This is a genomic window from Psychrobacter sp. AOP7-B1-25 (assembly GCF_052376195.1).
Classification (GTDB): domain Bacteria; phylum Pseudomonadota; class Gammaproteobacteria; order Pseudomonadales; family Moraxellaceae; genus Psychrobacter.
Genome location: NZ_JBQSVK010000012.1, coordinates 1 through 57,671, shown reverse-complemented (window position 1 = coordinate 57,671; position 57,671 = coordinate 1). Strand labels below are relative to the sequence as shown.

General features: G+C 43.1%; 54 protein-coding genes (1 of these 54 running past the window's edge). 33 read left to right on the top strand and 21 right to left on the bottom strand.

All coding sequences use genetic code 11. The features are described from left to right. From ureA to ACT3QR_RS10225, 6 genes are all read left to right on the top strand, one after another. A protein-coding gene (ureA, locus tag ACT3QR_RS10250; protein WP_444521250.1) for an urease subunit gamma crosses the window boundary here: on the top strand, nucleotides 1-213 show its 3' portion. The gene continues 90 nt to the left of window position 1, outside the view; 213 of the gene's 303 nt are visible here — the last part of the coding sequence; its start codon lies beyond the left edge, outside the window; its stop codon occupies nucleotides 211-213. A gap of 56 nt (nucleotides 214-269) precedes the next feature. Beyond that, nucleotides 270-2,459, top strand: a complete 2,190-nt coding sequence (ureC, locus tag ACT3QR_RS10245) for an urease subunit alpha (protein ID WP_444521249.1) — start codon at nucleotides 270-272, stop codon at nucleotides 2,457-2,459. A 160-nt stretch (nucleotides 2,460-2,619) separates the two neighbouring features. After that, nucleotides 2,620-3,204, top strand: coding sequence for an urease accessory protein UreE (gene ureE, locus ACT3QR_RS10240; RefSeq protein ID WP_444521248.1), 585 nt, complete (start codon nucleotides 2,620-2,622; stop codon nucleotides 3,202-3,204). Beyond that, complete coding sequence (locus tag ACT3QR_RS10235) at nucleotides 3,197-3,988, top strand: urease accessory protein UreF (protein WP_444521247.1); 792 nt, start codon at nucleotides 3,197-3,199, stop codon at nucleotides 3,986-3,988. Before ureE ends, ACT3QR_RS10235 begins: the two co-directional genes overlap by 8 nt. 57 nt (nucleotides 3,989-4,045) lie before the next feature. Next, nucleotides 4,046-4,732 carry an urease accessory protein UreG gene (gene ureG / locus ACT3QR_RS10230; RefSeq protein ID WP_444521246.1) on the top strand — a complete coding sequence of 229 codons (687 nt, stop codon included), beginning with the start codon at nucleotides 4,046-4,048 and terminating at the stop codon, nucleotides 4,730-4,732. Nucleotides 4,733-4,782: 50 nt separating this feature from the next. Further along, complete coding sequence (locus tag ACT3QR_RS10225) at nucleotides 4,783-5,535, top strand: HupE/UreJ family protein (RefSeq protein WP_444521245.1); 753 nt, start codon at nucleotides 4,783-4,785, stop codon at nucleotides 5,533-5,535. Nucleotides 5,536-5,698: 163 nt separating this feature from the next. Here the strand turns inward: ACT3QR_RS10225 and tig are convergent, their stop codons facing one another. The 3 genes from tig to rdgB all read right to left on the bottom strand — a co-directional run bounded on the left by tig (nucleotide 5,699) and on the right by rdgB (nucleotide 8,224). Then, nucleotides 5,699-7,042 carry a trigger factor gene (gene tig / locus ACT3QR_RS10220; RefSeq protein ID WP_444521244.1) on the bottom strand — a complete coding sequence of 448 codons (1,344 nt, stop codon included), beginning with the start codon at nucleotides 7,040-7,042 and terminating at the stop codon, nucleotides 5,699-5,701. 57 nt (nucleotides 7,043-7,099) lie between these two features. Next, entirely contained in the window at nucleotides 7,100-7,288 is a 189-nt protein-coding gene (locus tag ACT3QR_RS10215) for a hypothetical protein (protein ID WP_444521243.1), read from the bottom strand. Nucleotides 7,289-7,570: 282 nt separating this feature from the next. Then, complete coding sequence (gene rdgB, locus ACT3QR_RS10210; protein ID WP_444521242.1) at nucleotides 7,571-8,224, bottom strand: RdgB/HAM1 family non-canonical purine NTP pyrophosphatase; 654 nt, start codon at nucleotides 8,222-8,224, stop codon at nucleotides 7,571-7,573. 552 nt (nucleotides 8,225-8,776) lie between these two features. Here rdgB and ACT3QR_RS10205 point away from each other — a divergent pair. Then, nucleotides 8,777-9,406 carry a superoxide dismutase gene (locus ACT3QR_RS10205; RefSeq protein WP_179799490.1) on the top strand — a complete coding sequence of 210 codons (630 nt, stop codon included), beginning with the start codon at nucleotides 8,777-8,779 and terminating at the stop codon, nucleotides 9,404-9,406. A 124-nt stretch (nucleotides 9,407-9,530) separates the two neighbouring features. On the opposite strand, the gene ACT3QR_RS10200 is transcribed toward ACT3QR_RS10205, so the two are convergent. From ACT3QR_RS10200 to ACT3QR_RS10180, 5 genes are all read right to left on the bottom strand, one after another. Then, nucleotides 9,531-10,271: an SDR family oxidoreductase gene (locus tag ACT3QR_RS10200; protein ID WP_444521241.1), complete on the bottom strand. Its 741-nt coding sequence runs from the start codon at nucleotides 10,269-10,271 to the stop codon at nucleotides 9,531-9,533. 274 nt (nucleotides 10,272-10,545) lie between these two features. After that, the gene (locus ACT3QR_RS10195) at nucleotides 10,546-11,118 is read right to left on the bottom strand and encodes a hypothetical protein (protein WP_444521240.1); all 573 of its coding nucleotides are present in this window, start codon (nucleotides 11,116-11,118) and stop codon (nucleotides 10,546-10,548) included. Continuing rightward, nucleotides 11,119-11,391 (bottom strand): hypothetical protein, encoded by a 273-nt coding sequence (locus ACT3QR_RS10190; RefSeq protein ID WP_444521239.1) that lies wholly within the window; start codon nucleotides 11,389-11,391, stop codon nucleotides 11,119-11,121. A gap of 82 nt (nucleotides 11,392-11,473) precedes the next feature. After that, nucleotides 11,474-12,292, bottom strand: coding sequence for a DUF72 domain-containing protein (locus ACT3QR_RS10185; protein ID WP_444521238.1), 819 nt, complete (start codon nucleotides 12,290-12,292; stop codon nucleotides 11,474-11,476). Nucleotides 12,293-12,363: 71 nt separating this feature from the next. Further along, nucleotides 12,364-13,425, bottom strand: coding sequence for a polyprenyl synthetase family protein (locus ACT3QR_RS10180; protein ID WP_444521237.1), 1,062 nt, complete (start codon nucleotides 13,423-13,425; stop codon nucleotides 12,364-12,366). A gap of 839 nt (nucleotides 13,426-14,264) precedes the next feature. Between ACT3QR_RS10180 and fadB the strand changes: the two genes are divergently transcribed. From fadB to ACT3QR_RS10160, 4 genes are all read left to right on the top strand, one after another. Beyond that, nucleotides 14,265-16,424 (top strand): fatty acid oxidation complex subunit alpha FadB, encoded by a 2,160-nt coding sequence (gene fadB / locus ACT3QR_RS10175; RefSeq protein ID WP_444521236.1) that lies wholly within the window; start codon nucleotides 14,265-14,267, stop codon nucleotides 16,422-16,424. Nucleotides 16,425-16,654: 230 nt separating this feature from the next. Continuing rightward, nucleotides 16,655-17,827: an acetyl-CoA C-acyltransferase FadA gene (gene fadA / locus ACT3QR_RS10170; protein ID WP_444521235.1), complete on the top strand. Its 1,173-nt coding sequence runs from the start codon at nucleotides 16,655-16,657 to the stop codon at nucleotides 17,825-17,827. Between the two features lie 305 nt (nucleotides 17,828-18,132). After that, nucleotides 18,133-18,708, top strand: coding sequence for an isochorismatase family protein (locus ACT3QR_RS10165; RefSeq protein WP_444521234.1), 576 nt, complete (start codon nucleotides 18,133-18,135; stop codon nucleotides 18,706-18,708). Nucleotides 18,709-18,946: 238 nt separating this feature from the next. Further along, nucleotides 18,947-19,576 carry an HD domain-containing protein gene (locus ACT3QR_RS10160; RefSeq protein ID WP_444521233.1) on the top strand — a complete coding sequence of 210 codons (630 nt, stop codon included), beginning with the start codon at nucleotides 18,947-18,949 and terminating at the stop codon, nucleotides 19,574-19,576. A gap of 92 nt (nucleotides 19,577-19,668) precedes the next feature. Here ACT3QR_RS10160 and asd read toward each other — a convergent pair whose 3' ends face one another. Continuing rightward, nucleotides 19,669-20,505, bottom strand: a complete 837-nt coding sequence (gene asd / locus ACT3QR_RS10155) for an archaetidylserine decarboxylase (RefSeq protein WP_444521232.1) — start codon at nucleotides 20,503-20,505, stop codon at nucleotides 19,669-19,671. A gap of 112 nt (nucleotides 20,506-20,617) precedes the next feature. Here asd and dtd point away from each other — a divergent pair, with 112 nt between their 5' ends. The 3 genes from dtd (at nucleotide 20,618) to phoR (ending at nucleotide 23,037) form a co-directional block, all read left to right on the top strand. Further along, nucleotides 20,618-21,070: a D-aminoacyl-tRNA deacylase gene (gene dtd / locus ACT3QR_RS10150; RefSeq protein WP_444521231.1), complete on the top strand. Its 453-nt coding sequence runs from the start codon at nucleotides 20,618-20,620 to the stop codon at nucleotides 21,068-21,070. A 112-nt stretch (nucleotides 21,071-21,182) separates the two neighbouring features. After that, complete coding sequence (gene phoB / locus ACT3QR_RS10145; protein ID WP_444521230.1) at nucleotides 21,183-21,887, top strand: phosphate regulon transcriptional regulator PhoB; 705 nt, start codon at nucleotides 21,183-21,185, stop codon at nucleotides 21,885-21,887. A gap of 58 nt (nucleotides 21,888-21,945) precedes the next feature. Further along, nucleotides 21,946-23,037 carry a phosphate regulon sensor histidine kinase PhoR gene (gene phoR / locus ACT3QR_RS10140; protein ID WP_444521229.1) on the top strand — a complete coding sequence of 364 codons (1,092 nt, stop codon included), beginning with the start codon at nucleotides 21,946-21,948 and terminating at the stop codon, nucleotides 23,035-23,037. A gap of 90 nt (nucleotides 23,038-23,127) precedes the next feature. Here phoR and ACT3QR_RS10135 read toward each other — a convergent pair whose 3' ends face one another. Beyond that, complete coding sequence (locus tag ACT3QR_RS10135) at nucleotides 23,128-23,718, bottom strand: M23 family metallopeptidase (protein WP_444521228.1); 591 nt, start codon at nucleotides 23,716-23,718, stop codon at nucleotides 23,128-23,130. Between the two features lie 196 nt (nucleotides 23,719-23,914). On the opposite strand from ACT3QR_RS10135, the gene ACT3QR_RS10130 reads away from it, so the two are divergent. Beyond that, complete coding sequence (locus tag ACT3QR_RS10130; RefSeq protein WP_444521227.1) at nucleotides 23,915-24,637, top strand: putative quorum-sensing-regulated virulence factor; 723 nt, start codon at nucleotides 23,915-23,917, stop codon at nucleotides 24,635-24,637. Between the two features lie 48 nt (nucleotides 24,638-24,685). Here the strand turns inward: ACT3QR_RS10130 and ACT3QR_RS10125 are convergent, their stop codons facing one another. Continuing rightward, nucleotides 24,686-25,651 (bottom strand): alpha/beta hydrolase family protein, encoded by a 966-nt coding sequence (locus tag ACT3QR_RS10125; protein WP_444521226.1) that lies wholly within the window; start codon nucleotides 25,649-25,651, stop codon nucleotides 24,686-24,688. 303 nt (nucleotides 25,652-25,954) lie between these two features. Between ACT3QR_RS10125 and ACT3QR_RS10120 the strand changes: the two genes are divergently transcribed. Then, the gene (locus tag ACT3QR_RS10120; RefSeq protein WP_444521225.1) at nucleotides 25,955-26,638 is read left to right on the top strand and encodes a TIGR00730 family Rossman fold protein; all 684 of its coding nucleotides are present in this window, start codon (nucleotides 25,955-25,957) and stop codon (nucleotides 26,636-26,638) included. A gap of 135 nt (nucleotides 26,639-26,773) precedes the next feature. Here the strand turns inward: ACT3QR_RS10120 and ACT3QR_RS10115 are convergent, their stop codons facing one another. Both ACT3QR_RS10115 and ACT3QR_RS10110 read right to left on the bottom strand, forming a co-directional pair. Beyond that, the gene (locus ACT3QR_RS10115) at nucleotides 26,774-28,402 is read right to left on the bottom strand and encodes an FAD-dependent oxidoreductase (RefSeq protein WP_444521224.1); all 1,629 of its coding nucleotides are present in this window, start codon (nucleotides 28,400-28,402) and stop codon (nucleotides 26,774-26,776) included. A gap of 532 nt (nucleotides 28,403-28,934) precedes the next feature. Then, nucleotides 28,935-29,537 (bottom strand): YceI family protein, encoded by a 603-nt coding sequence (locus tag ACT3QR_RS10110; protein ID WP_444521223.1) that lies wholly within the window; start codon nucleotides 29,535-29,537, stop codon nucleotides 28,935-28,937. 502 nt (nucleotides 29,538-30,039) lie between these two features. On the opposite strand from ACT3QR_RS10110, the gene ACT3QR_RS10105 reads away from it, so the two are divergent. Further along, nucleotides 30,040-30,318, top strand: coding sequence for a type B 50S ribosomal protein L31 (locus ACT3QR_RS10105; protein ID WP_444521222.1), 279 nt, complete (start codon nucleotides 30,040-30,042; stop codon nucleotides 30,316-30,318). 110 nt (nucleotides 30,319-30,428) lie between these two features. On the opposite strand, the gene ACT3QR_RS10100 is transcribed toward ACT3QR_RS10105, so the two are convergent. The 4 genes from ACT3QR_RS10100 to ACT3QR_RS10085 form a co-directional block, all read right to left on the bottom strand. Next, the gene (locus tag ACT3QR_RS10100) at nucleotides 30,429-31,271 is read right to left on the bottom strand and encodes an SGNH/GDSL hydrolase family protein (RefSeq protein ID WP_444521221.1); all 843 of its coding nucleotides are present in this window, start codon (nucleotides 31,269-31,271) and stop codon (nucleotides 30,429-30,431) included. Beyond that, on the bottom strand, nucleotides 31,265-32,662 hold the full coding sequence (locus ACT3QR_RS10095) for a nicotinate phosphoribosyltransferase (RefSeq protein WP_444521220.1): 1,398 nt from the start codon (nucleotides 32,660-32,662) through the stop codon (nucleotides 31,265-31,267). The genes ACT3QR_RS10100 and ACT3QR_RS10095 overlap by 7 nt, the downstream gene beginning before the upstream one ends. Nucleotides 32,663-32,909: 247 nt before the next feature. Continuing rightward, the gene (locus tag ACT3QR_RS10090; RefSeq protein WP_444521219.1) at nucleotides 32,910-33,977 is read right to left on the bottom strand and encodes a bifunctional nicotinamide-nucleotide adenylyltransferase/Nudix hydroxylase; all 1,068 of its coding nucleotides are present in this window, start codon (nucleotides 33,975-33,977) and stop codon (nucleotides 32,910-32,912) included. 139 nt (nucleotides 33,978-34,116) lie between these two features. Further along, nucleotides 34,117-35,106, bottom strand: coding sequence for an alpha/beta fold hydrolase (locus ACT3QR_RS10085; RefSeq protein WP_444521218.1), 990 nt, complete (start codon nucleotides 35,104-35,106; stop codon nucleotides 34,117-34,119). A 552-nt stretch (nucleotides 35,107-35,658) separates the two neighbouring features. Between ACT3QR_RS10085 and nfuA the strand changes: the two genes are divergently transcribed. Together nfuA and ACT3QR_RS10075 are read left to right on the top strand one after the other, a co-directional pair. Then, nucleotides 35,659-36,342, top strand: a complete 684-nt coding sequence (nfuA, locus tag ACT3QR_RS10080; RefSeq protein ID WP_444521217.1) for a Fe-S biogenesis protein NfuA — start codon at nucleotides 35,659-35,661, stop codon at nucleotides 36,340-36,342. A 215-nt stretch (nucleotides 36,343-36,557) separates the two neighbouring features. Then, nucleotides 36,558-37,880, top strand: a complete 1,323-nt coding sequence (locus ACT3QR_RS10075) for an O-acetylhomoserine aminocarboxypropyltransferase/cysteine synthase family protein (protein ID WP_444521216.1) — start codon at nucleotides 36,558-36,560, stop codon at nucleotides 37,878-37,880. A 126-nt stretch (nucleotides 37,881-38,006) separates the two neighbouring features. Here ACT3QR_RS10075 and ACT3QR_RS10070 read toward each other — a convergent pair whose 3' ends face one another. Together ACT3QR_RS10070 and rsmI are read right to left on the bottom strand one after the other, a co-directional pair. Continuing rightward, nucleotides 38,007-39,026 (bottom strand): adenosine kinase, encoded by a 1,020-nt coding sequence (locus ACT3QR_RS10070; RefSeq protein ID WP_444521215.1) that lies wholly within the window; start codon nucleotides 39,024-39,026, stop codon nucleotides 38,007-38,009. Nucleotides 39,027-39,093: 67 nt separating this feature from the next. Next, nucleotides 39,094-40,050, bottom strand: coding sequence for a 16S rRNA (cytidine(1402)-2'-O)-methyltransferase (rsmI, locus tag ACT3QR_RS10065; RefSeq protein WP_444521214.1), 957 nt, complete (start codon nucleotides 40,048-40,050; stop codon nucleotides 39,094-39,096). 143 nt (nucleotides 40,051-40,193) lie between these two features. Here rsmI and ACT3QR_RS10060 point away from each other — a divergent pair, with 143 nt between their 5' ends. From ACT3QR_RS10060 to hisC, 9 genes are all read left to right on the top strand, one after another. Next, entirely contained in the window at nucleotides 40,194-40,679 is a 486-nt protein-coding gene (locus tag ACT3QR_RS10060; RefSeq protein ID WP_444521213.1) for a YraN family protein, read from the top strand. Nucleotides 40,680-40,943: 264 nt separating this feature from the next. After that, a complete protein-coding gene (locus tag ACT3QR_RS10055; protein WP_444521212.1) occupies nucleotides 40,944-41,744 on the top strand; it encodes a BON domain-containing protein in 801 nt (266 codons plus the stop codon). Between the two features lie 232 nt (nucleotides 41,745-41,976). Beyond that, a complete protein-coding gene (locus tag ACT3QR_RS10050; RefSeq protein WP_444521211.1) occupies nucleotides 41,977-42,972 on the top strand; it encodes an alpha/beta hydrolase in 996 nt (331 codons plus the stop codon). A 307-nt stretch (nucleotides 42,973-43,279) separates the two neighbouring features. Continuing rightward, the gene (locus tag ACT3QR_RS10045; protein ID WP_444521210.1) at nucleotides 43,280-43,420 is read left to right on the top strand and encodes a hypothetical protein; all 141 of its coding nucleotides are present in this window, start codon (nucleotides 43,280-43,282) and stop codon (nucleotides 43,418-43,420) included. Nucleotides 43,421-43,687: 267 nt separating this feature from the next. Then, nucleotides 43,688-43,933: a BolA/IbaG family iron-sulfur metabolism protein gene (locus tag ACT3QR_RS10040; protein WP_192519908.1), complete on the top strand. Its 246-nt coding sequence runs from the start codon at nucleotides 43,688-43,690 to the stop codon at nucleotides 43,931-43,933. A 78-nt stretch (nucleotides 43,934-44,011) separates the two neighbouring features. After that, nucleotides 44,012-45,280: a UDP-N-acetylglucosamine 1-carboxyvinyltransferase gene (gene murA, locus ACT3QR_RS10035; RefSeq protein WP_444521209.1), complete on the top strand. Its 1,269-nt coding sequence runs from the start codon at nucleotides 44,012-44,014 to the stop codon at nucleotides 45,278-45,280. A gap of 94 nt (nucleotides 45,281-45,374) precedes the next feature. After that, nucleotides 45,375-46,067, top strand: coding sequence for an ATP phosphoribosyltransferase (gene hisG / locus ACT3QR_RS10030; RefSeq protein WP_444521208.1), 693 nt, complete (start codon nucleotides 45,375-45,377; stop codon nucleotides 46,065-46,067). A 251-nt stretch (nucleotides 46,068-46,318) separates the two neighbouring features. Next, complete coding sequence (gene hisD / locus ACT3QR_RS10025) at nucleotides 46,319-47,614, top strand: histidinol dehydrogenase (RefSeq protein ID WP_444521207.1); 1,296 nt, start codon at nucleotides 46,319-46,321, stop codon at nucleotides 47,612-47,614. Between the two features lie 74 nt (nucleotides 47,615-47,688). Next, the gene (gene hisC / locus ACT3QR_RS10020) at nucleotides 47,689-48,819 is read left to right on the top strand and encodes a histidinol-phosphate transaminase (RefSeq protein WP_444521206.1); all 1,131 of its coding nucleotides are present in this window, start codon (nucleotides 47,689-47,691) and stop codon (nucleotides 48,817-48,819) included. A gap of 156 nt (nucleotides 48,820-48,975) precedes the next feature. Here hisC and ACT3QR_RS10015 read toward each other — a convergent pair whose 3' ends face one another. Further along, nucleotides 48,976-50,718 (bottom strand): anthranilate synthase component I family protein, encoded by a 1,743-nt coding sequence (locus ACT3QR_RS10015; protein ID WP_444521205.1) that lies wholly within the window; start codon nucleotides 50,716-50,718, stop codon nucleotides 48,976-48,978. Nucleotides 50,719-50,721: 3 nt separating this feature from the next. Continuing rightward, nucleotides 50,722-51,957, bottom strand: a complete 1,236-nt coding sequence (locus ACT3QR_RS10010) for a beta-ketoacyl-ACP synthase II (RefSeq protein ID WP_444521204.1) — start codon at nucleotides 51,955-51,957, stop codon at nucleotides 50,722-50,724. A 460-nt stretch (nucleotides 51,958-52,417) separates the two neighbouring features. On the opposite strand from ACT3QR_RS10010, the gene ACT3QR_RS10005 reads away from it, so the two are divergent. The 5 genes from ACT3QR_RS10005 to fusA all read left to right on the top strand — a co-directional run bounded on the left by ACT3QR_RS10005 (nucleotide 52,418) and on the right by fusA (nucleotide 57,469). Continuing rightward, a complete protein-coding gene (locus ACT3QR_RS10005; protein WP_444521203.1) occupies nucleotides 52,418-53,524 on the top strand; it encodes an EcsC family protein in 1,107 nt (368 codons plus the stop codon). 407 nt (nucleotides 53,525-53,931) lie between these two features. Further along, nucleotides 53,932-54,306, top strand: a complete 375-nt coding sequence (gene rpsL, locus ACT3QR_RS10000; protein ID WP_011281154.1) for a 30S ribosomal protein S12 — start codon at nucleotides 53,932-53,934, stop codon at nucleotides 54,304-54,306. Nucleotides 54,307-54,524: 218 nt separating this feature from the next. Then, nucleotides 54,525-54,998, top strand: coding sequence for a 30S ribosomal protein S7 (gene rpsG / locus ACT3QR_RS09995; protein WP_443521032.1), 474 nt, complete (start codon nucleotides 54,525-54,527; stop codon nucleotides 54,996-54,998). Between the two features lie 35 nt (nucleotides 54,999-55,033). Further along, nucleotides 55,034-55,174, top strand: a complete 141-nt coding sequence (locus ACT3QR_RS09990) for a hypothetical protein (protein ID WP_444521202.1) — start codon at nucleotides 55,034-55,036, stop codon at nucleotides 55,172-55,174. Nucleotides 55,175-55,342: 168 nt separating this feature from the next. Beyond that, nucleotides 55,343-57,469 carry an elongation factor G gene (gene fusA, locus ACT3QR_RS09985; protein ID WP_444521201.1) on the top strand — a complete coding sequence of 709 codons (2,127 nt, stop codon included), beginning with the start codon at nucleotides 55,343-55,345 and terminating at the stop codon, nucleotides 57,467-57,469. Nucleotides 57,470-57,671: the final 202 nt, after the last annotated feature.

The window sequence follows — 57,671 nt, the reverse complement described above, 5'->3', positions numbered from 1 at the left end:
AATTATCCTGAAGCCGTTGCTTATATTAGTATGCTGCTTATGGAAGGGGCACGGGATGGCAAAAGAGTGGCTGAGTTGATGAGTGAAGGTGCCACGTATTTGTCTGCTGATGATGTGATGGAAGGTGTGGCAGAGATGGTAGATGAGGTGCAAATCGAGGCGACTTTTCCTGATGGTACTAAACTGGTCACGGTACATAATCCCATCGTGTAACGCTGTATACCATTGTTATAGCACCGAAATGCTCACTATAAAATAAGGCGGCTCTCATGCAAGTAGGCGAATATCATATCCAAGATGGCGATATTATCTTAAACCAAGGGCGAAAAATACAGACCATTAGTGTCAGCAATACTGGCGATCGACCTATCCAAATCGGCTCGCACTATCACTTCTACGAAGTCAATGATGCTTTAAGCTTTGAGAGGGAGAAAACTCGAGGCTTTCGTCTAAATATTATTTCTGGAACAGCGGTACGTTTTGAGCCTGGGCAATCTCGAGAAGTAGAGTTGGTTGCTTATGCCGGCAAGCAAGATGTATACGGTTTTGCTGGACGCGTTATGGGTACAGCCCACCCAGACAACGTATCAGAAAGTACTACTGATAAGAAAACGACAGCTACTTCGCAAAAGCGAATCAGTCGACATATTTACGCTGAGCATTTTGGTCCTACAACAGGCGATAAAGTCCGCCTCGCCGATACCGAGCTTTGGTTGCAGGTTGAGGCAGATTTGACCAGTCACAAAGATGCTACTGTTGACCAAAAAGAAATGTCACAAAGCGGTGAAAATAGCAGTAAACCCACTGAGATAAAAGGTGAGGAAGTTAAATTCGGTGGTGGTAAAGTTATTCGTGATGGTATGGGGCAAGGACAACTGCTAGGCGATGAAGTTGCTGATACAGTGATTACCAATGCATTGGTCGTTGACTATACCGGTATTTATAAAGCCGATATCGGTATCAAAGACGGTCGCATTAGTGCTATTGGCAAATCTGGCAATCCTGATATTCAGCCTGCTATCGATATTCCTATCGGCGGCGCTACTGAAATTATTTCTGGTGAAGGTAAAATCTTAACAGCAGGTGGTGTTGATAGTCATATTCACTTTATCGCGCCCCAGCAGTGCGAGACCGCGCTTATGTCAGGTGTGACTACGATGCTAGGTGGTGGTACAGGACCAGCTCAAGGCACACTTGCTACCACCTGTACGCCAGGGGCTTATCATATTGGTTCAATGCTAAAGTCGACCGACAGCATTCCTATGAATATTGGGTTGCTAGGTAAAGGTAACGTGAGCGTGCCAGAGCCGATTGCTGAGCAAATCGAAGCAGGCGCAGTAGGATTAAAGCTGCATGAAGACTGGGGCACGACGCCGCAAGCCATTGATAATTGTTTGAGCGTCGCTGAAGATTATGATGTGCAAGTCGCTATTCATACTGATACCTTAAACGAAAGTGGCTATCTAGAGAGTACGCTAGGCGCTTTTAAAAACCGTTGTATTCATACTTTTCATACTGAAGGTGCAGGCGGTGGTCATGCGCCTGATATCCTAAAGGCTATTGGTGAGTCGCATGTGTTGCCATCTTCAACCAATCCAACCAGGCCATACACCGTCAATACCATTGATGAGCATCTCGATATGCTGATGGTTTGTCATCATCTGAGTCCTGCCATCGCAGAAGATGTGGCGTTTGCTGAAAGCCGTATCCGCCAAGAAACCATTGCGGCAGAAGACATACTGCACGACTTGGGAGCGATATCAATGATGAGTAGTGACTCACAAGCGATGGGGCGAGTGGGTGAAGTTGTTATTCGTACGTGGCAAACGGCGCACAAAATGAAAGTCCAACGCGGGCATCTAGCGCCAGATGCAATGGCCGACAAAGAGCATCAAGAGCAGTGCATTACATTGACGGACTATGACCAAAGCGCGGACAACGATAATTTCCGCATCAAACGCTATATCGCAAAATACACCATAAATCCTGCCATTACCCATGGTATTAGCGACATGGTTGGCTCAATTGAAGTAGGTAAGTGGGCGGATATGGTGCTATGGTCGCCGAAGTTTTTTGGGGTAAAGCCTGAATGTATCATCAAAGGCGGACTTATCGCTGCAGTACCAATGGGCGATATCAATGCCTCTATACCGACACCTCAGCCTGTGCATTATCGTCCAATGTTTGCCACGTATCCAAAATCGGTTGCCCAAACCAGCATTACCTTTATGTCGCAAGCTGCCATAGACAAAAAAGTTGATAAGCAGCTTGGATTGACCAAAGTCATCCAGCCAGTACACGGTATTCGTAAAATTCGTAAAAGCGATATGCGTTTCAACAGCTATTGCCCAGATATGGATATCAATCCTGAGACCTATGAAGTACGCGCTGATGGTAAGACGCTTACCTGTGAGCCAGCTGATGTACTACCCATGGCGCAGCGTTACTTTTTATTCTAATGCTTATTTTAATGTTTAGATACGCATACACACAGGCAATATTAAAGAGCGCGCCTTAAACCATATAGCTAGTTTGTGTGGCACGAATTTCTTTCTAGTACTTTTATCATCAATACTATTAAACGATAGTTTGAGCAACAGTAAGCAGAGCACTTTATCTATGAAAATATTTAATACCCGTTTAAGTACACTGAGCGACACTCAAAAAATACAAATAGCAGAACAGTACAAATCCGATAACTATCTACTGTTAGATTTCGATACACGTCAGCATTCTCGCTTTAGAGCCATTACGGTTTCAGGGGAGGCGGTTGGGATTGACCTTCCTCGTACAGGCGTATTAAAAGGCAGTGATGTTCTTATCAACGCATCAGGAGAGTTGATGCAGGTCATCGCTAAACCACAAGCCGTAACAAAGGTAACCGCTGCTGATGATTTTCTATTAATGAAAGGCGCTTATCATTTGGGTAATCGTCATGTGCCGTTGATGTTTGAGCACAGTTTGGATCAAGGGGATGCAGGCTATGCGCTATATTTTGAAAACGATCATGTACTGGCACAAATGCTAGAAAACCTTGGTCTACATACTGAGTCTGCATCAGTGCCATTTGAGCCTGAAACGGGTGCTTATCAAACTGGCCAAGGGCATTCGCATGGCCACTCTCATTCCCACAGTCATAGCCATGATGACAGCCATGGCCATAGCCACGATGCCGCACCTACAGGTAGTCTAAACGATGACTGAAATCAGTGTCCAGCCTGAACAGTCTAGACAGCTAGGACAGTTACTGATGCTGGCCTCCAGCAATTTACCTATTGGTAGCTATACCTATTCACAAGGTGTAGAGTCAGCGATTGAGTCAGGCATTGTCTTTGATGAAGCCAGTACTCTTATCTTCATGCAGGACTATCTAGCGCTAGCAGTTATTGGCTACGAGCTGCCTGTGTTAGGACTCATAATGTGTGCGCTTAACCAAGGAAATGAAGCGCTAGCAGCGAATCTAGCACATGATTATCATGCTGGCTTAGAAAGCAAAGAGTTTGTATTGGAATCTCAGCAGTTAGCACAAGCGATGGTCTCTTGGCTCAACGAAGTATTAAGTCTTGGTATACCCACGGAAGTGCTTGAAGATGGGTTTTTGCCACTTTTCGCACATATTGCTCAACATTGGCAACTGCCACTTGCACAGTCTATGACCACCTATGGATTTGCTCAAGTAGAGAATATGGTACTCGCCGCTGTGAAGACAGTACCGCTAGGGCAGATGGCAGGTCAGCGTATTCTATGGCAATTACAAAGCGATTTGGGCGCTCAAGTAGATACTCTGAGTGTCGATGTACGACAGGCTTTTGAGAGTGTCATTATTTCACAAAATACACTCGCTGATATGGCTATAAGCGCTACGCAGCATAACGAGCAGCTGTGCCAAGACCTCTATGATAGGCTCAATATCTCTAATAACTTACCCAACTTGGCTATCCTTTCGAGTATGCATGAGGAGCAATACAGTCGGTTGTTCCGTTCATAGCCATACCTTCTTATTTATTTATACTGATTGATATATAAACTGTTTTAGGAAATCAATATGTCTCTAACCCCGCTCAAACCAAAAAACGCTCACGCTGCATCAGAATTACAGACTGATAGCGACAGTCAAAACCAGTCTTCTTTGTCGTGCTTACGCCTTGGTATTGGTGGACCAGTCGGTAGTGGTAAAACTGCTCTGACCCTACAGCTGTGCCAAAACCTGCGTGATACGGTCAATATGGCAGTTGTGACCAATGATATTTATACCAAAGAAGATTCGCAGTTTTTGACTCGCAATAATGCCATGCCAGCTGAACGTATTCGCGGTGTAGAGACGGGCGGTTGCCCGCATACTGCCATTCGTGAAGATGCCTCTATCAATCTAACAACCATCGCTGAGCTACAAGCAACCTTTGAAGGCTTGGAGATGATCATTATCGAGTCAGGTGGTGATAACCTAGCGGCGACGTTTAGCCCAGAGCTGTCTGATTTGACCTTATATGTCATCGATGTTTCTGCAGGCGATAAAATCCCTCGTAAGGGTGGCCCTGGGATTACCAAATCTGACTTGTTAATTATTAATAAAACGGATCTTGCACCGATGGTGGGTGCTTCGCTTGAGGTGATGGAACGTGATGCGAAAAAAATGCGTGGCGACAAGCCTTTTGTTTTTAGCAATATGAAAACAGGTGATGGACTAGCAGAGATCATCGCCTTTATCAAAGAACATGGCATGCTTGCTTAGAGAGTAGGTGAACTTTTACCATCAGAATATAAATAACAAGGAAAAACCACATGACACAGTGTACAAAAGCTCCTCATACCAAAGGCTCTCATTTCTCACCAATATTCTCAACTCGTAACATCGTGTCTGGATCAACGGTAATGATGACATCACTGATGCTGCCGTCATTAGCACAGGCGCATTCAGGTCATATTCACACCGCCGCATCGCATGCACCTTCGTTTCTAGGAACATTACAAGCTGGACTGATTCATCCAGTAACTGGACTTGATCATTTGTTTTTGGCAGTTGGTATGGGCATATTGTTTTATGGTCTACAAAAGCAGCGTCTAGGGATGATGTCATTGACAGCAGGATTGTCGCTAGGTGCGGTATTGGGTACGGCTGGTGTGCTGATTGGTGGTATTGGCTTTGCTGCATCATCTGGGCTGATTGAAGTGGCAATATCACTGTCGGTAGTGGTGTTGGCTATGGTACTGATGAGTCAAAAAAGTAGACAAGAAGCATTTTCAGCGCAGACTCATACAGCAAGCACGCCAAGCATTCAGCAATTATCATTGTTTGGTTTCGGTGGTTTGGCAGTGTTTCATGGCATGGCGCATGCGATGGAAGTACCAGCAAATGTCGGTGTGAGCGGTCAGCTAGGATTCTATGCAGGGATGTTGGTCACAATGCTAGCGCTATATGCAGTTGGTACGCTGGTTGGTCAGCAGCTACAGCAGCGTTTAGGTGGTAACTTATGGATACAGCGCGGTCTAGTGCTGCTAGGATTGAGCGCCGTATTTGCACCTGTGTTGGTTTAAGTATTCTTGACGCTACAAACGAAGTGTTTGTATATTCGATAGTTAAGGCCAATTTTAGCTATCGAAACTCATAAAAAATGCGCCCCCGATTAAAAGGTCGGGGGCGCATTTTAGTTTTGATAACCGGCTACAGCATATCTAAAAAGACAGCCTGTCGTATCAATTACATTGCTTGCTGCTGTTGTTGCTGAGCGGCTAGCAAGTCTTGGTAGCTAACTTCTTTGTCAGTTACTTTACCTTGCTCGATCAAGTAATCTACTACTTGGTCTTCTAGTACAACCGACTCGATGTTAGCGCGCTGCTGTTGATCGTTGGTGTAGTACTCGATAACTTCAGCTGGATCTTCGTAGTTTTCAGCAGCTTCTTTGATGAAAGTTTCTACACGCGCTTGATCTACTTCTAAGCCTTTAGTATCGATAACACGGGCAACGATGATACCAAGACGGGCAGCACGTAGCGCTTGCTCTTCAAATAGCTCATTTGGCAGCATGTCTTTATCGAAGCTATCAGCATTGGCGCCGAACTGCTGAGAAAAACGTTGCATCATCATGTTGCGTTGACGCTCGATTTCTTGCTCTAGCATCGCGTTTGGTACGTCAAACTCATTCTTTTCTAGCAATGCATCAAAAGTTGCTTGCTTAACTTGGCTACGCGCAGCGTTTTTGATTTCGCGTTCCATGTTTTTGCGTACGTCTTCTTTCAACTTCTCAACGCCGCCTTCTTTTACGCCGAATAGCTCTAGGAACTCTTCATTGATTTCAGGTAGCTTAGATCTTTCAACCAATTTCACATTGATTTTGAACTGAGCTTCTTTACCAGCCAAGTTCTCAGCTTGGTAGTCTTCTGGGAAAGTCACGTCGATGATTTTTTCTTCGCCAGCTTTCATGCCTTTGATACCAGCTTCAAAACCTGGGATCATCTGGTTGCTACCGATGACCAGTTTGAAGTCTTCGCTAGAGCCGCCTTCGAATTTTTCGCCGTCGATTGAACCTTCAAAGTCAAAAGTTACTTGGTTGTCTTTCGCAGCCATGCCCTTTTTCTCAACGAATTCTTCACGTTGCTTTTGTAGGTTTTCGATCATAGTGTCAACGTCTTCTTCACTAACTTGTGCAGTGTGACGCTCAACTTCAATCTCATCGATACCTTGTACGTCTACTTCTGGGAAGATTTCAACAGTGGCTTGGTATACCAAGAAATCGTCTTCAAGTTTTACGTCGTCGATGTTAGGCATGCCAACAGCGCGGATGTCTTCAGATTTGATCGCTTCAAAAACCGTATCACGGATCACATCGTTGATAACTTCTTGTTGAATGCCAGCACCGTACTGAGAGCGGATGTGTGACATAGGGACGTTACCTTTACGGAAACCGTCAATTTTGGCAGTTTTCGCAACTTGGCGAATACGACCTTCAACTTTGTTTTGAATTTTTTCAACGGGTACTTTAACCGTTAGCTGGGTTTCTTTATTAGATAGCTTGTTGGTTGTGACTTGTAAATCTGTAGCCATGTTAATTACACCTTTAGGATTAAGTAGTACGTTTGATTAATGAAATAGTACTTAGGGTTAAATGGTAATAGACAGACCGCGCCTCAAATTACGGGCATGTACGACGGGCTGCCGTTGAACTAAATAGGGGATAGCGCACAACGTCAAATTCAGTGTCAGTAGCAATTGCCGCTGATACCGAAAGGTGAACTTATTGAGGTTGTCCATGCCATCAAATATCGATAATAAACCGTTAATCCAGCGCATAATAACGCTTTTTGGTGCATTATACAGCCAAATAACGGATTTCAACAAAATTTTAAAAGTAGAACAGTATAATCTATCTGTTTATTAAAGTAAAAATTATCTCTTTGATGGCATGTTTCCTTATGTTGCTTGCCTTTATATGGTTTAACTTTATATAAAAGATCAGCCATATCTATAGTCAATAAATCAGCCAACGAATGAGAAACAGCGATAAGTTTTTAAGCGCATTATGAGCATCAAGCGCACTTTTGGATAGTTATAAATAGAGCAGCTATAAAGCACTTATAAAGGTAGCTGTGTTAATAACTGCTGGATTGCCTGACCACGATGACTGATGCTGTTTTTATCAGCAGCGCTTAGACTAGCCGCACTGGCTTGCAAATCAGGCAACCAAAACAATGGATCATAGCCAAAACCGCCGTCACCATGTAGCGAATCCAAGATTTCGCCATGCCATAATCCTTGAGCGATGATTGGTAATGGATCATCAGCATGACGCACCATTGCCAGTACGCAAACAAACAACCCTTTAACAGGAGTATCTGGCTTCGCTGCACGTATAGGCTGCAAGTCAGCGATGAGCTTGGCGTTATTTTTACTATCGTTACCGTGCTCACCAGCATAGCGAGCAGAGTAGATACCTGGCGCATTACCTAGTACAGGCACGCACAGTCCTGAATCATCAGCAATTGCAGGCAATCCGCTGATACGGCTCGCATGACGGGCTTTGATAATGGCATTTTCTACAAAGCTTAGACCATCTTCGATGGCGTCTTCGATATCGAGCTGACCTTGCGGGACGATCGTCACGTCCAAGTTCGCTTCAGCAAATAGCCGTTTAAACTCAGCCAACTTGCCTTTATTGTTACTGGCAAGTACCCATTGATTAGCGGTTGTCGGGTGGGTAGCAGTTAACGAGGTATCAGTGGTGCTCATAGAGTTATTCCATAATATAAAGATGATGAAGAGCGATTATTCGAGTAGGTTTTATTTATCTTCTTTAAGGCTAATCGATAAATTATTTGTCGTTTTAAGTGGTTATACTAATAATGATAACGCATGATTTTGAAGTGCGTGCAATTACAGCTTAATAAATAACCAATCGCTATGCAGGTTGTACGGACTATAACATTTGGTAACTGATATTATTGGTTGCTATTGCTATAATAGGCGACAAGCTACAGTGAATTATATCTTATGGCTTGTGAATATTAAGTTAATAAAAGTCTATAAAGTCAAACGCTTGGCTTTTAGGCAAAGAATAATAGCAATAAGTAACCGATAGGTTGATTTTGGATTCATAACGATACGTGATATTGTATTGAGCAGTACCGTGTATCAAGCGATAAAGTTCATTTTAAACAATAAACTCAGCCAATTTAGTCCGCTATTTTATAGTGTTTTTTGCGGTGTAAAAATAGCGTAAAATTCAGTTTCTATAAGCAAGTTTTTATAAACTAACGGCTAAACAGCAAGGATAAAATAATTATGTCAAACATTACTTTACCAGACCTACCATATGCAAAAGACGCACTAGAGCCACATATCAGTGCCGAAACGCTAGAGTATCACCATGACAAGCATCACAATGCATATGTTACGAAGCTCAACGACTTGCTACCAGGTTCTGGTCTAGAAGATAAAACATTGCCAGAAATCATCGTAGCGACTGCTAAAGATGACAGCAAGCAAGGTATGTTCAACCAAGCAGCTCAAGTATGGAACCACACGTTCTACTGGAACTGCATGACGCCAACAAACGGCGGCGGCGAACCTACTGGCGATCTAAAAGCAAAAATCGAAGAAGATTTTGGTAGCTACGACAAGTTCCGTGAAGAGTTCAAAAACGCAGCATTGACTCAGTTTGGTTCAGGCTGGGCATGGCTAGTCGCTGATAAAGTCGGTGGCAAATTGTCAATCGCCAAAACTGCTAACGCTGACACTCCACTTGCACATGACCAAGTAGCAGTATTGACTTGTGATGTATGGGAACACGCGTACTATGTAGATTACCGTAACCGTCGTCCTGACTATGTTGATACGTTCCTAGACAAGCTAGTGAACTGGGACTACGCAAACGCAAAATATAAAGGTCAAGACGCTGGCGTTGAAGAGTAATCTTTAACGACTAGATGTTTGATTGAAAAAAAGGACACCTCAGGGTGTCCTTTTTTTTGCTTATGAGTTTTTCTATTTTGATTCCTAATTAAATTGCATGTATTGAGCAAGGTAGCGCTCGCTATCAAGCCACACCACCGTTAGCGCCGATATTTTGCCCAGTGATCCAAGCCGCTTCTTCACTAACTAAAAATGCTACCACACGAGCGATATCAACTGGTTCGCCGATACGGTTGAACGCTGACATGCTGGCGAGCTTTTCGAAGGTTTCGTCCGATTTTCCTTGATTGAATAGCTCGGTATCTGTTGGACCAGGTGACACAGCGTTGACCGTAATTCCTCGCTCACCAATCTCTTTGGCAAAGACTCGGGTCAGCTGCTCGACCGCGCCTTTAGTCGCGCAATAAATACCATAAGTGGGCAGCATCATACGAGTGGTGGTGCTAGATAGGTTGACGATACGGCCGCCGTCATTAAGCCTGGTTGCTGCCTCACGAAGTGTATTAAATGTGCCTTTTGCATTAACGGCAAAGGTACGGTCAAAGTCTTCGTCGGTGGTTTCTGCAATGGGCTTATTATCCATTATACCGGCGCTATTCACTAAGATATCAGGCTTACCAAACACATTGATAGTGGCATCAAACAGCGCAGCGACTTGCTGAGAGTCACTGACATCTGCTTGCACAGCGATGGCTTCACTACCTGCTTCTTTAATCTGATTTACAATATCATTGGCTGCTGCGTCATCGTTTGCATAGTTAATGACGGTTTTAGCCCCCGATTCTGCTAGTAGCATGGCTATCTGTGCGCCGATACCTTTTGATGAACCAGTTACAATCGCGACTTTATTTTTCAGTGTTGTCATCGATGCTTTCTCCAATAGTATAAGTGAATGTCAGTACGCTTATATGACGCTTTGACTGATGTCTTTTGATTCATAGGATTATAAGTTACCAGTGTGCAAAACGAATAAGTAGAGCGATTCTGTATGCTTGTTTTGGATAAATTTATCTATTGTTTCTATGAGGATGTAAAGCACAGAGTTTAAGAGGTTGGCGTGGAAAATTAGTCTCTAGCTATTAAGAGTTTGGATGAGGAAAAGGATATGGTGAGGTATTATTTTTTTGTTTGTATACCGTTTAAAACGGAGGGATTTCTGTTTCGAGCATAGTAACTGGGCTTACTTTATTTTCAATTAGTGACGTCAAACCTTTTGTTTTAACAACTAACTCTTTCAATATATCTACTGATAACTCAACTCTAATATTTTCTTTGTCATAACCTGCTCGATGTACACAATGGTGTCTAATTGCAACAGCTTTAAATAGCCAGCCAATATCGCCAAACTCGCAATTTAAAACATCCCTATACATTGGTTTTACTTTTTTAAGATCATGGAATATTAAATTTTCTAAGTAAGTAGCAACGGTAAGCTTTAATTTTTCTTGTTCTTCAAAAATCTCTTTAAGAGTAAATTTTGTTTTTGAAAAGCTAGGATCAGTTTCAATAAGTTTTCTAGTTAACTCTTCAGAGTTGGTTACCTTTTGTATAAAAGTAGAGGATAAATAGGCCTCTACCGCAGCAACTACATGACCATACAGCATAACTAATAAGCTAAAATAAGCTTCTTCATCAATATCAGCTTCAAGAATTTTCTCAACACTTTTTATATGATTCTGAAAAATATCAATTTGAGTTTCGTTTTGAATCAACTATGCCAATTCATCTTCATCTGACTCTGAAAAATAGGGCATGCCATAATTTACATCAGTACCCCCATAATTCACAGAACAATCTGCTCTGTCAAATGTGTTCACCACATACACTTCATGTTGTGTGTTACATGATTTGCAACAAATCTGGTCAAAATTTTCTACGCCACTATCTTTATTTTTTTCCGCTGCAAAATTAGGCATCGGAACATCAATGGTTTCTTCTATTTGCTCACCACATTCACATAAGAATGATATATCCATTAGCATCATCTGATAAATATTCCTCTAATAACAGTTTGATTCACGTATTTACGCGACCTTAAATGATAAGTTGTGTTCTAATAAATTCAGTCTACAACACCTCAAACCCAAACTTACTCAATGCCTCACGCAGCATCGTGATATTATAATAAGCATGCGCATTGACGGTGTTTTGAAAGAAGATATACAACGTATCAAAGTGCTGACGCTGATTGGCAATCGCTTGTGCCCAGCCCTGCATCTCCGCCTCACTATAGCGATAATCATGACGATCAGCTGCGCTCATGGCATGCCACCAGTTTAGATTATTACCATGCATACGTAGATAGCCCGTGCGCTCAGTAAATACCAATCGTGACGGTGGTAGTCCGCCAACCTTTGGATAATCGACGCTACACCAGATAAGTCCTTGCTGCACAAAGCTATCGACCACTTGCGGCGTATGCCAGCCGTTATGACGAAACTCAATAGCGAGTGGATAGTCTTGAAACCAACTGACAAGATTGGCTAAATAGAGACGATGCTCACGAGTACGATCAAAGCCGTGTGGGAACTGAAGTAATAAAGGTGCTAAAGCATTTGCTTCGATAAGTGGGGATAAGGCGTTGAGAAATGCCTGTGCATGCTCGGCAGTGCCTTTACGCGCATGAGTAAAGTCTTGATGCAGTTTGACGGCAAATTTTAACTCGCTGTCAGCTTGTACATAAGCTTTATCAAGCATACCAGCAAAAGCTTTTTGTCCGATGGGCGCATAGAATGTGCTATTTATTTCTACTGCGTCATATTGCTTGGCATATTCACGTAAGAAGTCGGTCTTTTTGGTGCCAGTAGGGTACAGCGTACCGAGCAAGTCGGTATCGCTATAACCACCTGTGCCAAGATAAATGCGCGGGGTAGGGGAACTGTCCATGTTGACCACTCATTGCCGTTTTGGATAATAAAATTTACCACGATATCTTTTATTGTTGCTTATTCGACAAGCTATTTTTTACGTGACCAAAGCCATTCAATCAGTGCTAGTAGCGCGTCATTGTCTGTGCCAATGCTTTTTTTGTCGCTGCCAAGCTCACAACTGATTGCTGCGCGCCCGTCATTAAGTAGCGATTGCGCATAGCTGGTGGCATTATCGACACCCATCAGTTTTACATAAGTTGATTTGTCTAGTTTTTCATCGCTACCCGCAGGTTTACCAAGGGTATCAGTCGTCATTGTGACGTCTAGCACATCGTCCTGCACTTGAAAGGCTAGACCGATATGTTGCGCGCACTCTTGTAGTGCCATACGCTGCGGGGCAGTTGCACCAGCACAGACACCTCCCATGAGTATCGCTGCCTCAACCAATGCGCCTGTTTTATCGCGATGAATGGCTTCTAGATCATCCTGCGTGATACTGGCACTGGCTTCGGCATTGAGGTCTAGCATTTGACCAGACACCATGCGTCTGGCGCGCGGCGCAAATATTGCTAATAGCTGACTTGCGATATCTGCATCGAATGGTGCAAAGGTTGGCATTTCTGCGGTTAATACTTCAAAGGCTAGTGTCTGCAATACATCTCCTGCCAGTAGAGCCGTCGCTTCATCGAAGACAATATGAGCAGTCGGCTGCCCACGGCGCAGCTCATCATCATCCATACATGGCAAGTCATCATGTACCAACGAATAAGTATGCAGCAGCTCTACAGCCAGTGCGGCACGGCGCGACATATCGTAGTCTGAGTCGTTTTCTAATAGTGCGTCCAGATCACCATCGAGAGTATCGATGTCATTATTATGTTCGTCTGTACGTTTATTATTGCTGCTATTGACACTGGCAAAAGCGCTAGCAACCATCAGTGGACGTACCAATTTACCTTGTCCAGTCATCACGTAACGGCAAGCATCTACCAGTGGGCTAGGGAGCTTGGCATAAGCAAACAAAACTTCGATATCTTGTGCCAGTTGCTCACGCACAGCACCATGAAATTGCTCAGTGCTTTGAAAAGAGACAAAGTCAGAAAGCATAAAGCCAGTAAAGGTAGTACTAGAAGTAAGGGAAACAGTCATAATCCAACCATTTATCAGGGATACAGTAAAACTTATTAGGGATAAGGTAAAAACGCTATTAGTGTAGCATGATAGGTCATATCGCTTATGTGACAGAGGGTATCAATCGGTATTTTTTTGCACTTTTCTGCCAAAGTTTATTCAAAAATAAATCAGTCTTAGCTGCAATATAACGACAAGATTTCGTTACGGATGAATGATGTCACTCTTTGGTTGAATATGTTCTGATAAAAGAGCAAGCTAGACTGGTGTGTGAATCTCATTACAGTAGTTAATTAGCATTAATTAAGTGGTAATTATTAATTAATGCTAATTAACTGTCACTCCAAAGACGGCATGCATTAGGTCAACAACACGAAATAAATCTAAAATGACAATTCAGTATACATTTGTTCACTAAAACACTTTTAGCGCAAGGTAAATGCCTGCAAGTGATTTAAGAGTGACTTGTGAGTATGGTATTAGCTTGTGACAGTTAGGGGCATAATCCCCTACACTAATTGACGTGAAAATGGTCTGATGATGGCCCTACTGAGTTTCTTCTCAGAATGCTCAATCGTCGATACTGAATGTTAGACCAAGTCTCAGTCAGTATTCTGAACATCAGTACCTACAACAGCAGTATATAAATGAAGCGCCATATGATGTCATGCAAGAGACGCAAAATACGTGCATCATTATGAGTGCTGGATAATAAAGACATATTCACTGGTGAGCTGGTTATATGTTTGTCTTTATAACATGATAAGCGCACAGTGCTATTACCCATTTTACTAACAGTAACTGGCTATTTATTTTAATTCAAAACGTAGCTTTCGTTATATAGAAAGGAGTTTCAAATGGTATACCAAGGAAATCGCATCACGGTGACAATGCTAGAGGATGGCATCGCCAATATGCAGTACAACGCCGAAAATGAGAGCGTGAATAAATTTGATGCCGAAACCAACAAACAGTTTGGTGAAGCAGTTAGTGCCTTAGAAAAAGCCGACGACGTAAAAGGTCTTATCGTAACCTCAGCCAAAGGCGTGTTTATCGCTGGTGCTGACATCACAGAGTTCGTCGGTTCTTTCAAAAAATCAGAAAGCGAGATTAAAGATTGGGTCGTTCATGTTAATGACGCGTTCAATCGTTTTGAAGATTTGCCATTCCCGAAAGTTGCTGCCATTAATGGCGCGGCGATGGGCGGCGGTTGTGAAATGACTTTGGTTTGTGAATACCGTGTCATGAGTGACAAAGCAATCATCGGTCTGCCAGAAACTCAGCTAGGTATTTTCCCAGGTTTTGGTGGTACCGTTCGTAGTACGCGTATCATCGGTATCGATAACGCGCTTGAGCTGATCGCTACTGGTAGCCCAAAGAAAGCATTGCCAGCATTGAAGCTAGGCTTGGTTGATGCGACTGTACCTGCTGACGATTTGCAAGATGCAGCAATTGACCTGGTCAAAAAATGTATCTCAGGTGAGCTTGATTGGAAAGCAAAACGCGAAGAGAAGCTGGCTCCAGTTAAGCTAAACCAGCTTGAGCAAGCCATGGCGTTCAACAGTGCCAAAGGTGCTATTTTTGCTAAAGCCAATCCTAAGCAATACCCAGCGCCAGCATTAGCAATCGGCGCCATCGAAAAACACGTTAACTTACCACGTGATAAAGCGATCGAAGTAGAAGCTGCTGGTTTTGCTAAAGCGGCTAAGACGCCACAAGCAGAAAGTTTGGTTGGTCTATTCTTGAATGATCAATTGGTTAAAAAGCTAGCGAAGCAACACAGCAAACAAGCACATGAAATCAATGAGGCAGCCGTACTAGGTGCTGGTATCATGGGCGGCGGTATTGCTTATCAAGCAGCCAGCAAAGGCTTGCCAATCATCATGAAAGATATCAAGTCTGAGCAATTAGACCTTGGTATGGGCGAAGCCAGCAAATTGCTTGGTAAAATGGTTGAACGTAAGAAAATGACCCCAGCGAAAATGGGTGAAACGTTGAGCCGTATCCGTCCTACTTTGAACTACGGTGATTTTGCTGAGACTGATATCGTTATCGAAGCGGTCGTAGAAAACCCAAACGTGAAACGTGCGGTACTAAAAGAAGTAGAAGGTCTAGTAAAAGACGATTGTATCCTAGCGTCAAACACCTCGACTATCTCTATTACCTATCTAGCAGAAGCACTTGAGCGTCCAGAAAACTTCGTTGGTATGCATTTCTTTAACCCAGTACATCGTATGCCATTGGTAGAGGTTATCCGCGGTGAGAAATCATCTGAAGAAGCGGTTGCGACTACTGTTGCGCTAGCTTCTAAAATGGGTAAAGTGCCAGTTGTAGTCAATGACTGCCCAGGTTTCTTGGTCAACCGTGTATTGTTCCCGTACTTCGGTGCGTTTGACTTGCTAGTTAAGCAAGGCGCTGACTTTGCTCATGTCGATAAAGTCATGGAAAAATTCGGCTGGCCAATGGGTCCTGCTTATCTAATCGACGTGGTCGGTCTAGATACAGGTGTACACGGCGCAGAAGTCATGGCGGACGGTTTCCCTGACCGCATGAAGCCTGACTACAAAGGTGCTATCCAGCATCTATATGATAACGAGCGTCTAGGTCAGAAAAACGGTATCGGTTTCTATAAATACGAAACAGATAAGCGCGGAAAGCCAAAGAAAGTTGCTGACGAAGCCACTTACGAGTTGCTAAAAGCCACGACTGATAGTGAAAAGCAAGAGTTTGACGATCAAGCAATCATCGATCGCACTATGATTGCCTTCTGTAACGAGACTGTTCGCTGCTTAGAAGATAACATCGTAAGCACACCTGCTGAGGCCGATATGGCAATGATTATGGGTGTAGGTTTCCCTCCATTCCGCGGTGGCCCTTGCCGTTATGTCGATCAAATGGGTCTAGATAACTACTTGGCATTATGTGAAAAGTACGCACATCTTGGCAAAGCTTATGAAGCGCCGCAAAAGATTCGCGACATGGCAGCTGCAGGCGAGACTTTTTACGCAACAGCGTAATAGTCAGTCATTACTAGGATGAAGTGCCGTACGTTTGCTATTTTGCATGAAAGCAATTGAGGCATGAATCGTCTCCATTAGTAAACGTACGATTATAGTTGGTTCGGTTTAGGGCTAGTACAAGGAAATCAAGCGCAAATGTACCTATTGTACTTTGAGCAAGATTAATGAAGTAATAGTTGTAAGTTGGGCTGACTACACTGACAATAAAAATTGAAAAGGAAGATAGTATGACAACTTTAAGTCCAAAAGATGTGGTCATCGTAGATGGCGTACGCTCGGCAATGGGCAAGACTAAAAACGGTATGTTCCGTCATGTACGTGCTGACAGCATGTCAGCTGAACTAGTACGTGCGCTAGTAGAACGTAATGACTTTGACACCAATGATATCGAAGATATTATCTGGGGCTGTGTAAACCAGACGCTAGAGCAAGGCTTGAACATCGGTCGTAACATCGGTCTACTAGCTGGTATCCCAAAAACTGCTGGTGGCCAAACGGTTAACCGTCTATGCGGTTCTTCTATGCAGGCGCTACATACTGCTGCTGCTCAAATTATGACCAACCAAGGTGATATCTTCATCATCGGTGGTGTTGAGCATATGGGCCACGTAGGCATGATGCACGGTGTTGATTTGAACCCTGCTGCTTCTAAACATTATGCAAAAGCGTCAAACATGATGGGCTTGACTGCTGAGATGCTAGGTCGTATGAACAACATCACGCGCGAAGAGCAAGACGCGTTTGGTCTTGAGTCACATCGCCGTGCATGGGCTGCAACCACTGAAGGTCGTTTTGACAATGAAATCATCGGTATCGAAGGTCATGATGCTGCTGGTCGTCTGCAACTATGTACGGTTGATGAAGTGATTCGTCCAGACGCAACAATGGAGCAAATGCAAAAGCTACGTCCAGCGTTTGATCCAAAAGGTGGTACAGTAACAGCGGCAACCTCATCTGCATTGTCTGACGGTGCATCTGCGATGCTAGTAATGAGCGCACAAAAAGCTAAAGACCTAGGTCTAAAGCCACGCGCTCGTATCCGTAGTATGGCTGTTGCTGGCTGTGATGCCGCTATCATGGGCTATGGTCCTGTACCTGCTACCCAAAAAGCGCTGAAACGTGCTGGCATGAGTCTTGATGATATGCAGACCATCGAGCTGAACGAAGCATTTGCTGCTCAAGGCTTATCAGTACTAAAAGGTCTGAACTTGACTGACAAGCAAGACATCGTCAACATCAACGGCGGTGCCATTGCTCTAGGTCATCCATTAGGGTGTTCTGGCGCTCGTATCACCGTAACATTGCTAAACGCAATGGAGCAGTCAGATACTGAAATCGGTCTAGCGACGATGTGTATTGGTCTTGGCCAAGGTATCGCTACTGTGATTGAGCGTGTTTAACATTGAGTATTTAATATAGTCTCATTTGTATGAGTAAGACTATTTGAACATTCAATAAGTAGTTACCTGCTAATAAAAAACCTCTAGTCATAACGGCTGGAGGTTTTTTTTATAGGTTAAATTAATGTTTAGCCAGTTAGTAAATCATGGAGTCTAAAACCAAAGTATTACAGCGATTAAAAATTATCTCCATTGACGCATTCATGAAACTATGACTAAATAAGAGAAAGATGAACCATGGCAATGTTTATGATAATTCTAAAATAGCTTTTAGTTGAAACTGTCAGTCGTACAAGGAGTGTACTATGTCTACTATGATTAATGATCGCACCTATCGAATCGCTCGTGAGAATACTCAAGCAATGATTGTTGATGTGCAAGAGCGCTTAACGCCGCATATCTATGATCATGAAAATATCATCAAAAAAACCGTTACTCTTATTAAAGGGTTACAGGCGCTCAATGTCCCCATCATGCTCAATGAGCAATATAAAAAAGGCTTGGGCGATACCTTGCCAGAGCTACGCGAAGTACTCGAAGAAGATAATGCCAAGAGCTTTGAAAAGGTGACGTTTAGTGCCTGCGATAACAATGATTCATGGCACCATTTGGCCCAGCAAAACCGAAGCACTGTGCTACTTTTTGGTGCTGAGGCTCATGTCTGTATTATGCAGACAGCACTAGATTTATTGGATAATGGTATGCAGCCTGTCATTATTGGTGACGCGGTAGGCTCTCGTTTTCCTTATGATAAAAAGCAAGCAATTCGCCGTATTCGCCGTGCGGGTGGGGTCATCAGCACTGTCGAATCAATCTTATTTGAGCTGTGCCGCAGCAGTGAAGATCCTGCATTTAAAACTATTATCAATTTGATTAAGTAGGTGGTTAAGCTTTAGTTGCTTAAAGATTTGGATAAATAGGGATTCAAGTCGATCATTCATTTATCTACTTATAAAAGATAGTGCTTGGTAAAATAAGCGCTATTTTTTTGATTATGGCAACCATCTACTAACGCTCGTAGAATATCAAGCTGACTATAATACCTTTAGCAATAAAACGTAAAAGCATCAGAGTTATAAGTATCAATGACCAATAACTAGAGAAGTCCAGAGAAAAATCATGCCACAAGCCAGCTCTATATCATTAACTGACCCAAAATCTACTTCAAATATCGATATCGACGATGTCACTCATTTCTTATTGGAACTAGATGCGCTCAAAAGGGTGAACCGTCGCAGCTATGTGACGCAAACCACTCGCAAAGAAAACTCTGCTGAACATTCTTGGCATTTGGCGATGGCCTGTTGGTCGATTGCTGAATTATTTGCGTTGAACGTCAACCATGAAAACTTGCTGAAGATGGCGCTGGTCCATGATTTGGGTGAGATTGATGCTGGCGATACTTTTTTGTATGCTGATACGCGCAACGATGCACATATTGAAGAGCGTGCTTGCATTGCCAGATTACAACGTGAGCGAGGCAATGGCATTAATGATTTAAGCGAAGTTTGGGAAGCACAAGAAACAGGAAGTAGCAAAGAGAGCCAGTTGCTCAGAGTCGTTGATCGCTTATTGCCGTTTTTACTTAATCTAAATACCAACGGCACAACATGGATTGAGCTTGGCGTCACGCGCTCGCAGGTGGAGGGTGCTCATGCATTTATTAAAGACAGCTTTCCTCCTATCCATGATTGGCTCTCACGTAATATTAAATATGCCACTCAGCAGGGCTGGCTGATTGACGCATAAATCTACATAGATAACCGATATAAAAAAGTCAGTTAAGCATAATGAGGTACGCTTAACTGAGCTAATATTTTGAGTGTTTTTATATAAGTATGTTATTGAGCGTTCGCCATTCCTAGCAATTGACCCATTTGCACGATGCCGTTGGCTTGCATACTCTCTAGCCAGTCGGCCTTTGCTGCTTTTGGTAACACTACGATAGCCGTTGAGCCCAAATAGAAGCGTCCAAGCTCTTCGCCTGCCGCAAACTGCATGTCATGATCGGACTCGAATATGTCGTCAGTACGGGCAATCTTGCCAGTGGCGACAGTTTCAATACCAGCAACGATCATAGCGCCAACCATTACAACAGCTGCTTTGCCATACTTGGTATCAAACATACAGACCAGACGCTCATTACGCGCAAACAAATCTGGCACATTAGCCGCCGTAGTATTGTTGACCGAAAACAGGGTGCCAGGGACATAGCGAGTCTTGGTCAATGTGCCAGTAAATGGCATATGCACACGGTGATAATTACTAGGTGCTAAGTAGATGGTCGCAAAACTACCATCAGCAAAATAACTGCCATCTTCACTATCAGCAAGCAATTGGCCGATATCATAGTGACGACCTTTTGCTTGCAGTAGTTTATGATCTTCGATTTGTCCTAGCTGAGAGATAATACCATCTGCAGGACTCACGATACCGTTTGCAGTAGCGTCGATGGCACGAGCGTCTTCTCTAAGCTCGCGGGTAAAAAAATCGTTGAAGCTTTCATAAGCGTTCAGGCTTTGGCGCTCGTACTCGTCTAAGCTGATGTTATAAGCTTTGGCAAAGCTACGAATAAAAGTGCGTTTGACATAAGGGTGGCGACTGGCGGCCAAACGTCCAGCGACTTTACTGAGCTTTTGCTGCGGCACAAGCTGTTGTAAGGTGGTAAATACATTCATAATAAGGCTACCAAAATAAGGTGTAATATAATAAATAATAGTCAAGTTAATGACGGTATTTTATCATGGACAGCATATTATTGTATGGCCATAATCGTTAAGGAATCAGTAAATGAAAGCACTCATACAACGGGTGAAGCGCGCTAGTGTGGTCGTTGACCAACAGTGTATTGGTGAGATTGAGCATGGGGTATTGGCGTATATCGGCTTGGGTCACGAAGATGATTTTGCTGCTGCACAGCGTATGATCGATAAAGTACTGACCTATCGTATTTTTGAAAACGATGACGATCCTGCCAAATTTGGTAAACTGGATAAAAACGTTCAGCAGGTTGGTGGTGGGCTGTTATTAGTCTCGCAATTTACCTTGATGGCAAAAACAGACAAAGGACGTCGACCAGACTTTGGTGGTGCGATGGCACCTGCTGCTGCGCAAGCGTTATTTGAACAACTGGTCGATTATGCCAAAACCAAGCATTCGAACGTAGCAACTGGTCAGTTTGGTGCGGATATGCAAGTGTCGAGCGTCAATGATGGGCCGCTTAATTTTTTGTTAGAAATCTGATTTTAGAGTGTCATCAAGCTGTCATAATTAATCCGTTTAATAGATAGAGACTGGTGAGTATATATCGCCTTTTTACATGCTAGATTTTGTCCGCTAACACCGAGAATGTCCTATGTATAATGAGCAAATTTTGATTGTTGAAGATGAGCCTGCGATTCGTGAAATGGTTGTCATGACGCTAGAGATGGCTGGATTTGATAGCTTGCAAGCAGCTGACGTGTCAGAGGCGCATCAGCAAGTAGTCGATCATAGACCGTCGTTAATACTGTTAGATTGGATGTTACCTGGTGACAAGAGCGGTGTGGATTTTTGTCGCATGCTCAAAAACGACGAGCTACTCTCTGAAATACCCGTCATTATGTTAACGGCAAAAAGCGAAGAAGACAGTAAGGTACATGGTCTTGATGCAGGCGCAGATGATTATATGACCAAGCCTTTTTCGACGCGTGAACTGATTTCTAGAATCAAGGCTGTACTACGTCGTAGTAGCGCGATGAGTAGCGACAAACCTATCGAAATTGGTCAACTAAGTCTAGATACCAAAAGCCAACGTGTGACAGCTGCAGGTAAAATCGTTGATGTTGGACCTACAGAGTATCGCCTATTGGCATTTTTCATGAGCCACCCTGAGCGCGCCTATACACGAACGCAGCTACTCGATCAGGTATGGGGTGGCAATGTATATATCGAAGATCGAACCATCGATGTGCATATCAAACGTCTACGTAAGTTACTGCGGCCTTATGAGTGTGATACATTGATACAAACGGTACGTGGAACAGGCTATCGATTTTCTAGCCTGATTGAGCCGAGTTAATCTTGTACAAATAACGCCGCAGCAATATTGAGGCAGCGGATAGTGGTAAGGATAAGAAATGGACAAGATAGCGCCAGCACAAAGTGAGCAATCAGCTTTACTAGAGCAAATCTCTACTCAAAGTACGGCAGAGCAACTCAAAAAAATAGGCAGTGCACTACGAGCCTTGCGCGATGCCGTGATTTTGCTCAATGATAATGACGGGCTAGAGTGGTGGAATCAGGCAGCGCAAGACTTATTGCTACTGCAACCAGAGGATAAGGGTCAGAACATCTTTGACTTTATCGCCGTACCTGAGTTCCGCCAGTACTATGAAGGTACAACGATACCTAACGATGGCGTCCATATAGAGTCATGGCAAGACCGTAGCCGATACTTGAAGTGCGAATTGACCCCTTTCGGCGATGAAAAACTGTTGTTTGTATACGATGTGACCCGCTTGCGGCACTTAGAACAAATGCGTCAGGATTTTGTGGCGAATGTCTCGCATGAGCTTAGAACACCATTGACTGTAATGATGGGCTATCTAGAAAATTTCTCCGATCAGCCAGATATGCCGCCGCAATGGCGTCGCGGTTTTGAGCTGATGACGCAGCAAACTGCCCGTATGAACAGAATCGTAAATGACTTACTACTACTGTCTAAGATCGAAATTGAAGAATCGCACGAGCTGCATTACATAGATATGACTAAGCTGCTGACCAATATCTACGACGATGCACAAGCGTACAACCAAGCGTACAAACACATTATTCATTTGCATATAGATACGTATGACGGGTTGTACGGATCAGAGATGTATTTGAATAGCGCATTGTCTAACTTAGTAATCAATGCAATAAAATATACGCCAAAGGGTGGCAATATTACTATCAGTTGGACAAGGACGTCTGATGGCTGTCGTTTCGCTGTCGAAGACGATGGTATCGGTATTGCGCCAGAGCATATCGCCCGTTTGACAGAGCGTTTCTATCGTATTGACAAAGGTCGTAGCCGTGCAACGGGCGGTACAGGGTTGGGATTAGCGATTGTAAAACACGTATTGCACCAGCACGAAGCGCAATTGCAAATCGATTCAGTAGAAGGGGAAGGATCAACATTTAGTGTGGTATTTCCCTCAAACTATGTAAGATCTGCTACGGCCAATTAATGTAATTTCTGGCCTATATTAAGGATAGTTTTTCGGTAGCAGTTTTTGGTTAATATAAACTTAATACAACGATATACTTTCAAATATCTATCAATCCTTTTGCAGAAGTGGATAAGGGTTCACCGCACTGCCGTTAATATAGATTCCATAATGCACGTGTGGCGGCGTTCCTTTTGCGTTACCGCTATCACCCACATAACCTATCACGTCGCCTTGGTTTACCCAGTCATTGGGGGAGATGTCAGCATAGTCTTCTAGATGAGCGTAGTAATGTCCTGCACCGCCTGGCCCTACCACCACGACCACACGACCACCCAACGTATTCTCACCAACCTTGCTTACTACCCCTTGCGTAGTCGACTGTACGGGAGTATTGCGCGGCGCAAAGATATCGATACCTTCGTGGGAGCGACCTTGGCTACGTGCAGCGCCCCAAGTATCGGTCAGGTTTCGTTCTGGTAGTGGACTAGGTAAGCTGTTTTCTGTCGGCAGCTCTTGTTGCAATAGACTCAATTGCTGCCATTTGGCAACCACAAATGACTGTGTTTGTTGACTGATACTGGGTAGCAGTTTATCGAAGACAAATAATAGTGCTAGCAATACAATAGCCTTAATCAATAGGCTGATTAAACGACTAAAAAAAGAGGGTCTGGGAGGCTGGTTGTTTCCATCTGCTAGCATTAATGTCTCTTATGTATTTGATGTTGTTTGAGGTTCTATTATAAAAGCTTCGTCTCATAACGTATGTATCGCATTGTTATCTATAGCTTTTACCCCCATATATATCCTTGTGATCAAAGATATAGACAGTAAGTATAGTTTTGTCTATGTAATACCTTTGCCGTGTCTCGACGTTGCTACTGATGGTTGATGCTTTATGAATGATGCTTTTAAGCCTGCTGATATTTCTGCCATGTGCGAAACGGCGCTGGTTATCGATACCGAAACAGATCAAGGCAGTGACCCCAGACCTATCCAAGTTGCTACTATCAATGTAGCAACTGGTTTTGAGTGGATGAAATACTTTGACAGTGGTCGATCTATCTCACCTATTGTCATCAAAGTACATGGCATTACTGATGATGATGTGGCTGGACTTGAGCGTTTTGAATTGGAACAGTTCGAACTACCAGAGTACTTGATTGGTCATAACGTACGTTTTGATTGGCGAGTGATTGGCAGTCCTTCTGCTAAGCTGATTTGTACGGTAAGACTGGCGCGGGCCGCCTTTTCAGAATGGCCTGCTTACGGTCAGTCTAAGTGTATCGAGCAGCTATTGGGTAAGGGTGAGGCGAGTGCAATGACGATTGCCGCTCATGATGCGCTTGGCGATGCTCGAATGTGCTATCTGCTGTATCAAGCGTGCTGCGAGCGTCTAGAGATTGCGCCGACAGATTTTGCGGCAGCACATGCTATCTCTAATAAAGCGATCCCTGTGAGCAAGATGCCGTTTGGTAAACATAAAGGTAAACCGATCAAAAAGGTGCCCATCAGCTATGTTAAATGGATGATGGGCAATATTCATAACATGCAGCCGTCGCTGTATTCGGCACTGACTAAACGCTTAAAACTGGATGAAGCGGAAAACGCAGAAAAGTAACCTGAATTATTACGTGTCTACTATATAAAATGTCATATGGCGATAAGCTTATGGTTGGTCATGTAGCCATTTAACTGCCATCTGCCATAGCTGCGGCGCTTTGATATTTGTTTTACTACTAAAATAGCGCATATGACCGATATGATTTAGTCCAAAATCTTCAGGATCTAAGAATCGCTTTTCTATGGGCATTTTTGTAAACACCCTTATCATATCATCCATATTTTCACTGTTGGCGATATCATCATCAATAAAGCCAAGCCACAATGCTGGCATACTGAGCTCATCATAAAAATGCGTTTGTATGCTTTTGCCAAATCCGGTTTTAACATAGCCTGCGCCGTTGCACCATTCACGCCATTGGCGAGCCACACCGCGTGGCAGCGGCTCACCCATACCGATCTTATCTGATGGCGTATAGCCCAGTGTTAAATTAGTCAATGGAATAAACGCATCCATAAATCCCATGGCTTTGAGCTTATAAGGCATGCCCATATTTTTGATGCGACCTGACGAGCAAGCGACATTGAACACTGAGCCAATCGCCTGATAGTTAGGCATCAAGCCAATAAGCTGACCACCTGCGCTATGACCGATAAGATGATAAGACGCATTAGGAAACTCATCCTGTAAGGCATCGAGTACAGCTGGCATGTCATGGCGACCCCAACTGATCAATGAAGCGCTGCATTTCGCCAGATCGGTCGATAGTGACTCACCGATTCCTTCATTATCAAAGGTCAGCACTCCAAAGCCGCTTTCTGCTAGGTAGGTCGCGAAATTATGATAAAAGTGACGCTTAATACCTGTGGCTGGCGCCATCATGATTGCTTTTTTTGTCGCATCTTTAGGGCGATAGACAGTGGCTGCCAATGCTTGGTTACGATCGGTCATAATGCTTAATGAGTAAGTATTAATATTGCTTGCGTCATTCATATTACTTTTATTAGTGAGATTGTTATTAACAACGGAGCTCGATGACTCGGTAGTAGGAGAAGCATTGTGATTATCCATGGCTATACCTTAGTATTTTTATTAGTAGATAATGAATATTGAGCTATGATGAACAATAAATGTTCATCTAAAAAGTGTAGTCGTTGCGTAGTGATAAATCGTTGTGACTATGTGGTAGCATTGCTTATGTTAAGATAAATGCTGGTAAGACAGTTGCTCAAATATGACTTCCAAGTTTTGTATAACTTGGTTGGGTTTGTCCTATGAATCACGTGCATGACACTATAAATGATAGGTGTCGGTATGCAGCCTTCACTAATAACAAGCACTCAATAAGAACTGATAGATAATTAAGGAAGCTATATGCAAATGAAAATCAACGATGATACTTATGACGTAATCACGAGTAAAGACATTACAAATATTGAAAAAGCAGTCGATAAGTCAACCTTGTCAATGCCGCTTGTGGCCGTTTATTGCGGTTCGCGCTTGGGCAAGGGTGATGTGTATGAACAGGCGGCACGCGAGCTAGGTAGTGCCTTAGCAAAAAACGGTATGGGTCTGGTGTATGGTGGCGCTAGTATCGGTCTAATGGGTGCGGTTGCAGATGAAGTAATCAATGGCGGCGCTCAAGCAGTGGGTGTGATCCCAACCTTTATGCTCAAGCACGAAATCGCTCATGAGCAGTTGACTCGCTTGCACTTGACTGACACTATGCATACGCGTAAGACTGTCATGGCAGAGTATGCCGATGCTTTTATTACGCTACCAGGCGGGCTAGGAACGTTAGAAGAAATCATGGAAATCGCTACGTGGCGTCAATTGTATCAGCACGAAAAACCGATGATTATTCTGAATATCAATGGTTTTTATGATCGGATGATTGAGCATTTGAAATATACCACTGAGCAAGGCTTTATGAAGCAGGAAGATTTGGATCGACTAGTGGTGTGCAATACCATCAGTGAGGCAATCGATATGTTACAGACAGTGGTGACTATAGATGATGATATAGATACAGAAAAGATGGCTGGCAGCAATAGCTAATCTGGATAGCCTTCGTTAATACGTAGTGAACGCTTAAATATTAAGAGCTATTACACAAAAAGGAGCAGGTAACCAAAACTTGGTTATCTGCTCCTTTTTTGTGTCTACTAAAAAATTATCAATAAAATATGTTAACTAGGCTTCAGCAGGCGTGAGATTTTCCAATGCTACTTCACGAATACTATGATTGACATGAGCCATCGCGATTGGGAATCCACGTTGCTCAGCGAGCTCACGTGCGACTTCATCAACAGCCAGACTATCGTTATGGACAAGGTATGACCACTCATGGGCATAGCGACCACGATTCATAGGCATATCATTCTCTATCAAACCTAGATCTGTTAGCTCATCAACTATTTGATCAGCAGCAATCAAGGTCGAAGATGCTTTGACGTTTTCTGCACGGGCATAGCGTATATTAGAGTATAAACTCACATCGGCAACTCGCAGAGTATCATCCTGTCCAGGAATCTGCTGTCCACCATATAGCGCGTTACCAACAGTACGTGCGCTGTTGAATGTCGGTACAAACTCAGCCACGTATTCAATTGCTTGCTGGCTACGTCCTTGCAAAGGTGCTTTATCCCAACCATCTTCAATATAATGCACATATTGTTGTGGCAGTTTGGGCTGCGCACTATCTTCACTTGATGCGACAAGACCATCATCAAATAAGGTAATAGCATTACTCATACCGTGAATCTGAAAATATCCGCCAGGGTAGGGAGTAAGCTGCGCCATACCTTCTGGCGTGCCTCGCTGACCATAGACAATAATCTCTGGTATCTGTCCACCAGCGTCGTCCCAATGGGTCACATAAGATGATTTAAACTCAACCATACGCGTGACCTCGACACCAACCATATCATCGATGACACCAGTACGGAATCCGCAGGCATTGACTAAGTAATCAACTTCAATAGACTCAGGTTGAGAGTCACTGTTTTGGTTGTGAGCCTGTTGATAGTCGATACGCCATTTGGTGACATGATGGTCAGCGTTAGTACAATTTTCACAGTCTACTGGTACAACTTTTTGCACAGCAGTTTCAGTAAATACATGTGCATTGTCATATTCTTCAAGCGCAAGCTTGGCAGAAGCTGCTAAACGAAAAATATTCCAACCATATTCTTGGACAACAATTAACGGAAATTTAACTTTGTTCAAGTCCAAATATCTAGCGACTGGAATCATCCACTCATCAACTGTACTCGGTACAGCGACTTGTTCACGTTTCGACAGTTCAATCAATTGCTCATGGCTGTAAAGCTGATAGTAATCTTCTGGCTCACCTAATACCTTGTTGTTGGCATCTTGGTCGATCAGCTCTTGATAAGCATCGGTCAAAGTATCTAAACGCGGTAGTAAATCTTCAGGTAGTCCTTCATCACGTGTCGGTACGGCAAACACCGTAGGGCGAACGTCAATAGTATACGGGTATAAACGCAATATATCGATACATTGCTTAAGTAGTGCTACGCAATCTTCGTCTGGTATTTCACGGTATAAATTGCCACCTGCATGCAAATGACACATAGGTGGACCATCAATCAGTGATTTTTTCTTCTCAAATAAGTAGGTTTCTAGCCCTAGCGCCGCAAGTCGGATCGCAATCGTTGATCCCGCAGTACCACCGCCTAAAATACCCACACGCTTTTTAGGTTGATTGTTTTGTGCCGCGTAAGGTAATACCTCAGAATGAGCGTCACGGTTAAAGGATTGAGCGTAGTTTTTATCGAAAGACTGAGTCATTGTCGTCATTATATCCTTTATAGCAGCTGTATTAGGCCATGCTCGGTATATGTGTTAAGTGTTCTATGTTTCCTGATATATGTGCGAAAGGGATTAAGTTCAACACATAAATCCGAACTTCAATATTCATATTTTCTATTGTTTAGCGTTTCTTCATCTTCATATGTCTATTTTACGAAGAACTACAGACGATATGATGGGAAATACGTAAGTACATGCATGAGTTTTGTCAACGAGTCGCTATATGTGTGAAGTTTGTCAGTCAAAAATTTTGGCTTAAGGATAGGGTAAGCAAGAGAGGTGGCAAACTTATGAAATCAGAAATAGCCTAGCTTTGTTATTTTGTAAGATGTGACCATTAATGATACGAGGAATAACGTCACAAGATTGATATTTGTCACGCTATTCCAAGTAGTTATTAGGTATTAGGTATGAACTGAAGCGAAAACGTCAAGATAAAAAAGTAGCCTATCCTTAATTGTATAGGTAGGCCGCTTTTTTGCTTTTGTTAAAAGTTGCTAGTGTTCAAGGGTTGTGATTGTTACTCCGATGTTTTTTTTACCAGCTCGCCATCGATTTGGATAGGGACATTGGTAGTGATGCCATCAGCGTAAGCAGTCATACCATAAGCGGCACGATCAAGTGTCCCAGTAGCACGGAAACCAACGACTGGCTCTTTAGTAAGAGGGCTATTAGCGATTTTATTTAATGTGACATCCAAGGTCAGCGGTTTGGTTTGACCTAATAGAGTGAAGTCACCCGTTACTTTAGCCTGCTGTGGATTGATAAATTTGACCTGAGTAGATTTGAAAGTCATGGTTGGATACTTTTCGACGTTGAAAAACTCATCTGTCTTTAGATGCTTGTCACGAGCATCCCAGTTTGTATCAATACTGTCGGTTGCAATCGTAAAGTTCATACTTGCTTCATCGGGTGCTTTGATATCGTAATTCACCATACCTTTGACATCATTGAAGTGGCCCATGGTGGTTGAAAACCCCATGTGATTGACAGAAAATCCAACACGAGTATGTGAGTCATCCAACTGCCATTGTGTCGGTAGGGCAGCGCTTGCCATAGTAGCTGCCAATGCTGAGCCAACGAGTAATGCTTTCGTGACCGTACTTATTTTAGTATTTATCATTAAATAGTCCTTATTTAATCCAGTTAAGTTATGAGCGATTGAGAATGATTGAGTTAGTAAAAGTTATGGTAAAAGTGAGTATATATGGCGTAGTTTTACCTTTCGAGCATACTACATATAATTGGAAGCTAAGATCATATTTAGTTAGCCTAGCTACATTCAGATATTTTATTGATTAATTTAACTAACCTTATTACTGTACTAAAACCAGTTATCTATCTCAACACTCTCGAACTTTCAGTGACAACTTATCACATATCTCTATCACAACTGCTCCTTGCGTCTTACGTCAAAAACCGTTAAAATCGCGGTTTAATTTTCCCGCTGGGGAAAGGCTAAGCGAACAGAAGGGTGGTGTTGGGTGCTGGAATAAGCCAGTGACGCAGTTGCCATACTTGTAATGTCCTTAGTGCCTCAGTTACGTATGTCGCTATTTGTTTGATACATCATCGATGATGCTGTATCTAGACGTCGTACATACATCGGACCTAGAGAGTATATTATGCGCAAAGACATCCATCCTAATTACCAAGAAGTTTTATTCCACGACACTAACGCTGACGTGTACTTTTTGACTCGCTCAACGGCTAAGACTAAAGCGACTCGTGAGTACGAAGGTAAAGAATACCCATACTACCCACTTGATATCTCAAGTGCGTCGCATCCATTCTATACTGGTGAGCAACGTAAAACTTCTACTGAAGGTCGTGTTGCAAGCTTCAACAAACGCTTTGGCGCATTTGGTGGCCGTAGCAAGAAAGCTGCAGACGCTGCTGAATAATTTACACTTATAGTGTAGATGTATTTCGCTAAGCAATAAAAAACCGCTGACTATTCAGCGGTTTTTTTTGGTTTGATTTTTTATAAACTAAAAATTAAGCTAAAGGCTGTTTAGCGCTCAAACTCAGCTATAGATGAATCTAATAACTGAATAATGGTCTCTACTATTTGCTGTGCCCAATAGCCGTACATCAGACTACTAGGATGAAATCCATCACTGGCAAACATCACAGTGATATCTATAGCTGAACCATTCGCATGCTCTTCTAGCATTCGTGTAAAGTCAGTTGCCATATAAGTGACACCAGCATGAGCAGCACAAACCTGCTGTAATGCCCCGTCCAGTATTGACGCTTTTGCACCCACAAAGTTATTGAGGGGAGCAGGGATTGCAGGCATTTGTGCCATCGGCGGCAAACTTAAAAAAACCAATTCTCGTACGCCAAATTTACGCTGTGCAATATTAATAATGTCTTCAATTTGCTGTTGCCATTTATGCACAGAGACATTGGACGTCGTGTCATTGACCCCTACGCTCAGCAACATCACATCAATAGACTGACGAGGAGCGGGTAGGACATACAGTCTACGTAGAATATCAAAGCTAGTATGACCTGTTGTCGCTTGTAATGACCAATTGAGTCGAGCAAAATTCGATCGGATAGCTTTGTTTTGCTCTAGTATAGGAATGAGCTTACCGACCAATGCTTCCTGCTGAGTCTGACTACCCACACCTGCTGCTGCCGAGTCACCAACGATCATAAGATTAAACGTCTTAGCATCTTGCGTTGATAGCTCATGATTCGCTTGAGGCAGCTCAATCACGCCATGCCTTTCGCCATGTGGTTCAGGTAGGCGAACGGTATCACGTTTAATTCTACGACCTTGATAGAGGTAAACAGGAGCAAATAAAACGTCTTTTGCGACCGATGTCAGTTTACTGGTATCTACCATCCCGCGCGTTCCCTAATTGTCGTGAGACTGTCCTCAATTAATAATTGACCATCGACATAGATATCGCGTAATAGGTTGTCAGCAGGTTCGTTCATCTCATTTTCTTTGACAGTGTTTAGCTGGCCATTATCACCTTTTACCAGTGCCAGTCGTCCTTTTTTCGAGCGTTTCGAGCGGCTGGTAACAGGGTCTTTATAAATGTCTTTCCATGTGCCATCGATACGGATAGCACTAGATTTCATCGCCCAGCTCATGGTGTCACGGTTGACTTGCTGCAATAGGCCACCGCCCATGCCAAACGTCACGTTTTCTATGCTAAAGCCTGCTTTGATTACCACATCAATAATTTTGCTTAAGCTTTGCGGGCTGATGCCATCACCTTGGATGATACGCACATAGTCAGGCAGTACTTTGTAGCCTTTGCTGTTTACGGTCGTACCGAACTTCACTGCCAAGCGCTCTAACGCTTCACGGACGACTTTGGTAGGCTCGCCGCTGTCTGGTCTGATGACCAAGGTGCCACCCATATTTTTGACTTCGTCTTTCAGAGCATCGCCCCAGATATTGTCGATGGCATTCCACAAGTCATAGCTATCAGATACGACCGAAAAGGCTTTGTCTTCACCGCCGAACTGCTCGATCATATTGTGAAAAGCAGCAGTTTCGCCATCACGTCCCCATGCCGTCATCGTACTGTGCTCAGCCGCTGGGATAGAGAACGCAGGCATATCGTCACTCATTTTATACCAACGACTAGCCGCAACAAGCGCTGTCATCGAGTCGGTACCAGCAAAGTTGACTAAATGAGCTAAGCTACCAAGTGCAACGGTTTCTTGGCTTGATGCCCCGCGCGAGCCAAAGTCATGCAAGCGAAAAGGCAGCGATTCTGTATTGTCTGCTGACTTCTCTAATGCTTGACGGATAATATCTTTGCAGTAGTGAGAAACACTGGCGACCGTGGATGGATACCAAATCGCACGCAATAGCGCTGTTTCGATATAGCTAGGTAGCCAATAAAACTCAGGATCAGTATTGATCACTTGGCAGACTACATTAGATACTGGCACGATGCTGCCTTCTGGTACGGCTTGAATACGCAGTGGCAAGTAGCCGTCGTGTTTTTCAATCAAATGTTCCCAGCCTGCACGGTTAAAGGTTAAGCCATGCGCTTGAATAACCTTTTCGGCTTCATCGATATCTTGATGTGTAATAGGCGTACTTAGGTACTCTTTGATAAAGGCTTGCAAACCAAAGAACACCACATCGTAGTCGCCTTTGCGCGCTTCAATGTAGCTTGACAGATATTCACTACCGCTCGGGTATTGCACCCAATGTGAGGTCTTATAGCTGTCACTATTTAAGATTAAATTGTTTAGATTACTGGTATACATCACAGAACTCCTCTGCTTTGAAATGCCGCAGCTGCTTTACTGAAAGAACAGTAGCGGCGGTTGATTGCCGTCTATCGGCATTGATATCAAGTTATTAGTGTATTGATATTATGTTGTTATCGCATTAGTACAACGCTGTCACTAAAAATCATAGAACAAATAGTGCGATATTTAGTGATAACTGTTTTGATAATAATTTGCCCAAGTAGCGATTAGAAAAGCCGCAAAAAAAACGATTAGAAATGAACTATAAGCCAACCATTTTAGTAATAATCGCATAGTGATCTTCAAACATCATTTTAGCATCGAGCTCTGCCAGTGGTAGCCAAAATGCTTTGGTTGCATCATCGCCACCTTTTACTTTTGGCAAACCTTTTGGATCGTTCTTGAGCTGAAAATAAAATGCTTGGGTAATGGTGCGACCACGGGCTGAGCGATACGGGTCGTCAAAGGTATGCTGGCTATGGCATGAGCCACGTAATACTGGTTCAGGTACCTTGAGGCGAGTCTCTTCACGTAGCTCACGGATACAAGCATCAAACAGTGTCTCTTTTGGATTCAAAAATCCACCCGGCAGCGCCCACAATCCGCGTCCTGGCATACTGCGTCGTTCAACCAGCAGAATGTGCCCTGACTGTACAATCAGTGCATCGGCAGTCATAAAGGTAGGCGGATAAGGCGCTGACTCCCACTGTCTTTTATATTTATCGATGAAGTCTGCTTCTTCATGCAGCTGATGATAGTCGTCAGTTTGTTTGAATGCATCGAGGACGTTGCGCGTCGACTCAGGCGTACGCTCAGGTGTTGGCGTAGCCCCCATCAGGTAGCTGTCACGAATCGGTGTGGCTGATAAGTTGTGATAATTAGGCACTGACACAGAGTCCCAGTTGGGGAACAATGACAGATAGTAAGATGAGCTGTCTTTTGAATGACCAATCAGACCGATATCGCTCTGCAAGTCACCAGTGACAGATTTTACGCCTGCCTGCACATACTGGAGCCAGCGGGTGTCGTTGTAGAGCGCATCGTCTAAGCCAACACAGTGTATGCGTGCAGCTTTTTCGTCAGAGTAGGCACCTTTGATCATCGCTGCACGTTCAGCGACACTAAATGGATTGCGTAAGCTACGTGGTAGGTTGGCTGAGCCAATCAGCATAATCACTTCGTCTGAGCGTTTTAGCGCCTCATCGATGACGGCTTTGTGGCCAGCATGAAATGGCTGAAAGCGTCCGATAAAGACTAGATAACGATAATGTTTACTGCCTTTTTGATCTAGGTGTTGCTGATCTGACTGTTGCTCTGATAATTCACTCATAGACGCCAACTTCCTACGACTTATTTTTATTGATTAAAAATTGATGACGCTAATACTGACACAGCCTATGACTTGCTGACAAGTACAAAGATGTTTAGGGGTGTGTCATAATCAACATCGTCTAATCGGTATATTTACTTTAACCAGTATGCTTCTCTATCCACGCTGTCACTGTCGGCCAAATCTCTGTAGCAGCATTGCGACTAATCATAATGCGGCTGTGCGTATAGTCATCTAAGTCTCCATTACTGAGCGAGTATTCTCGAAAGACATTTGCGGAGTTATTAAAGCCATCAAAAAACAAACGACAGCCGCGAGTAGGGGATATGAAGTTATCACCTTTCGCACTAATAGAATAAATAGGAATAGTAATTTTTGGCATGTGATGTCGATAATCGATAAAGTCATCGCCAGTATTTGTTTGCTGATGAATGCTTTTGTTTACTTCATCTATATTCGTCTCATTTATATCAAAACTAGACTTTTTCAAAAAGCTGCTTTTAAAGTTTTTGCGCAAATTCCAATCGTACCATTGGGTCATCGTATAGTAGCTTTCGTTAAATGGGCCTACCTTGAATTGCTTAGCTGGTATAAAGCCGACCAGCCGCGTAACTATCTTGGCTGAAAGGATTTTCGCGTAGCTGGTCGAATCTTTTATCGCACCAAAAGCTTGGCAGGCAAACATGCTGATGCTATTGACCTTATTGATATAGCTTGGGTTTTGGACGAGAAACATGGTCAAACCAACACCGCCGCCACTATGAGTAACGCAGTGCAGATTATCGAGCTTTAATTCTTCAAAGAAATAGCGAAAAGTCGCCTCATAGTCGTAAGTGGCGACAGTCTCAAAGTTGAACTTTTCTTTCGATAGAGAGCTATCACCATGACCGCGCCACTCCATGATGTAGCAGTGATGGCCAAGTCCTGCAAGATATTCGGCAATTTTAAGGCAAGTTTGCTTGTCAGAAAACGTACCATGCGTCAGGAATATGTTTTGCGGTGTGATATTAGGCAGGTTGTTTTCTGATGTGTTAGCTATCGTACCGTCTTCTGCAGTATCAACTACTTTCCAAACAGCAATTTTCTCATCATCCTTGGTAGTTACTAGGTGCAACGTCCGTGTCATCATAAAAAAGATCCTATCTCAACAATATATAGTTTTTATATAAGGCGATTAAAAACTTCCATGCTTATAAAGCCAGTGTGCAAAATCATTCAAATTATCAATACTACGTCAAAACCAGTTGACGTGCTCGGACCAGATGTGAACGGTATGGCATATTGAAAACGCCGAGTACGCTTGATAAATGATATGACTGTCTTTATATAGAGAATAACTTGGCAGCCAACACAAGAAACAGGCACGTTTGTTTTATATTGTTCAAATAAGAAGCTACCTTGCTAACTGCCAGCATCATTGGAAAAATCAATGACAACCATTTATAGAGGTCTCGAGTCAATTCACAGTAGCGTGGTCGGAATTGATGCTTGATTGCGGTATAATGACTGCTATAGACGGATCAAACTTGATACTCATGTCGGCCAATGTCATACAATAATAAATCGCAATCATGGCTAGTCTGCATGTCTTATATAAGCCGTAAATATTTTGAAAATCCAAATTCACGACACAGTAGCCATAATAGATATAGCGTTTGTGTCATAGCGTATAGGAAACATTATGAGTGACCAAAACCAAGCTGATAACCAATTAGACCAAACTGCTGGCTATGAATCAGCCCTAGATACCGAGCAAGTCGAAGCAAAAAGCAACATCACTATTACTGAGTCAGCTCAAGGCTATTTGGCAGATTTATTGTCTAAACAAGATACCGATGGCATCGGTGTACGTATCTTTGTTGAACATCCTGGTACACCACGTGCAGAGTGTTGCATGGCTTATAACCAACCAGGTGAAGAAGATAGCGCTGATTTGCGGTTTACTTACGAGAAGTTTTCTGCCTTTATCGAGGCAGCGTCAGTACCTTATTTAGAAGATGCGGTCATCGATTATAATAAAGACCGTTTTGGTGGGCAACTGACTTTCCGCGCGCCGAACTCTAAAGTACCTAAAGTAGGCGCTGATGCTAGTGTCGAAGAACGCATCAACTACGTATTGCAGTCTGAGATCAACCCTGGTTTGGCAGCGCATGGCGGGGACGTACAATTGCTTGAGCTCATCGATGAAGAAGGCATTGGTCTAACAGCTGTATTGAAATTTGGCGGCGGTTGCCAAGGGTGTTCAGCCGTTGATATGACTTTGCGTCAAGGCGTTGAAGTACAGCTTAAACAGCAAATTCCAGAGCTAACGCAAGTGGTTGATGATACTGACCATACTCGTACAGAAAACGCTTATTATAAATAGAAGCGCGTTCGCCATCTGAAAACGGAATGGCTAAGTAACAGCTTTAGCATTATATTTAATAAAAAAGTCGAGTTCTGATGAACTTGGCTTTTTTTATTGCTATGATTTGGTAGATGGTTTTTTTAAGATAGCTTTTTTAAGGTGATTTTTCTAAAGTAGTTTTCGAGTAGTGTCTCGTTAATCAATAATGTTTTATTAATATAAAGGAATGTACTATGAGTGATGGACAAGCAGACCAACAGACAGCCCAAACATCAGCAACCCCTCAACATCTTGAGACTTTGGCAATTCATGCTGGCTATAGTGTAGAACCAACAACCAAGTCAGTTGCTGTGCCTATTTATCATACCAGTTCATATGCGTTTGATAACACTCAGCATGGTGCAGATTTATTTGATCTAAAGGTCGCAGGCAACATCTATACTCGTATCATGAACCCGACCAATGCTGTGTTAGAAGAGCGAGTTGCGGCGTTAGAAGGTGGTATCGGTGCGCTTGCCGTCGCATCTGGTATGGCTGCCATCACTTATGCCATCCAGACGATTTGTGAAGCAGGCGATAATATCGTCGCTGTATCAACACTATACGGTGGTACTTATAATTTATTTGCTCATGCCTTACCGCGTCAAGGTATCGAGGTGCGTTTCTTTGATCATAAAGATCCAGAAGCCATTCGTGACTTAATTGATGACAAAACTAAAATGGTTTTTGCAGAGAGTATCGGTAACCCACTAGGTAATATCGTTGATATTCAAGCGCTCAGTGATGTCGCTCATGAATACGGTGTGCCTGTTGTGATTGATAATACGGTGGCGACGCCTGCGCTATGCCGTCCATTTGAGTTTGGTGCAGATATCGTCATTCACTCATTGACCAAGTATATGAGCGGGACGGGTACGTCAATCGGTGGTGCGATTGTTGATAGTGGTAAATTTGCTTGGGGCGATTATCCTGAACGTTTCCCACTCTTGAACACGCCAGATCAAAGCTATCACGGGGTGAATTTTGTCAAAGACGTAGGCGCGCCAGCCTTTATCGCTCGTGCTCGTGTGGCTCCGCTACGCAACACTGGTGCAGCACTTAGCCCGCTCAATGCTTTTGGTATCTTGCAAGGTATGGAAACGCTAAGTCTGCGTATGGAGCGGCATGTGCAAAACGCTCAAGCCATCGCAGAATATCTGCGTGACCATGACAAAGTTGCTTGGGTCAAGTACGCAGGTCTGTCTGACCACCCTGAGCATGAGCTTGCTAAAAAATACATGAAAGGTACGCCTTCTGCTATTTTAACCTTTGGCGTAAAAGGCGGGCTAGAAGCTGGTGCGCGTTTCATTGATGTGCTGCAATTGATTACTCGTTTGGTAAACATCGGCGATGCAAAATCATTGGCCTGTCATCCAGCGACGACCACGCATCGTCAGTTGAATGAGCAAGAGCTAGAAAACGCTGGTGTGAGCACAGACATGGTACGACTATCGATTGGTATCGAACATATAGAAGACATCAAGGCCGATTTAGCACAAGCATTAGCTACTGCTTAATATAAAGAATATTTATTAAATTGAGCAGATAAGTAAAGCAAGTCTGAACTTTGAATGATACGAAAAAAAGCCCATATCAAATCGATATGGGCTTTTTGTTTTGCGTCCAACAGATGTGTTTACCGATTAAGCAGAGAGTACACGCTGCGCGATATCTTGATAATCCTGCGAAGTCAGACGTGGTCCAAACTGCTGAATCACTTGTGCTGATATTTCGCTGGCAAGACGACCGCATTCTGGCAGACTATACTGCTGTGACAAGGCATATAAGAAAGCACCAGCGTAGTTATCACCTGCACCATTGGTATCGATGACGTTGGCGACTACTGGTGTGGCAACGTCATAAACCTCAATGTCTGAACTGTCATCAGGTTTATGGGCGATAGTTGCCCCATTAGGGCCATCAGTCACAACTGCTGTGTGGCAATATTCGAGCAAACCACGTGCTGCTGCCTTGATTTGTTTTTTCTCCGTAAACAACTTCGCCTCTTCACTATTACAGAATATGACGGCAACTTTGTTACCTAGCATATTGAGCAAACCGTCTTTGGCAAATTTTACTACCGCAGGATCAGCAAAACTCACTGCGATTTTTGCATTATGAATACCGGCTTGCTGACGTAGTTGAGTCATTGCTGGTTGGATACTTTCAGACATCGCCAGATAGCCTTCTATATATAGCCAGTCTGCTTGCGTCAACGCATCAAAATCAACATTATCAGCGACAATCTCACTTGAGGTACCAAGATAAGTCTGCATGGTACGCTCGCCATCTTCTGTAACGGCAACCACACATGAACCCGTCACACCGCCTGTATGGATAGATTTGTCTGAGGTTGTGACACCTGCTTCGTGTAAGTCTCTGAGGTAAAAGGCCCCTTGATCGTCATCACCGACACGGCAAGCGTAAAATGGTTTACCGCCTAAACTGGCAAAGGTAAACATCGTATTGGCTGCCGATCCGCCGCCTGCTTGCTTTGATGGCTCAATTTTAGCCAACTTAAAATAGGCCAGTAGTTGCTGTTGCTCCTCAAACTCTGCCAAAGTCATATTGCCTTTGGTCAGCTCGGTTTCTTCTAACGCCGCATCTGACAGCATATACTCATGATCAACCAACGCATTGCCTATCGCCATTACATCGTACATCGCTTACCTCTCTTCAATTAATTTATAAACAGTTATCTTTGTATAGCTATCTTTATATTGTCAAAAACTAGTCAGCTTGTAATTCTAGTAGACGCTGATAAAGTGCATTCTTTTTTACACCAGTGATATCAGAGGCTAGCGCGGCCGCTTTTTTGACCGATAAGTCTTCTAGCAAGCGCTGTAGCAATTTATCATGAATACTGATGTCGTCAGTATCTTTTGCCACACTGGCGCCAGCGATGACCACGACGATCTCACCGCGTTGTTGATTGTCATCTGCCTTGACAAAATCGACCAACTCGCCAAGGGTGCTCTTATGTACCGTTTCAAACGTTTTGGTCAATTCACGGCAAAAAGTCACCGCACGGTCTGCACCGAATATCGTCGCCATGTCTTCTAGGCTAGATACGATACGATGCGGCGCTTCATAAAAGATTAAAGTTTCGGTACGGGAGATCAGCTCGCTCAGTTGTTTTTGACGACCGTGCGTTTTGGCAGGTAAAAACCCAATAAAACTAAATCGATCAGATGGTAGTCCTGCTACTGACAATGCGCCAATGGCAGCAGAAGCCCCAACGATAGGTGATACGGTCATGCCAGCTTCATGTGCGGCTTGTACCAACTGATAACCTGGATCGCTGACCAAAGGTGTACCAGCATCACTAATCAAGGCAACTGAATAACCTTGCTCAATCATCTCAATAATCTTAGGCGTTTGAATGGCGCTGTTATGCTCGTGATAGGCCCATAGTTTATTGTGGCCTTTTTGCTTGGTGGTCGTATCATCATTTTCGACACTATTTTTGGCAGGACGAGTCTCTGAGTCTTTTGCCTCGTCACCTTTGCTGCCTTTGGTATCAATGCCAAAATGTGACAATAGCTTACCTGAGGTGCGGGTGTCTTCGCAGGCAATGATAGCGACCTGCTTTAAGACATCAATTGCATGCGGTGTCATGTCGGACATATTGCCAATCGGCGTAGCAACGATATAGAGACAAGCTGGCATCGCAGTAGGGGTAGACATGAAAACCTCGGGTCATTAAAAATGACGTTAAAAAATACGAGTGCGCTAGTAACTACCATCATTGTCTATGGTTTTTCAATCAAATTGTAAGTCAGGAGATTGATAGATTTGAGAGCAGAGCGCGCAGAAGTGGCTAGTTTAGCATGTTGTGCTATGATAATTCTCAAATGTTAAGCAGACAAATTAACCTCATGCCGAATCATAAGCCCTTGGTTTTAACCTCGCCAAAACAACGCCAAGGTAGTCGGTTTGAGCAGCAAGCGTGTGAGTATTTACAAGCGCAAGGGTTGAGACTGGTGACGAAAAATTGGCAACAGCCAAAAGTAGGTGAGCTGGATCTGGTCATGATTGAAACAGGTTCAGCATGGTCAACGCTAGTATTTATTGAAGTTCGTCAGCGCAAGTCTTCGAATTATGGCGATGCGGCACTCAGCGTGACAGCAAGCAAACAGCGCAAAGTTGTTAAGGCAGCGCAGGCCTTTTTACAGCAGCACCCTGAGTATGCTAATTACGACTGCCGATTTGATGTCATTGCCTATAACACAACGAGTAGTTTGTGCCAAAAAAATGAGCGCTTAGACAACCAACCAGAATGGATCCAAAATGCCTTTATAGCCAGTGCATGGTAATAGAATAAATAAAATAGATCCTGCCAAATAACGTATCTAACCATAATTGAAGAGTAAGATTCGTTACCAAAAACCTAACCGCTGATGGCCAAAATTAAGTACAGTAGCGGTTATAGTCAACTTCTTATAAATCAGATACAGTATCAGCTTACAGCTATATCTAGCTTGTCACTACTAGAGCGTGTTTTTTAAATAAAGACACAGCCTAGATTAATATTTGTTCAATTTATAAAATTGTCACAACCATGTTCTAAGAGGTAAATAATGACACGGATGCATTTGCGCACTGCTATTTTTGGTTCATCACGCCGTATTACGACAGGCATTATGATTGCTGCCAGCGTTGTCAGTACAGGTTGCGCCACCAACTATCTGACCAATAGTACAGAAGGAACTTATGGTGTGCCAATGACTGAGCGCACGATTCCGCAGCGTTTGCTCGATCGTAGTATTGAACATACTGCCAAAATCAATGTGTACGGACTAAAAGAAGATTTGCAGCAAACCAGCCGTATGGGTATCGATAGCTTCAATAGCGAAGTGCTGCTCACAGGTGAAGTGCCGACAGAAGCGCTTAAAGCAGAAGTAGAAAAAGTCGTGAGCTCTATGCCAGATGTGCGCCGTGTTTACAACGAGATGGAAGTAAGTGCCTCAAAAGGTTATAGCTCAACGGTTCATGACGGTTATATCACCTCAAAGCTACTGGCAAAAGTAGCCGCGAGCGATGGTATAAGCGCCTCACAGGTTAAAGCGGTTACTAACAATGGTGCGGTTTATATCATGGGCCGTATGACACCCACTCAGCAAAGTCATTTGATTGATATTGCTAATAGTACCGTTGGGGTCACCGAACTGGTATTGCTGACAACTGTCGTCGACGATAGAGGGGTGAAAATAGATAATGATGACATCATGCATGAGAACAATTTGGCCAACCCTACAGTAGCGCCAGCTGCTCAAGATACTAGTGTCAGTACGGCAACACCTATCGTAATAACGGAAGAAGAAGCCAATACGACGCAGCCATCATCAAGCCCTTATGTTGACCTTTATCAAAACCAATAAAAGCCTTTAGTTCGCCAAGCGATAAAAGGAGTTAATCACAATAAGCCTAAATAGTAATAACAGTAAAGGCACGAGAAATCTTTAGCCAGTGGTTACTATATTAATAGTAAAACGTAGCAGAGTCAGCATATCGGTCAATGATACTAATCTCGAAAAATATCACTGGCCAATGGATAAAGTTTTTGCTGTCAAATAGCTACTCATTATTGATAAATATAATAGGATACTGGTAATGAAGGATTCACGGGCAAATATTCAACAAGACGAAGAGACGATCGCTATTGGTAATATAGGAGTCCATAACAAACCTGCTCATAGAAAAGCACGTACGTTGAAATTTGGCGGTGCAGCAATATTGGCATTAGGCAGTATTGCGCTAGCCACGCAAAACGCACAGGCATTGTCCCCATTGGCTATTGTCAACGGGATTACTTCTAGTGGTGGCGTTGGAGTGAGTAAAGATATTCTATATGGTGATCAGCCTTCACAAGACCTAGATATCTACTATCCAAAGCCTTTAGCACAAGCAATGAAAGCTCAAAGTGCTATTAATACTAGTTATCCTATGGTGGTATTTGTCCATGGTGGCTCATGGGAGAGTGGTAATAAAGAGCAATATGCCTTTGTCGGTCAGAGCTTAGCCAAAGCAGGTTATGTCACTGCAGTAATCAATTACCGCAAAGCGCCTGCGCATGTCTATCCTGACTATGTCGAAGACGCAGCTCAAGCGATTGCTTGGAGCGTAGAGAATGCGCCCAGTCTTCATGCTGATCCGTCACGCTTAGCAGTAATGGGGCACTCTGCTGGCGCGTTCAATGCAGTAGCAGCCGTTGCTAACGAGGACTTTTTGGCGCCTTATGGCATTAAGCCAACAGATATAGCAACCGTGATCGGGATTGCGGGTCCTTATAGCTATGATTTCCGCAAGTATAGTAGTGCAACAGCGTTTGGTCCAAACGCCACGCCTGATCAGGTGATGCCGGATCGTCAGATTAAAGGTGCGCAGCCACCGTATTTATTGTTAACCGCTGAAAAAGACAAAATTGTACATGTCACCAATACAGTTAAGATGACAGAAGCGTTTAAAAAAGCAGGGGTAACTGTCGAAACAGGTGAGATCGAAGGGGCCAGTCACGCTACCAGTATAGGCGCGATGGCACCGCCGTTACGCTGGGTTAATGACGTACGCGCGCAAGTGCTGACCTATTTGGATAGAGAGCTGAAATAGTTCATTATCTGACTATAATTCTACAAAAGGTTAGTATCACTATTTACAAGTATCATTGTTTATAAGTGACATTGCTTAAGTATCAAAAAATAAATCCTCAACTGGCATAGTGCTCGTTGGGGATTTTTTATTGTGTAGGGCATGTTATCAATTAGCACATTAATACATTTAGTAGCCTTAAAATGGTTAAATTTATCAATACTATAATAAAAACCTGTCAATTCAATGCTCTACTCCCTTATGATAGAAAACAGACATTATCGAAAAAGGTGTTAATTAAGATTGGTGCACACCAGAACGATGCAATATGAAGACGAGAGTCGTCATACAGCTTGAGATTCCAGAGAGCTTGAGTCAATCTGATGTCAAGTTTAGCTTGGCGAGTCAATCAGATACTGTGATAGAAAAACGTACCATAAGGCGAGTTACTCAAATGGAAAGACGTTAAAATTTTAGTATATCATTTAGCCTCTTTTATCGTCCAAGCAACCATTACGATGACTGTTTGGGCAGTGCTATTTATAGTCAGTGCTTATAGCCGATGCGCTACAGCAGGCTAAAAGCACCTGATATTGTATCCAGTTTATGTAAAATTGATGATATGTATATGTCATGTGCGCTTATACACAGACAGTGCTGTAAGATGTTCAAACTCTTGTTATAATGTTGCCATTCAAATAAAACCTATTTATATAAGACAGGATATTTTATGAGCATGAACGCTGACGATTTGATTGCATTTTTACAGACTCACTTCCCAGACGCTTTTATTCAAGCAGCCAATCAAGGCAATAAGTTCGATGTACGTGTGGTTGATGCCAGTTTTGAGGGCAAACGTGCCGTCCAACGTCAACAAGCGATTTACGCGTTAGTAAACGATAAAATTGCCAGTGGTGATATTCATGCGCTCAACATCCAAGCATTGACACCTGCTGAATGGGAAACTCAGCAAAAAGGTTAGAGATTTACGTCTTTTCCCTTTAAAAATATCTTTTTAATTTTCTCTATTTTCTACACTCACAGCTAGGTTGTCACTTTTATGGATCAGTTCTTAATCACCGGTAGTAGTCGTATCGCAGGGGAAGTCACTATCTCTGGCGCCAAAAACGCTGCTTTGCCGTTACTTGCAGCTATGATATTAGCTGAGACTCCAATGACACTGCATAACGTGCCGTCACTACAAGACGTGCGAACGTTGATTAAGTTGATCGCTGGCATGGGTATCAATATCGAAAAACAGGGTGACACGGTTACCTGTGATACTAAAACCATCGATAATTTTTATGCGCCGTATGACTTGGTCAAAACCATGCGTGCTTCAATCTTAGTACTAGGGCCGCTACTTGCACGTTTTGGCGAAGCCGAAGTGTCATTGCCAGGTGGTTGTGCCATTGGTTCACGCCCTGTTGATCAGCATCTAAAAGCGTTTGAAGCGATGGGCGCCGAAATCAGTGTAGAGAATGGTTATGTAAAAGCCCAAGCACCGAAAGGTGGCAAGCTACTAGGCTGTAACTTCTCGTTTGATATGATTACCGTCGGCGGTACTGAAAACGTTATTATGGCCGCAGCATTGGCAAAAGGCACAACTGTTTTGGGCAACTGTGCGTTAGAGCCTGAAGTGGTTGATCTAGCAAACATGCTGGTTGCGATGGGTGCCAAAATTAGCGGTATTGGTACATCAACGATGACCATCGAAGGGGTAGAGCGTTTACACGGCTGTGAGTACTCAGTCGTCCCTGATCGTATCGAAACAGGCTCATACCTCGCTGGTGCCTTGATGACACGTGGTGACGTATTGACCAAAAAAACATCTGCTCTATTGCTGACGCCAGTATTAGAGAAGTTCGAAGATATGGGTGCGGTTATTACGACAGGTGATGATTGGATTCGCGCGCAAATGAAAGGCCGCCCCAAGGCGGTTGATATTCGTACTCAACCGCATCCAGGCTTTCCGACCGATATGCAAGCACAGTTGATGGCAATTAGTTGTCTTGCCGATGGTACTAGTACGTTTATTGAGAACATCTTTGAAAATCGCTACATGCATGTCCCTGAGCTCAATCGTTTAGGTGCTTCTATTCAGGTTGATGGTCACACTGCCGTAGTCAAAGGTGTTGAAAACTTTACTGCAGCACCAGTCATGGCGACTGACTTACGTGCGTCTATGTCATTGGTGATGGCGGCTGCGACTGCTGAAGGCGAGAGCTTAATCGACCGTATTTACCACATCGATCGTGGTTACGAGCATGTTGAAGACAAGCTGCGTAGCCTAGGCGTGAACATAGAGCGTATTAATACCAACGCTTAGTATTGATTGATTTAGTATTAGCGTTTATGCATATTACGTTATAAATTAAAAACTCTCCTGTTAATAGGGGACTGCACATGGACACGATGTCATTATGACTGAGACAAGCAAACCTTTACCAACCAGTGGTTTATTAAACGAAGTAAACGATGAGTTTTCAGGTCTAACTTTAGCCTTATCAAAAGGCCGCATTCTAGAAGAAACCATGCCACTGCTACGTGCGGCTGGCGTTGATCTTTTAGAAGATCCTGAAGCATCACGTAAACTTATTTTTCCAACCTCAAATCCAAATGTGCGTGTATTGATTTTGCGTGCCAGCGACGTGCCGACCTATGTCGAACATGGTGCGGCTGATTTTGGGGTGGCGGGTAAGGATGTGCTGCTTGAGCATGGTGCCAATCATGTCTATGAATTGCTCGATTTGCAGATTGCCCAGTGCAAACTAATGACTGCTGGTGTGAAAGATGCGCCGCTACCGAATCGACGTCTGCGTATCGCGACCAAATATGTCAATGTCGCTCGAGCTTATTTTGCGAGCCAAGGTCAGCAAGTCGACGTTATCAAACTTTACGGTTCAATGGAGCTTGCGCCATTGGTTGGTTTGGGTGATTTGATTGTCGATGTGGTCGATACAGGTAATACATTGCGAGCCAATGGACTTGAAGCACGCGATCATATTTGTGATGTTTCATCTCGTTTGATCGTCAATCAAGTGAGCTATAAGCGCAAATTTGCATTACTAGAACCAATTTTAGATAGCTTTAAAAGTAGTATCGCTAATGGCTAATTATCCGGTGCAAGTCATTGGTAATATAAAGCATGGTTATACAAATTTTTAAACCAGTTCAGCAGGCTATGAGTGACGTAGCGTGCTAAACTGGTTTTGTTGTCTTAGCTTGCGAAAATATAAAATCACCGTAAAATTTAGACAAGAAGACGTCGACTAAGCTGCAATATTTTTGAAAGACAAACTTACTTTGCTTAGTTTTGAACCGTTAATTTTTAGCACTACTTTACGCTCAAATATAGGATTAGGTCATGCGCCAGTTAAGTACCCAAGATACCGATTTTGATAGTCAATTGACACAATTACTTGCTTTTGAAACCGTTAATGATGCTGAATTATTACATACCGTCGATGATATCATCGCGCAAGTACGTGCTGATGGTGATGGCGTCGTATTGGCATTGACTCAGCAGTTTGACCAGCATCCAGCAACGTCGATGCAAGAGTTGGAGCTGTCTAAAGACTCGCTTGCAGAAGCGTTTACCAACCTTGACGAAAAAGTAAAGAAAGCGTTAACCACAGCAGCGACGCGGGTACAGACATTCCATAAGCGCCAAGTACAAGAAACATGGCAGTATGAAGATGAGCTAGGCAACCGTTTGGGTCAAAAAGTCACACCACTTGATCGTGTCGGGATTTATGTACCAGGCGGTTTGGCTTCATATCCTTCTTCAGTATTGATGAATGCCATTCCTGCTAAAGTCGCTGGCGTTACTGAAGTCATCATGGTGGTACCAGCGCCTAAAGGTGTGCTTAACCCGCTAGTATTGGCAGCGGCCTATCTGTCTCAAGTTGATCGTGTCTTTACCATTGGTGGTGCTCAGGCTGTAGCAGCCTTGGCCTATGGCACTGAAACGATCCCAGCCGTAGACAAAATCACAGGACCAGGTAATAAATATGTCGCAGCAGCTAAGCGTGCGGTATTTGGTCAGGTTGGTATCGATATGATTGCTGGTCCTTCAGAAGTATTGGTATATGCAGAAGGCGAAGCACAAGATCGAGCCGATTGGCTAGCGATGGATTTGCTATCACAAGCAGAGCATGACCGTATCGCGCAAGCTATCTTTGTGACAACTAGCGAAGAACAGCTTAATGAAGTAGCGCTTGAAATAGAAAAAGCATTGGCCGAACTACCAAAATCAGATATCGCACGTGATTCACTTCAGAACCGCGGCGCACTGATATTGGTAAAAAATCGTAGCGAAGGTATGGCGCTCATCAATCGTATCGCACCTGAGCATTTAGAATTGTCCGTTGATAACCCTGACGCACTGCTAGATGATGTTCGTCATGCGGGCGCTATTTTTATGGGTCGTCATACGCCTGAAGCGATTGGAGATTACTGTGCAGGACCGAACCATGTGCTGCCAACATCAGGTACGGCGCGCTTTTCTTCTCCATTAGGTGTTTATGATTTTCAAAAGAAGTCATCCATCATTTATTGCAGTGAGTCTGGCAGCAAACCTTTGGCTGAGACGGCAGATATTTTAGCGCAGCGTGAGGACCTAGAAGCCCATGCGCGTTCAGCTCGTTATCGTTATCAATAATTGATTTTGAATTTTTAGCTTTTGCTTTTTATATTTATTTTTAATAGTCTTTTTGGCTAATAGTAGGATAATTTATGAGTGAGTCAAAGATAGACACCAGACTGTGGTCGTCTAAAGCGCGCAATTTATCACCTTATATTCCAGGTGAGCAGCCGCAACACGACAATCTATGCAAACTAAATACCAATGAGAACCCATTTCCACCCTCGCCAAAAGTGGGGGAGGCTATTGCCAAGGTCTTAGAACAGCAGGCTGATGAGTTGCGTTTGTATCCTGCCCCTGAATCTAATGATTTACGTGCTGCATTGGCACAGTCATACAACCTTGATATCAATCAAGTATTTGTCGGTAATGGTTCAGATGAAGTCTTGGCTTTAGTATTTGCGAGCTTCTTTTTAAAAGAGCGTCCGCTATTATCACCTGATATTGGTTATAGTTTTTATCCTGTATATGCACAGACGTTTGGTGTAGAGCTTGTACAGATTCCTTTAGAGGAAGATTTTAGCATTGACCCTGATGCTTATCGTCAACCTTGCAGTGGTATCATCATCGCCAACCCTAATGCACCAACGGGTTTACTACTGTCACTTGCTGATATCCGTAAGCTTGCAAGTGAGCATTCTAATGCGGTCATTGTGATTGATGAAGCGTACATCGATTTTGCTCAGATAGATGAAAGCGATGTAGATGCTCCAGTCTCAGCGGTGAGCCTAATTAATGAGTGTGATAACGTTATCGTGACCCAAACCTTTTCAAAGTCGCGTTCGCTTGCTGGATTGCGTGTTGGCATGGCCTTCGGTAATGCATCATTGATTGAAGCACTAACACGTATGAAAAATAGCTTTAACAGCTATCCATTGGATAAGTTGGCTCAGGCTGGGGCGACTGCAAGTGTGTTAGATACTGAGTATTTTGAGCAAACCCGTCAGCAAGTCATTGATTTACGTACATCGCTAACGTCGGAGCTAACTGCATTGGGTTATAACGTTCTACCGTCACATGCCAACTTCGTATTCGCCCGTCCAAAAGATGGCGATGCTAGCACTGTTGCCAGTGCGTTACGTGAGCAAGGTATTATCGTTCGCCATTTCAATAAGCCGCGTATTGCAGAATACTTGCGTATTACCATCGGTACGGCAGAGCAAAATGAGCGTTTGATTGATGCTCTAAAAGCCTTGCAAGCTGAGGCTAGCGTTGCTGAATAATATTAGATTGATAACCTAATATAGAATATTGATAGGTGAGCCTTTTTACTTATAACGTAAAATACTATTGATAAGTCTTAAGAATAAAGCCTGTCAACGTTATGTTGGCAGGCTTTATTTTTTCTTCCAATTCGCAATATATTTGAATTTTCTATCTTAGCTTCTTTTAGCCATCGCTGTTTGAGCAAGCACTGACAATAGGTTTCCTACTTTATCTAAGCATTCTTGGTATTCAGCATCACAATCAGACGCGACCGTAATACCGCCACCTGCCCATAGGTTAACGTGTTTTCCTTTATTAGCAGCATTATTCGACGAAGCATTGGCTTGCAATGTACGAATGAGTACATTCCATTGACCACTACCATCAAAATTCATATATCCCATAGTGCCACAATAGGCACCGCGTGGCGTAGATTCCAATTCAGCGATGATCTCGACAGCGCGTTTTTTTGGTGTACCAGTAATAGAACCAGCAGGCAGACTACCAAATAGTACAGCTAGCGGATGAGTATCAGTTTTTAGTTCAGCAGTGATAGTGCTGACCATATGATGCACATTGCTAAAACTCTCAATCGCAAATAACTGTGGGACTTTAACGCTACCAATTTTGGCATATTTACCTAAATCATTACGTAGTAAATCTACAATCATGACATTTTCGGCACGATCTTTTTCGCTATTGACCAGTTGCTGTTTATAGCGCTCATCTAGATCGTTAGTAGACCCTCGTGGCATGGTTCCCTTGATAGGCTTGGTGCGAATATAGTGTTTGTCAGAGCCACTTTCTCTAGTGAATGTAAAAAACAATTCAGGTGAGCAGCTTAACAACTCAAAATGACTGCTATCTTTATTAAAGCTGCTGCTTTCATTTATATAATCACCATCACTGCCACCAACGCTCATGTATCCTGCAAAAGGCGCTTTTGTATTGCGATATAGTGCAGGCAAATAATCAATAAGCGCTGCTGGATGGCTCACATCGTTTTTATACGGTAGTTTGCCCGACCATTTCTGTGTCAAGTTAATCTGATAGCAGTCACCTTGCTGTAGATAGTCTTGTGTGCGATTAAATGCTTGTTGATAATCAAGCTTACTCCACTGTGGACTCAAAACGAGGGGTGTAATATTTGATGAGTCTTTAAACTGTGATCGATTGAGATACTGATTAGACAGCTTTTGATCAAGCTCGTCTAAGTAACAGGTAAGAGTGGTTATAAGACTATCGTTTGTTTTATGACCGATATTCTCAGAAGTGTCATCAGCCAAATGAGTCTTTAACTCCCAACCTATATCAGCATGTGCTGAGGGTGTTAGATAGATATCATAATGTCCTAATGAAGCACACGGCTGCATGGCCAATTCAATCCTATCGGCAGGGCTTAGCTCATGGGCCGCAATATCATAACCGATAAAACCGATTAGCCCATGATAATAACTGGGTTTCAGACTCTCTTCTTTATTGATATAGGATGTGTCGTTATTAGCTTCTTGAGCATTGCTATAAGCAATCAACTCTTCTTGCCACTCTAGATAGCTCTTATAAGATGTTGTGCTAGCATAATTATTATTAGCGTTATTTACATCAGTAACGCGACGCACATCAGTACCACGGTAACTTTTAATCACTTTATAAGTATTTGGTAGAACACTAGAAGCTTGCTCATCATTGGGATAAACAGACCAACTGACTTTTGGAAGTAAACCAATCACCGGTCGACCATCATTATTAAGCCAAACAAATTGCCAGTTTGTACTAGCATCTTTATCGAGCAAATGACGCTGTAACTGCGGCATCAGCTCTGCAGCAGACAAGTCACCAAAACGCCAGCTAGATTTGCTAGCTGGCGATGGCGCAGAATCTGTCTGCTCAGTTGTATTGTGATTTGATACAAGCATGGGTTAAGCGTCAAACTTTTTGATAATTAGCGTAGCATTAGTACCGCCAAAGCCAAAGCTATTACTCATCAAGGTTTCAAGATTTGCGTCACGCTTTTGAGTGACGATATCAAAACCTTCAGCAGCAGGATCTAAGGTATCAACATTGATACTTGGAGCGATGAAGCTTTCTTGTAGCATTAGTAGACAATAAATCAGCTCTTGTGCACCAACAGCGCCCAAGCTATGGCCTGTCATCGATTTGGTTGAGCTGATAGCGGGTACTTTACTGACATCGTTACCAAATACTTTAGCAATCGCTTTAAGCTCAGTGATGTCGCCCAGCGGTGTACTAGTACCATGGCTGTTGATGTAATCAACACTTTCTAGTCCCGCTTCGGCTAAGGCTTGTTGCATACAGCGAACAGCACCTTCACCACTTGGTGCAACCATTTCTGCGCCGTCAGAGCTGGCACCATAGCCAACGATTTCAGCCAAAATATTAGCACCGCGTGCCTGAGCATGCTCTAGACTTTCTACAACAACCATTGCACCACCAGCAGCGATCACAAAACCATCACGGTTTTTGTCATAGGCTCTAGAAGCAAGTTTGGGCGTGTCATTATACTGAGTACTCACTGCACCCATGGCATCAAACATACAAGACTGTGTCCAGTGCTCAGCTTCACTACCACCGGCCAGTATTACATCTGCTTTACCCAATTGGATAAGCTCAGCAGCATGACCGATACAGTGTGTTGAAGTTGCGCAAGCAGAGGTGAGCGAGTAGGAGACACCTTGGATTTTTAGACCAGTTGCCAAAGCGGCTGATACCGAACTGCCCATTGTCTTTGGTACCGCCATTGCACCGACACCGCGTAGACCTTTTTCGCGCATCGCATCGATGGCATTAACGATATTTTCTGTTGATGCGCCGCCTGAACTTGCCACTACACCCACGCGTGGATTGTTATTGATGGTATCAAGCGATAGCCCTGAGTGCTCAATCGCATTCAGCGCGCTGACATAAGCATAGAGACTGGCGTCACTAAAGAACCGTTTCAGCTTACGATCAATACCGCTAGTATCAAGTTCTGATTGGTTGATACTGCCGCTCACGTGTGATTTAAACTCGTGCTCAGCGTAAGAGTCATTAAATGTGATGCCAGACTGACCTTTTCTGAGGGCAGTTGTAACAGTGTCTAAATCATGTCCGATACAAGAGACAATCCCTGCTCCAGTAATAACTACGCGACGCATATTCTATTCCTTATGAGTAACAATATTTCAAAATTGCCTTCAATAATCGTTTTTAGATATTGGCTCTATTATTCAATATTAAGTGACGTTGTGCTTTATCGCCATTGTATAAATCGTAGAGAAACCTATGTTCTGTAAATGGCTATTTATAAATAAAGTACAAGTGTACTGTGAATTATGGCACATGATAACGTATCAAGCTTTCGAAATCTTTGCACAAGTGCAAAATAACGACAAATAACGCTCATCATGTAGTGCCAATTCAAAAAATGATAAGTAAGCCTAGCTACTGACTATGGACGGAATTATACTTTAGATACAAAATTTGTGATTCTAATAACATTGTTCGCACTGACACCAGTTACGATAACTGGCTAAAATAGTAAATTCGTTATTAATAATTAACTATCATATTATAATACTAATATATTAAAAATTAACTCACCATATTAAGGACATCATGATGGCAAAGCGTAGCACTCTCTCTAAAAGCATCACCACTATTGGCTCTTTTACTCGTAACAATCTTGAACGCGTAGGAGCTATGATTGACAACGTAAATGCGAAGACAGGCAAACCACGCCAATACAAAGCCATCGATTTAGGTGATGAGGATTATCAGCAGGACTTGTTTCGTGAGCAAACCTTAAAGGCTACGCAGCAACTATTAGGCCCACGCTTTGCTACTTACGGTAAATATGCTAAAAAAGTCGTACCGAATAGCTTTTTCCAATCGACAGTTGATGGGGCATTTGCACAAGTGGCCAAACTTGCCGCCAATTGGAGTCAACTAGACTTACCTAATGAACACCGCTTTGCCAATATTGCTACTTTAGATGACGAAGAGCGTTATGCACTAGCTACTGATATTGCTAACCAAAACCGTGCGCTTGCGGCAATAGGCGGGTTGACAGGTTTGGCAGGTCTACCGGGTTTGCTTGCTGATACACTATGGCTATTGCTGGTTTCATTACGTACGGTTTATCAGATTGCTGCTGTATACAACAAACCGCTGACAGGTAAACAAGGCGTCAAAATGGCCTACGAGCTACTATCAAACGCCGATTTGAGCAAGATGCAAGAGAAACAAGCATTATTGGCAGGTCTAGGTATTGGTAAAGGCTTACTTGATAATGCTCAGAGTAGAGGCCTACATAGCGAGCTTAAAAACTTAGGGCTAAAAAATCAAAACGTAAATTATTATGCGGAACAAATAGACAGTATCGCGAGTCAAGTAGGAATCGATTTAGACCAGATCAACCTGTCATGGGTTCGTCGTTTCATCCCTGTTACCGCTGTAGCGATCGGTGTACATTATAATAGCCAATTAATCGATGAAGTAATCGGAGTGGCTCAAGCGACCTTTGCCCCAGAAGCAAAGCTAGCCAATCGTGCTATTACTGATGATAGCAGTAGTGAGGCTAAAGTAAAAAAAGCCAATACTGACGATGAGGAAAAAGGTACAGAAAGCAAAGAAGAAAACAGCAAGGTAGAAGAAGCTGATAAAAAAGAAACTGGCAGTGAAAAAGACTCAGACAAACAAACCTCTGACAAAAAAGCCAAGTAATAAAAGTAGTTTTTACTAGCTTGGCTATTTACAACCATAACGGTATCTATCTTAGTTTGATTGAGCGGTATGACTTGAAAATTAGGATAAACACCACCACTTATTTGTCATCAAGCGGCATTTAAATGTCAAATATCTTTTCTTAATGATGCTTGAGTTGGCCTTTTTTGTTTTATTTATTATGCTATTTTTCGATGAAAAATCTATAAAGTGATACAATAAGAGCCTGAATGCATATCTATCAAATGTTGTAAAGCGAAACCATTCATAAGTGGTTGAAATAGCAGCAACAACTCTTTATAATACACTGTCCTAAAAATGGGTGCCCAGAAATCTGCAGTTATTGTCAGATAGATGGTGCGTTGGCCCATTTTTTTGTTTTATACCAAACGGGAGAAGGATGCCTTATGGCAACAACTAACCAATTGATTCGTAAAGGTCGCAAAACCATCAAGGAAAAGTCAAAAGTTCCTGCGTTGGAAGCGTGCCCACAGCGTCGCGGTGTATGTACTCGTGTATATACTACCACGCCAAAAAAACCTAACTCAGCCATGCGTAAAGTATGTCGTGTACGTTTGACTTCAGGCTATGAAGTATCAAGCTACATCGGCGGCGAAGGTCATAACCTACAAGAGCACAGTGTTGTTCTTATCCGTGGTGGTCGTGTAAAAGATCTACCAGGTGTACGTTATCACACTGTTCGCGGTGCATTGGATTGCGCAGGCGTTAAAGACCGTAAGCAAGGTCGCTCTAAGTACGGTGCTAAGAAGCCTAAAGTTTAATAACTAGACGTTGTTAAATAAGCTTTTTGCACTACCCAATAACTGTGCATGGGTTTGGTGTCAGTAGTAATATCACTCTTATATAAATATATATCTGTGATTTGCTCCTAAAACATACCACCATGCAGTAAGGCTAACTGATAACTCACTGCTATATTCTTATGATAAGTAGTCGATGTTGTGAATGTTAGACACTCCTGAAGATAAGGAAATTTATTATGCCAAGACGTCGCGTCGTTGCTGCCCGTGAGATCCTACCGGATCCTAAGTTTGGTAGCCAAACTGTTGCAAAATTCATCAACCATGTAATGAGTGATGGTAAAAAATCTACTGCTGAGCGTATCGTTTACGGTGCACTTGAGACAGTAAGTGAGAAGCGTAAAGTTGAAGATCCAGTATCTTTCTTCGAAGAAGTACTAGAAAATGTACGCCCAATGGTAGAAGTAAAAGCTCGCCGTGTCGGCGGTGCAACCTATCAAGTACCAATGGAAGTACGCCCCTCCCGTCGTACTGCATTGGCTATGCGTTGGTTAGCTGAAGCTGCTGCTAAGCGTTCTGAAAAATCAATGTCTTTGCGTTTAGCTGGCGAATTGAACGATGCTGCTGATGGCAAAGGTGCTGCTATGAAAAAGCGTGACGAAGTTCACCGCATGGCAGACGCTAACAAAGCGTTCTCTCATTACCGTTTCTAAGCTACTTTTTAATAGTAGCTTGAGATTAGAGGCTCATGCCATCTAATCTTGCATTGTTGTTTATTCTATTGATTGCCGCCATCATTTATTCAATCGTATATAGGTTTAACTTATTAATGATTGAGATGGCGGACATCTATCAAGATGCCTCTCTAAAAGAACATGCTTCTTGTTAGAGAACATCCCAAATTTGATGCCGCACTATTCTTAGTATTTGCTCTTTTTTTGTCCGTATTAGGCTTAATAATCAGTAAGTAATATTACGAAGCTGAACGCTTTGTCATAGAGTATGAGGTAGAGACACAATACATTATTATATACACGACTTTTCCTAGGAAAACACTATGGCTCGTAAAACTCCCCTAAAACGCTACCGCAATATTGGTATCTCAGCGCACATCGATGCTGGTAAGACGACCACTACTGAGCGTGTTTTATTCTATACCGGTGTTAGCCACAAAATTGGCGAAGTACATGATGGCGCAGCCACTATGGACTGGATGGAGCAAGAACAAGAGCGTGGTATTACTATTACCTCAGCGGCAACAACTTGTTTTTGGTCAGGTATGGCTAAACAGTTTGACGAACACCGTATCAACATCATCGATACCCCAGGTCACGTTGACTTCACGATCGAAGTTGAACGTTCTATGCGTGTACTTGATGGCGCGTGCATGGTTTACTGTGCAGTAGGCGGCGTTCAGCCACAGTCTGAGACCGTATGGCGTCAGGCTAACAAATACAAAGTACCACGTCTTGCATTTGTAAACAAAATGGACCGTGTTGGTGCTGATTTCTATCGTGTTATCGATCAGATCAAAAATCGTTTGGGTGGTAACCCTGTACCATTGGTTATTCCAATCGGTAAAGAAGATGACTTCGAAGGCGTTGTTGATCTAGTAAGCATGAAAGCTATCTATTGGGACGAAGCGTCTCAAGGTATGAACTACGAAGAGCGTGATATCCCAACTGAACTACAAGAAAAAGCAGCAGAGTACCGTGAGCATCTTGTAGAAAGCGCTGCTGAAGCCAATGAAGAACTCATGAATGAGTATCTAGAAAATGGTGAGTTGTCAGTAGAGCAAATCAATGTTGCTATTCGCCAGTTAACGATTGATAATGAAATCATTCCACTTCTTTGTGGTACAGCATTCAAGAACAAAGGCGTTCAGAAAATGCTAGATGCTGTTATTCAGTATCTACCTGCACCAATCGACGTACCTGCTATTAAAGGTATTCTTGATGACAAAGACGAAAGCGAAGGCAGCCGCGAAGCATCAGATGACGCACCTTTCTCAGCGCTAGCATTCAAAATCATGAATGACAAATTCGTTGGTAACTTAACCTTCGTACGTGTTTATTCTGGTGTAATGAAACAGGGTAGCAGTGTTTATAACCCGGTTAAGATGAAGCGTGAGCGTGTTGGCCGTATCGTACAGATGATGGCAGACTCTCAGCAAGAGCTTCCAGAGATTCGTACTGGTGATATCGCAGCATTAGTGGGCATGAAAGACGTGACTACTGGTGATACGCTATGTGATGAAGATAACGTAATCACTCTTGAGCGTATGGAATTCCCAGATCCGGTTATCAGTCTAGCAGTTGAGCCAAAGACTAAAGCTGACCAAGAAAAAATGTCAATCGCTCTTGGCCGTTTGGCAAAAGAAGATCCTTCGTTCCGTGTACATACTGACGAAGAATCTGGTCAGACGATTATCAGTGGTATGGGTGAGCTACATCTAGAGATTCTTGTTGACCGTATGAAGCGTGAATTCAACGTTGAAGCAAACATCGGTGCGCCGCAGGTTGCTTATCGTGAGACGATACGTAACACGGTTGAACAAGAAGGCAAATTCGTACGTCAGACTGGTGGTCGTGGTAAATTCGGTCACGTTTGGTTACGTCTTGAGCCACTTGATCCAGCGGGTGAGACTGAGTATGAATTCGCTGAAGAAGTTGTTGGTGGTACGGTACCAAAAGAATTCCACGGTGCTGTCGATAAAGGTATCCAAGAACGCATGAAAAACGGCGTACTTGCAGGCTACCCAGTAGTTGGCGTAAAAGCAACTTTGTATGATGGTTCTTACCATGACGTCGATTCTGATGAATTGTCGTTCAAAATGGCAGGTTCTATGGCCTTCAGAAAAGGCTTCATGGCAGCTGACCCAGCATTGCTTGAGCCAGTCATGAAAGTAGAAGTTGAAACACCTGAAGACTACATGGGCGACATCATGGGCGATCTTAACCGTCGTCGTGGTTTGGTACAGGGTATGGAAGATCTACCTGGCGGTACTAAACAGATTCGTGCTGAAGTACCATTAGCGGAAATGTTTGGTTATGCCACGCAAATGCGCTCTATGTCACAAGGCCGTGCAACTTACTCTATGGAATTCCAAAAGTACGCTGAAATTCCAAAATCAGTTGCTGCTGAAATCATCTCTAAGTTCAACTCTAAAGATGATGACGAGTAAATAGAACTTACTGAAGGTGACAATATAGAGTATGTCTGTGTATTGTCACTAAAGAATACGCCAATAACTTGTTAAAAGACTTGTTATTGGCCGTGATTTTCTTATAATATCTGCACATTAGTATGTGTAACCTTTTAACAATTATCTTAATGTGGTCAAAATCGTCTTAATTATCGTATTAATATGAATTAAGTCTTGAACC

What these genes read in the sequence shown, in the direction of transcription:
- ACT3QR_RS10205 (WP_179799490.1), top strand. Translation starts at nt 8,777, where the DNA reads ATGTCAAACATTACTTTACCAGACCTACCATATGCAAAAGACGCACTA.
- hisG (WP_444521208.1), top strand. Translation starts at nt 45,375, where the DNA reads ATGACTGAGACAAGCAAACCTTTACCAACCAGTGGTTTATTAAACGAA.
- ACT3QR_RS10095 (WP_444521220.1), bottom strand. Translation starts at nt 32,662, where the DNA reads ATGTATACCAGTAATCTAAACAATTTAATCTTAAATAGTGACAGCTAT.
- ACT3QR_RS10015 (WP_444521205.1), bottom strand. Translation starts at nt 50,718, where the DNA reads ATGCTTGTATCAAATCACAATACAACTGAGCAGACAGATTCTGCGCCA.
- ACT3QR_RS10180 (WP_444521237.1), bottom strand. Translation starts at nt 13,425, where the DNA reads ATGACTGTTTCCCTTACTTCTAGTACTACCTTTACTGGCTTTATGCTT.
- ACT3QR_RS10190 (WP_444521239.1), bottom strand. Translation starts at nt 11,391, where the DNA reads ATGATGCTAATGGATATATCATTCTTATGTGAATGTGGTGAGCAAATA.
- ACT3QR_RS10105 (WP_444521222.1), top strand. Translation starts at nt 30,040, where the DNA reads ATGCGCAAAGACATCCATCCTAATTACCAAGAAGTTTTATTCCACGAC.
- phoR (WP_444521229.1), top strand. Translation starts at nt 21,946, where the DNA reads ATGGACAAGATAGCGCCAGCACAAAGTGAGCAATCAGCTTTACTAGAG.
- ACT3QR_RS10005 (WP_444521203.1), top strand. Translation starts at nt 52,418, where the DNA reads ATGATGGCAAAGCGTAGCACTCTCTCTAAAAGCATCACCACTATTGGC.
- tig (WP_444521244.1), bottom strand. Translation starts at nt 7,042, where the DNA reads ATGGCTACAGATTTACAAGTCACAACCAACAAGCTATCTAATAAAGAA.
- ACT3QR_RS09990 (WP_444521202.1), top strand. Translation starts at nt 55,034, where the DNA reads ATGCCATCTAATCTTGCATTGTTGTTTATTCTATTGATTGCCGCCATC.
- rdgB (WP_444521242.1), bottom strand. Translation starts at nt 8,224, where the DNA reads ATGAGCACCACTGATACCTCGTTAACTGCTACCCACCCGACAACCGCT.
- ACT3QR_RS10130 (WP_444521227.1), top strand. Translation starts at nt 23,915, where the DNA reads ATGAATGATGCTTTTAAGCCTGCTGATATTTCTGCCATGTGCGAAACG.
- ACT3QR_RS10120 (WP_444521225.1), top strand. Translation starts at nt 25,955, where the DNA reads ATGCAAATGAAAATCAACGATGATACTTATGACGTAATCACGAGTAAA.
- ACT3QR_RS10045 (WP_444521210.1), top strand. Translation starts at nt 43,280, where the DNA reads ATGAAGACGAGAGTCGTCATACAGCTTGAGATTCCAGAGAGCTTGAGT.
- ACT3QR_RS10040 (WP_192519908.1), top strand. Translation starts at nt 43,688, where the DNA reads ATGAACGCTGACGATTTGATTGCATTTTTACAGACTCACTTCCCAGAC.
- ureE (WP_444521248.1), top strand. Translation starts at nt 2,620, where the DNA reads ATGAAAATATTTAATACCCGTTTAAGTACACTGAGCGACACTCAAAAA.
- ACT3QR_RS10060 (WP_444521213.1), top strand. Translation starts at nt 40,194, where the DNA reads ATGTTGTGCTATGATAATTCTCAAATGTTAAGCAGACAAATTAACCTC.
- ACT3QR_RS10235 (WP_444521247.1), top strand. Translation starts at nt 3,197, where the DNA reads ATGACTGAAATCAGTGTCCAGCCTGAACAGTCTAGACAGCTAGGACAG.
- ACT3QR_RS10075 (WP_444521216.1), top strand. Translation starts at nt 36,558, where the DNA reads ATGAGTGATGGACAAGCAGACCAACAGACAGCCCAAACATCAGCAACC.
- ureC (WP_444521249.1), top strand. Translation starts at nt 270, where the DNA reads ATGCAAGTAGGCGAATATCATATCCAAGATGGCGATATTATCTTAAAC.
- ACT3QR_RS10010 (WP_444521204.1), bottom strand. Translation starts at nt 51,957, where the DNA reads ATGCGTCGCGTAGTTATTACTGGAGCAGGGATTGTCTCTTGTATCGGA.
- ACT3QR_RS10135 (WP_444521228.1), bottom strand. Translation starts at nt 23,718, where the DNA reads ATGCTAGCAGATGGAAACAACCAGCCTCCCAGACCCTCTTTTTTTAGT.
- ACT3QR_RS10085 (WP_444521218.1), bottom strand. Translation starts at nt 35,106, where the DNA reads ATGATGACACGGACGTTGCACCTAGTAACTACCAAGGATGATGAGAAA.
- rpsL (WP_011281154.1), top strand. Translation starts at nt 53,932, where the DNA reads ATGGCAACAACTAACCAATTGATTCGTAAAGGTCGCAAAACCATCAAG.
- hisC (WP_444521206.1), top strand. Translation starts at nt 47,689, where the DNA reads ATGAGTGAGTCAAAGATAGACACCAGACTGTGGTCGTCTAAAGCGCGC.
- ACT3QR_RS10165 (WP_444521234.1), top strand. Translation starts at nt 18,133, where the DNA reads ATGTCTACTATGATTAATGATCGCACCTATCGAATCGCTCGTGAGAAT.
- fadA (WP_444521235.1), top strand. Translation starts at nt 16,655, where the DNA reads ATGACAACTTTAAGTCCAAAAGATGTGGTCATCGTAGATGGCGTACGC.
- ACT3QR_RS10185 (WP_444521238.1), bottom strand. Translation starts at nt 12,292, where the DNA reads ATGGACAGTTCCCCTACCCCGCGCATTTATCTTGGCACAGGTGGTTAT.
- rsmI (WP_444521214.1), bottom strand. Translation starts at nt 40,050, where the DNA reads ATGTCTACCCCTACTGCGATGCCAGCTTGTCTCTATATCGTTGCTACG.
- ACT3QR_RS10050 (WP_444521211.1), top strand. Translation starts at nt 41,977, where the DNA reads ATGAAGGATTCACGGGCAAATATTCAACAAGACGAAGAGACGATCGCT.
- ureG (WP_444521246.1), top strand. Translation starts at nt 4,046, where the DNA reads ATGTCTCTAACCCCGCTCAAACCAAAAAACGCTCACGCTGCATCAGAA.
- ACT3QR_RS10125 (WP_444521226.1), bottom strand. Translation starts at nt 25,651, where the DNA reads ATGGATAATCACAATGCTTCTCCTACTACCGAGTCATCGAGCTCCGTT.
- ACT3QR_RS10090 (WP_444521219.1), bottom strand. Translation starts at nt 33,977, where the DNA reads ATGAGTGAATTATCAGAGCAACAGTCAGATCAGCAACACCTAGATCAA.
- fusA (WP_444521201.1), top strand. Translation starts at nt 55,343, where the DNA reads ATGGCTCGTAAAACTCCCCTAAAACGCTACCGCAATATTGGTATCTCA.
- rpsG (WP_443521032.1), top strand. Translation starts at nt 54,525, where the DNA reads ATGCCAAGACGTCGCGTCGTTGCTGCCCGTGAGATCCTACCGGATCCT.
- ACT3QR_RS10200 (WP_444521241.1), bottom strand. Translation starts at nt 10,271, where the DNA reads ATGACAACACTGAAAAATAAAGTCGCGATTGTAACTGGTTCATCAAAA.
- ACT3QR_RS10160 (WP_444521233.1), top strand. Translation starts at nt 18,947, where the DNA reads ATGCCACAAGCCAGCTCTATATCATTAACTGACCCAAAATCTACTTCA.
- ACT3QR_RS10115 (WP_444521224.1), bottom strand. Translation starts at nt 28,402, where the DNA reads ATGACGACAATGACTCAGTCTTTCGATAAAAACTACGCTCAATCCTTT.
- ACT3QR_RS10215 (WP_444521243.1), bottom strand. Translation starts at nt 7,288, where the DNA reads ATGCGCTGGATTAACGGTTTATTATCGATATTTGATGGCATGGACAAC.
- phoB (WP_444521230.1), top strand. Translation starts at nt 21,183, where the DNA reads ATGTATAATGAGCAAATTTTGATTGTTGAAGATGAGCCTGCGATTCGT.
- ACT3QR_RS10225 (WP_444521245.1), top strand. Translation starts at nt 4,783, where the DNA reads ATGACACAGTGTACAAAAGCTCCTCATACCAAAGGCTCTCATTTCTCA.
- asd (WP_444521232.1), bottom strand. Translation starts at nt 20,505, where the DNA reads ATGAATGTATTTACCACCTTACAACAGCTTGTGCCGCAGCAAAAGCTC.
- ACT3QR_RS10070 (WP_444521215.1), bottom strand. Translation starts at nt 39,026, where the DNA reads ATGTACGATGTAATGGCGATAGGCAATGCGTTGGTTGATCATGAGTAT.
- hisD (WP_444521207.1), top strand. Translation starts at nt 46,319, where the DNA reads ATGCGCCAGTTAAGTACCCAAGATACCGATTTTGATAGTCAATTGACA.
- dtd (WP_444521231.1), top strand. Translation starts at nt 20,618, where the DNA reads ATGAAAGCACTCATACAACGGGTGAAGCGCGCTAGTGTGGTCGTTGAC.
- ACT3QR_RS10100 (WP_444521221.1), bottom strand. Translation starts at nt 31,271, where the DNA reads ATGGTAGATACCAGTAAACTGACATCGGTCGCAAAAGACGTTTTATTT.
- fadB (WP_444521236.1), top strand. Translation starts at nt 14,265, where the DNA reads ATGGTATACCAAGGAAATCGCATCACGGTGACAATGCTAGAGGATGGC.
- nfuA (WP_444521217.1), top strand. Translation starts at nt 35,659, where the DNA reads ATGAGTGACCAAAACCAAGCTGATAACCAATTAGACCAAACTGCTGGC.
- ACT3QR_RS10110 (WP_444521223.1), bottom strand. Translation starts at nt 29,537, where the DNA reads ATGATAAATACTAAAATAAGTACGGTCACGAAAGCATTACTCGTTGGC.
- murA (WP_444521209.1), top strand. Translation starts at nt 44,012, where the DNA reads ATGGATCAGTTCTTAATCACCGGTAGTAGTCGTATCGCAGGGGAAGTC.
- ACT3QR_RS10055 (WP_444521212.1), top strand. Translation starts at nt 40,944, where the DNA reads ATGACACGGATGCATTTGCGCACTGCTATTTTTGGTTCATCACGCCGT.